Annotated in this window: 46 protein-coding genes and 3 tRNA genes (2 of these 49 cut by a window edge); 34 read left to right on the top strand and 15 right to left on the bottom strand. The window is 61.3% G+C overall.

The annotated features are described in order from the left end of the window. From murI to rdgB, 3 genes are all read left to right on the top strand, one after another. Nucleotides 1-297, top strand: partial view of a glutamate racemase gene (murI, locus tag HMPREF1155_RS00525; protein ID WP_009076019.1) — the 3' portion only. It extends 954 nt beyond the left edge of the window; only the last 297 of its 1251 coding nucleotides appear in the window; its start codon lies off the left edge, out of view; it ends in the stop codon at nt 295-297. 266 nt (nt 298-563) lie between these two features. Beyond that, nucleotides 564-1286 carry a ribonuclease PH gene (gene rph / locus HMPREF1155_RS00520; protein WP_009076465.1) on the top strand — a complete coding sequence of 241 codons (723 nt, stop codon included), beginning with the start codon at nt 564-566 and terminating at the stop codon, nt 1284-1286. Between the two features lie 163 nt (nt 1287-1449). After that, entirely contained in the window at nt 1450-2055 is a 606-nt protein-coding gene (rdgB, locus tag HMPREF1155_RS00515) for an RdgB/HAM1 family non-canonical purine NTP pyrophosphatase (protein ID WP_009076189.1), read from the top strand. Between the two features lie 38 nt (nt 2056-2093). On the opposite strand, the gene HMPREF1155_RS00510 is transcribed toward rdgB, so the two are convergent. Then, a tRNA-Gly gene (locus HMPREF1155_RS00510) sits at nt 2094-2167 on the bottom strand. Between the two features lie 349 nt (nt 2168-2516). On the opposite strand from HMPREF1155_RS00510, the gene HMPREF1155_RS00505 reads away from it, so the two are divergent. Continuing rightward, nucleotides 2517-3704, top strand: coding sequence for an MFS transporter (locus HMPREF1155_RS00505; protein ID WP_238319026.1), 1188 nt, complete (start codon nt 2517-2519; stop codon nt 3702-3704). A gap of 175 nt (nt 3705-3879) precedes the next feature. Here the strand turns inward: HMPREF1155_RS00505 and HMPREF1155_RS00500 are convergent. Both HMPREF1155_RS00500 and HMPREF1155_RS00495 read right to left on the bottom strand, forming a co-directional pair. After that, nucleotides 3880-3956: transfer RNA gene (locus tag HMPREF1155_RS00500), tRNA-Pro, on the bottom strand. Nucleotides 3957-4187: 231 nt separating this feature from the next. After that, entirely contained in the window at nt 4188-5642 is a 1455-nt protein-coding gene (locus tag HMPREF1155_RS00495; RefSeq protein ID WP_009076382.1) for a LuxR family transcriptional regulator, read from the bottom strand. Between the two features lie 436 nt (nt 5643-6078). Between HMPREF1155_RS00495 and HMPREF1155_RS00490 the strand changes: the two genes are divergently transcribed. Next, nucleotides 6079-7719: an FAD-binding protein gene (locus HMPREF1155_RS00490; protein WP_009076380.1), complete on the top strand. Its 1641-nt coding sequence runs from the start codon at nt 6079-6081 to the stop codon at nt 7717-7719. A gap of 170 nt (nt 7720-7889) precedes the next feature. Here HMPREF1155_RS00490 and rlmD read toward each other — a convergent pair whose 3' ends face one another. Then, the gene (rlmD, locus tag HMPREF1155_RS00485) at nt 7890-9206 is read right to left on the bottom strand and encodes a 23S rRNA (uracil(1939)-C(5))-methyltransferase RlmD (RefSeq protein ID WP_009076069.1); all 1317 of its coding nucleotides are present in this window, start codon (nt 9204-9206) and stop codon (nt 7890-7892) included. Nucleotides 9207-9268: 62 nt separating this feature from the next. On the opposite strand from rlmD, the gene HMPREF1155_RS00480 reads away from it, so the two are divergent. From HMPREF1155_RS00480 to HMPREF1155_RS00470, 3 genes are all read left to right on the top strand, one after another. Next, a tRNA-Arg gene (locus HMPREF1155_RS00480) sits at nt 9269-9344 on the top strand. 207 nt (nt 9345-9551) lie between these two features. Continuing rightward, nucleotides 9552-11009 carry a LuxR C-terminal-related transcriptional regulator gene (locus HMPREF1155_RS00475; RefSeq protein ID WP_238319025.1) on the top strand — a complete coding sequence of 486 codons (1458 nt, stop codon included), beginning with the start codon at nt 9552-9554 and terminating at the stop codon, nt 11007-11009. Between the two features lie 99 nt (nt 11010-11108). Beyond that, nucleotides 11109-11924, top strand: a complete 816-nt coding sequence (locus HMPREF1155_RS00470; RefSeq protein ID WP_039993111.1) for a class I SAM-dependent methyltransferase — start codon at nt 11109-11111, stop codon at nt 11922-11924. 281 nt (nt 11925-12205) lie between these two features. Here HMPREF1155_RS00470 and HMPREF1155_RS00465 read toward each other — a convergent pair whose 3' ends face one another. Both HMPREF1155_RS00465 and HMPREF1155_RS00460 read right to left on the bottom strand, forming a co-directional pair. Next, entirely contained in the window at nt 12206-12610 is a 405-nt protein-coding gene (locus HMPREF1155_RS00465; RefSeq protein WP_039993059.1) for a type II toxin-antitoxin system VapC family toxin, read from the bottom strand. Next, nucleotides 12607-12882, bottom strand: a complete 276-nt coding sequence (locus HMPREF1155_RS00460) for a type II toxin-antitoxin system RelB/DinJ family antitoxin (protein WP_039993058.1) — start codon at nt 12880-12882, stop codon at nt 12607-12609. The genes HMPREF1155_RS00465 and HMPREF1155_RS00460 overlap by 4 nt, the downstream gene beginning before the upstream one ends. 368 nt (nt 12883-13250) lie before the next feature. Here HMPREF1155_RS00460 and HMPREF1155_RS00450 point away from each other — a divergent pair, with 368 nt between their 5' ends. The 3 genes from HMPREF1155_RS00450 (at nt 13251) to HMPREF1155_RS00440 (ending at nt 14957) form a co-directional block, all read left to right on the top strand. Continuing rightward, the gene (locus HMPREF1155_RS00450; protein WP_039993056.1) at nt 13251-13502 is read left to right on the top strand and encodes a type II toxin-antitoxin system Phd/YefM family antitoxin; all 252 of its coding nucleotides are present in this window, start codon (nt 13251-13253) and stop codon (nt 13500-13502) included. A 3-nt stretch (nt 13503-13505) separates the two neighbouring features. Then, nucleotides 13506-13799, top strand: a complete 294-nt coding sequence (locus tag HMPREF1155_RS00445) for a Txe/YoeB family addiction module toxin (protein ID WP_009076397.1) — start codon at nt 13506-13508, stop codon at nt 13797-13799. Nucleotides 13800-13949: 150 nt separating this feature from the next. Continuing rightward, nucleotides 13950-14957 carry a DMT family transporter gene (locus HMPREF1155_RS00440; RefSeq protein WP_238319024.1) on the top strand — a complete coding sequence of 336 codons (1008 nt, stop codon included), beginning with the start codon at nt 13950-13952 and terminating at the stop codon, nt 14955-14957. A gap of 216 nt (nt 14958-15173) precedes the next feature. Here HMPREF1155_RS00440 and HMPREF1155_RS00435 read toward each other — a convergent pair whose 3' ends face one another. Beyond that, a complete protein-coding gene (locus tag HMPREF1155_RS00435) occupies nt 15174-16520 on the bottom strand; it encodes a replication-associated recombination protein A (protein ID WP_009076552.1) in 1347 nt (448 codons plus the stop codon). Nucleotides 16521-17094: 574 nt separating this feature from the next. Here HMPREF1155_RS00435 and HMPREF1155_RS00430 point away from each other — a divergent pair. From HMPREF1155_RS00430 to HMPREF1155_RS00395, 8 genes are all read left to right on the top strand, one after another. Continuing rightward, nucleotides 17095-17544, top strand: coding sequence for a hypothetical protein (locus HMPREF1155_RS00430; RefSeq protein WP_009076260.1), 450 nt, complete (start codon nt 17095-17097; stop codon nt 17542-17544). A 267-nt stretch (nt 17545-17811) separates the two neighbouring features. Then, complete coding sequence (locus tag HMPREF1155_RS00425; RefSeq protein ID WP_009076292.1) at nt 17812-18840, top strand: iron ABC transporter permease; 1029 nt, start codon at nt 17812-17814, stop codon at nt 18838-18840. After that, the gene (locus HMPREF1155_RS00420) at nt 18840-19637 is read left to right on the top strand and encodes an ABC transporter ATP-binding protein (RefSeq protein WP_009076164.1); all 798 of its coding nucleotides are present in this window, start codon (nt 18840-18842) and stop codon (nt 19635-19637) included. The genes HMPREF1155_RS00425 and HMPREF1155_RS00420 overlap by 1 nt, the downstream gene beginning before the upstream one ends. A gap of 116 nt (nt 19638-19753) precedes the next feature. Then, on the top strand, nt 19754-20905 hold the full coding sequence (locus HMPREF1155_RS00415) for an ABC transporter substrate-binding protein (RefSeq protein WP_039993053.1): 1152 nt from the start codon (nt 19754-19756) through the stop codon (nt 20903-20905). 157 nt (nt 20906-21062) lie between these two features. Then, a complete protein-coding gene (locus tag HMPREF1155_RS00410) occupies nt 21063-22559 on the top strand; it encodes a nitrogenase component 1 (RefSeq protein WP_009076294.1) in 1497 nt (498 codons plus the stop codon). After that, nucleotides 22552-24111 carry a nitrogenase component 1 gene (locus tag HMPREF1155_RS00405; RefSeq protein WP_009076011.1) on the top strand — a complete coding sequence of 520 codons (1560 nt, stop codon included), beginning with the start codon at nt 22552-22554 and terminating at the stop codon, nt 24109-24111. The genes HMPREF1155_RS00410 and HMPREF1155_RS00405 overlap by 8 nt, the downstream gene beginning before the upstream one ends. Before the next feature lie 186 nt (nt 24112-24297). After that, the gene (locus HMPREF1155_RS00400) at nt 24298-25113 is read left to right on the top strand and encodes a P-loop NTPase (protein ID WP_009076505.1); all 816 of its coding nucleotides are present in this window, start codon (nt 24298-24300) and stop codon (nt 25111-25113) included. Nucleotides 25114-25227: 114 nt separating this feature from the next. Further along, entirely contained in the window at nt 25228-26589 is a 1362-nt protein-coding gene (locus HMPREF1155_RS00395) for a hypothetical protein (RefSeq protein ID WP_009076528.1), read from the top strand. Between the two features lie 37 nt (nt 26590-26626). Here the strand turns inward: HMPREF1155_RS00395 and HMPREF1155_RS00390 are convergent, their stop codons facing one another. Continuing rightward, entirely contained in the window at nt 26627-27589 is a 963-nt protein-coding gene (locus HMPREF1155_RS00390; protein ID WP_009076394.1) for a DUF5692 family protein, read from the bottom strand. Between the two features lie 150 nt (nt 27590-27739). Further along, nucleotides 27740-28702, bottom strand: a complete 963-nt coding sequence (locus HMPREF1155_RS00385) for a hypothetical protein (protein ID WP_009076290.1) — start codon at nt 28700-28702, stop codon at nt 27740-27742. Between the two features lie 247 nt (nt 28703-28949). On the opposite strand from HMPREF1155_RS00385, the gene HMPREF1155_RS00380 reads away from it, so the two are divergent. From HMPREF1155_RS00380 to modD, 7 genes are all read left to right on the top strand, one after another. Continuing rightward, on the top strand, nt 28950-29648 hold the full coding sequence (locus HMPREF1155_RS00380; protein WP_009076096.1) for a TetR/AcrR family transcriptional regulator: 699 nt from the start codon (nt 28950-28952) through the stop codon (nt 29646-29648). A gap of 192 nt (nt 29649-29840) precedes the next feature. Further along, a complete protein-coding gene (locus HMPREF1155_RS00375) occupies nt 29841-30140 on the top strand; it encodes a hypothetical protein (RefSeq protein ID WP_238319021.1) in 300 nt (99 codons plus the stop codon). Next, nucleotides 30121-30759: a GSU2403 family nucleotidyltransferase fold protein gene (locus HMPREF1155_RS00370; RefSeq protein WP_009076187.1), complete on the top strand. Its 639-nt coding sequence runs from the start codon at nt 30121-30123 to the stop codon at nt 30757-30759. The genes HMPREF1155_RS00375 and HMPREF1155_RS00370 overlap by 20 nt, the downstream gene beginning before the upstream one ends. A 231-nt stretch (nt 30760-30990) precedes the next feature. After that, nucleotides 30991-31836, top strand: coding sequence for a molybdate ABC transporter substrate-binding protein (modA, locus tag HMPREF1155_RS00365; RefSeq protein WP_009076615.1), 846 nt, complete (start codon nt 30991-30993; stop codon nt 31834-31836). Nucleotides 31837-31857: 21 nt separating this feature from the next. Continuing rightward, entirely contained in the window at nt 31858-32685 is an 828-nt protein-coding gene (locus HMPREF1155_RS00360; protein ID WP_009076209.1) for an ABC transporter permease, read from the top strand. Then, nucleotides 32685-33401 (top strand): ABC transporter ATP-binding protein, encoded by a 717-nt coding sequence (locus HMPREF1155_RS00355; RefSeq protein ID WP_009076488.1) that lies wholly within the window; start codon nt 32685-32687, stop codon nt 33399-33401. The genes HMPREF1155_RS00360 and HMPREF1155_RS00355 overlap by 1 nt, the downstream gene beginning before the upstream one ends. Nucleotides 33402-33413: 12 nt before the next feature. Continuing rightward, complete coding sequence (gene modD / locus HMPREF1155_RS00350) at nt 33414-34274, top strand: ModD protein (RefSeq protein ID WP_009076352.1); 861 nt, start codon at nt 33414-33416, stop codon at nt 34272-34274. 273 nt (nt 34275-34547) lie between these two features. Here the strand turns inward: modD and HMPREF1155_RS00345 are convergent, their stop codons facing one another. After that, nucleotides 34548-36356 (bottom strand): flavocytochrome c, encoded by a 1809-nt coding sequence (locus HMPREF1155_RS00345; RefSeq protein ID WP_009076065.1) that lies wholly within the window; start codon nt 36354-36356, stop codon nt 34548-34550. 211 nt (nt 36357-36567) lie between these two features. Here HMPREF1155_RS00345 and HMPREF1155_RS00340 point away from each other — a divergent pair, with 211 nt between their 5' ends. The 6 genes from HMPREF1155_RS00340 (at nt 36568) to HMPREF1155_RS00310 (ending at nt 49678) form a co-directional block, all read left to right on the top strand. After that, nucleotides 36568-38010 carry a helix-turn-helix transcriptional regulator gene (locus HMPREF1155_RS00340; RefSeq protein WP_009075958.1) on the top strand — a complete coding sequence of 481 codons (1443 nt, stop codon included), beginning with the start codon at nt 36568-36570 and terminating at the stop codon, nt 38008-38010. A 154-nt stretch (nt 38011-38164) separates the two neighbouring features. Then, complete coding sequence (locus HMPREF1155_RS00335; protein WP_009075971.1) at nt 38165-38539, top strand: hypothetical protein; 375 nt, start codon at nt 38165-38167, stop codon at nt 38537-38539. 203 nt (nt 38540-38742) lie between these two features. Further along, nucleotides 38743-41106, top strand: a complete 2364-nt coding sequence (locus HMPREF1155_RS00325; protein WP_009076376.1) for a LuxR C-terminal-related transcriptional regulator — start codon at nt 38743-38745, stop codon at nt 41104-41106. A 180-nt stretch (nt 41107-41286) separates the two neighbouring features. Further along, nucleotides 41287-41871 (top strand): hypothetical protein, encoded by a 585-nt coding sequence (locus HMPREF1155_RS00320; protein WP_009076495.1) that lies wholly within the window; start codon nt 41287-41289, stop codon nt 41869-41871. Between the two features lie 238 nt (nt 41872-42109). Beyond that, nucleotides 42110-49162, top strand: a complete 7053-nt coding sequence (locus HMPREF1155_RS00315) for an MBG domain-containing protein (RefSeq protein ID WP_009076123.1) — start codon at nt 42110-42112, stop codon at nt 49160-49162. Between the two features lie 87 nt (nt 49163-49249). Next, nucleotides 49250-49678: a hypothetical protein gene (locus HMPREF1155_RS00310; RefSeq protein WP_009076472.1), complete on the top strand. Its 429-nt coding sequence runs from the start codon at nt 49250-49252 to the stop codon at nt 49676-49678. 77 nt (nt 49679-49755) lie between these two features. Here HMPREF1155_RS00310 and feoB read toward each other — a convergent pair whose 3' ends face one another. Continuing rightward, the gene (gene feoB, locus HMPREF1155_RS00305; RefSeq protein WP_009076302.1) at nt 49756-51696 is read right to left on the bottom strand and encodes a ferrous iron transport protein B; all 1941 of its coding nucleotides are present in this window, start codon (nt 51694-51696) and stop codon (nt 49756-49758) included. Continuing rightward, nucleotides 51693-51917, bottom strand: a complete 225-nt coding sequence (locus tag HMPREF1155_RS00300) for a ferrous iron transport protein A (protein WP_009076193.1) — start codon at nt 51915-51917, stop codon at nt 51693-51695. Before HMPREF1155_RS00300 ends, feoB begins: the two co-directional genes overlap by 4 nt. A 155-nt stretch (nt 51918-52072) precedes the next feature. Here HMPREF1155_RS00300 and HMPREF1155_RS00295 point away from each other — a divergent pair, with 155 nt between their 5' ends. Continuing rightward, nucleotides 52073-53149, top strand: coding sequence for an AraC family transcriptional regulator (locus HMPREF1155_RS00295; protein WP_009076007.1), 1077 nt, complete (start codon nt 52073-52075; stop codon nt 53147-53149). A gap of 38 nt (nt 53150-53187) precedes the next feature. Here the strand turns inward: HMPREF1155_RS00295 and HMPREF1155_RS00290 are convergent, their stop codons facing one another. Further along, the gene (locus HMPREF1155_RS00290) at nt 53188-54066 is read right to left on the bottom strand and encodes a MaoC/PaaZ C-terminal domain-containing protein (protein WP_009076486.1); all 879 of its coding nucleotides are present in this window, start codon (nt 54064-54066) and stop codon (nt 53188-53190) included. A 548-nt stretch (nt 54067-54614) separates the two neighbouring features. Here HMPREF1155_RS00290 and HMPREF1155_RS00280 point away from each other — a divergent pair. Beyond that, complete coding sequence (locus HMPREF1155_RS00280) at nt 54615-55385, top strand: alpha/beta fold hydrolase (protein WP_009076015.1); 771 nt, start codon at nt 54615-54617, stop codon at nt 55383-55385. A 16-nt stretch (nt 55386-55401) separates the two neighbouring features. Here the strand turns inward: HMPREF1155_RS00280 and HMPREF1155_RS00275 are convergent, their stop codons facing one another. Together HMPREF1155_RS00275 and HMPREF1155_RS00270 are read right to left on the bottom strand one after the other, a co-directional pair. Further along, complete coding sequence (locus tag HMPREF1155_RS00275; protein WP_009076288.1) at nt 55402-56805, bottom strand: molybdopterin-binding protein; 1404 nt, start codon at nt 56803-56805, stop codon at nt 55402-55404. A gap of 475 nt (nt 56806-57280) precedes the next feature. Beyond that, nucleotides 57281-57671, bottom strand: the 3' portion of a protein-coding gene (locus tag HMPREF1155_RS00270) for an ABC transporter permease (protein ID WP_009076036.1). The gene runs 350 nt beyond the window's last position; only the last 391 of its 741 coding nucleotides appear in the window; its start codon lies beyond the right edge, outside the window; the stop codon is at nt 57281-57283.

Here is a 57671-nt window from a genome sequence, read left to right as displayed (position 1 = left end):
CGCCGATGCCATGTGGACGCGCTCGTGCTTGCATGCACGCACTACCCGCTGCTCAAGGCGTTGATCGGCGGCGTCATGGGGCATAAGGTCCTGCTCGTCTCTTCGTCCGAAGCGCTTGCCCACGACGTGCGCGCAACGCTGACGGCCCGTCGTCAGACCGCATCGCCCGATGCGGTTCCCGTCTACGAGTTCTACACCACCTCGGAAGCGCTCGACGACTTCCATGACTTCGGCTCGCGCGTATTCAACAGGCCGATCGCCCATCCTATTCACGTATCGCTTTCGGAATTGGAATAGCTTTCGGAATCGGAATAGAGAGAACGAGGTGCGGCGACGAGCGGGCTGAGAAGAAACGTATGCTGTGATTCGCAATGAAAGCCATGCCGGTGGCATGCTGGAATCCTAGAAGGGAATGCAGCGAAGGAGACCGCGTCGCGCGCGCTGACTCGTGCGAGCCTTATCGAAGTCGCACGATCGTCGCGTATCGGCATCGGTCGCACGTTGATACATGTTGACGCATGCCGATCGCACGTTGATTCACGTTGATGAGAAAAGAGGAACCTATGTTCGCACAGAGGGTCGATAATCGTCTTGACCGCGCGATGCGCGATGTCACGCTCGAACGGGGCGTCATGAAGAACGCCTCGGGAAGTTGCCTGGTGAAATTCGGCGATACGCACGTGCTCGTGAGCGCGACGATCGAAGACCGTGTCGCAGGCTGGCGCAAGGGTTCGGGCCTCGGCTGGCTCACGGCCGAATACGCCATGCTTCCCGCCGCGGGCACCAAGCGCACTCCGCGCGAAACCAAGGGCCGCAAAGGCCGCAGTCAGGAAATCGAGCGCCTGATCGGGCGTTCTCTGCGCAACGTCTGCGATATGGGCCGCATGGGCGGTGAAGTTACGATGACGATCGACTGCGACGTCCTTCAGGCCGATGGCGGTACGCGCACGGCATCCATCACGGGCGCTTGGGTGGCGGCATGGGATGCGTTCGAGATGTGGCGCATGGCTGGACGTTGCAAGACGAATCCGCTGTTCGGCCAGGTGGCGGCTGTAAGCGTCGGCATGGTGGGCGGGCGTCTGCTGCTCGATCTCGACTATCGCGAGGATTCCCAGGCGGAGATAGACATGAACGTCGTCATGAACGGAAAGGGCGAGCTCGTCGAGGTTCAGGGCACGGGCGAACAGGTCTCGTTCTCGCGGGCGACGCTGAATGAGATGCTCGACATGGCGCAGGTGGGCATCGACGGTCTGCTCGAGAAACAGCGCGCCGCTATCGGGAGGTAGCGTCCGCTACAGGGGACATCGTCATAAGGGCATTCTCAGGTCGTACGGGCATCGCAGGCACCGAGAGGCAGCCGCTGCGCGGCGCATCTATCCGATCATCGCCCCGACCGCGGCGATCGAGGCATGCGATGCGCCTACCATTCAACGAAGGAGATCGGCAGATATGGAAAAGACCGTCGTCATCGCGACCAACAACGCGCATAAGGTCGAAGAGATCCGCACCGCGCTCGACTTTCCTGGCTGGCGCTTCGTGACGCTTGCGGAATGCGAGCCATACCCCGAACCTGCGGAGGACGCCGACGACTTCATCGGCAACGCCTTCATCAAGGCGCAGGCGGCACACATGCATACGGGTCTTGCCGCGCTTGCGGACGATTCGGGACTCATCGTGGATGCGCTCGGCGGCGAGCCGGGCGTCTTCTCCGCACGCTATGCCGGGGTGCACGGCGACGATGCGGCGAACAATGCGAAGGTGCTGGCCGGACTCGAAAACGTGGCCGATGACGCGCGCACGGCGCGATTCGCCTGCGCGCTCGTCTTCATCGACGAAGACGGTACGCGGACCGACGCGATGGGCTTCATAAAGGGGCGCATCGGCCATGAACCGCGGGGAAGCGAAGGGTTCGGTTACGACCCGCTGTTTCTGCCCGATGCCTTCGGGCAGAAGAAGACGCTTGCCGAAGTGGGCCAGGATGAAAAGAACGCGATATCGCACCGAGGAAACGCGCTGCGTGCGTTAAAGGCGAAGCTCCAAGCGGGACTGCAATGAGAAAGAGCCGCCCGAAGAAGGCGGCTCTCGTGCATTCGTGGAGCGGGTGACGGGAATCGAACCCGCGTCATGAGCTTGGAAGGCTCAGGTTCTACCATTGAACTACACCCGCGAAGCAGAGGGATTATACCCCAAGAGCCCTGCGTCCTCGGATAAATCCGATGAATAATCCATCAGGTAGCGGCGTCGCAGGATTCGGACGCCTGGTTTCTCCGGTCTCTTCGGAAAGCCCTCGGCACGGCGTTGAGTTGTGGGAGGGGTGGTACTCGAATGCACGCGTGCCAAGGCCGGTTCTGACGATATTTTGAAAAACCCGAAACTGCAGGGATAGCCTCCGATGAATGAGGAGGATACCATCGAATGCGAATGCGAATGCGAATGCGAATGCGAATGCGAATGCGAATGCGAATGCGAATGCGAATGCGAATGCGAATAGCGGATCTATGGGGAAGATTGCGCGGATGACGGCGAGAAAGAACGCGACAGAACGATCGGGCGGCGATGCGCTCGCCAACTACCTCACCATGACGGGGCACGTGTGCTCCGACATCAACCAAGGGGCTCTTTCCGCCGTCCTTCCTTTTCTCGTTGTGGGAAGCGGATACTCCTATTTCGAGGCGACCATGCTCGTATTCGCGGCCAATATCGCGTCTGCGGTCATCCAGCCTCTGTTCGGATGGCTGGGCGACAAGCATCCGTCGCCCTGGCTTATGGCGCTCGGAGTCTTCATCGCTGGACTCGGCATGGCAGGCATAGGGTATGTGCAGGTGCATGGATACTGGTGGGTCGTGGCGTCGGCCACGGTGAGCGGCATCGGCGTGGCGATGTTCCATCCCGAAGGAGGGCGCCTCTCGAATTTGGCCGCCGGAAAGCGCAAGGGCAACGGCATGAGCATCTTCGCCGTGGGCGGGAACATCGGCTTTTTCATCGGCCCCATCCTGTGCGCGATCTTCCTTTCCGCCTTCGGGCTGCATGGCACGGCGGTGTTTCTCGTGCCGGCGACGGTCTGCGCGATGCTGCTTCTCGGGTTCAACGGACGCTTCAAGGCCCTGGGAACTGCGGCATCCCCTGCAGATGGCGATTCGACGGCACGCGAGCATTGGGGGCTGTTCGGCATCGTCATGGGCGTGCTCACGATGCGTTCCATCTTGCACTACGGCCTTATGGCGTTCATTCCGCTGTTCCTTGTTGGGATGCTCGGGCAGAGCGAAGCCCTAAGCTCCACCGCCATATCGGTCTTTTCCATTGCGGCTGCGCTTGCGACGGCGCTTTCCGGTCGCGTTGCCGAGAAGACGGGGACGATCAGGCTCATGACGACCTGCTGCGTTCTCATGGGCATCGGTATCGTCGGGTTCGCGTTCAACGGCATCGTGGCCGTAGCGTTTATTCTCACGCTCGTGCTGGCGGTTGCGCTCGACCTGTTCTATCCGTCGGCGGTGGCGCTTGGCATGAGCTACATCCCCCGCCACCTGGGTATGGCGTCGGGTCTTTCCTATGGAATCGCTGTGTGCGCTGGAGGGATGGTCGAACCTCTCCTAGGGCTGGAAGGCGATGCGATCGGGCTTGTCCCCGTCATGCTCGCGCTTGCGGCCGTCTCGTTCCTGGCGGCTTTTCTGTGCGTGGTGCTGAAGCGGCTCTCGTCCGTCTAGGCGGTGTCGGCTTCGGTCAGTTCGCTTGGGAAGCAAGGATATCCGCGGTCAGGCCGTCAGGGCTGCCTCGATGACGTCGACTCTATCGATGGACCGGCGATACGCCGCAGCGGAGAAACGCACGGGTGAAGAAGTCCATGGACGGCATCGCATGAGCGTTTGAATGCCGATGCGATGGTCGGGATGACAGGATTCGAACCTGCGACATCCTGCTCCCAAAGCAGGCGCGCTACCAAACTGCGCCACATCCCGACGTTCCATTGCTGAGCAGGGATGTCGAATTATAGCAAAGTCGACTCGGCACGCAAGGCGGCGCGGCGGACACGACATCCCGGTATGCACGATGCTTCGTCATGCTGGAATGGCATCCGAGAATCCCGTCGAGGCGCTCGACATGAAGCAAAATATCCTAGTGCGCAGGCGAGGTCTGCCAAGCATGCCATCCTGGCGCGGCACGCTCGACTACCCCTCGCTTCGAAGGCTTCAGGCATCGGTTCGTTGCGAATCCGTATCCACGGCATCGATCAGGTCGAGCAGATCGCGACGGCTGTGCACGTCAAGTTTGGCATAGAGGTGTTTGGCATGTCCGCGCACCGTGTTCTCCGTGAGGAACAGGGTCTCGGCGATGTACGCCTTCGTACGCCCTCTGTACAGGTACATCATGACCTCGACCTCGCGAGGGGTGAGCTTGAATTCTCCTGCAAGCTTGTTGCAGCGTGCTTCGAGGGTGCGGCCTTCGTCCATCGACGCGCTTGACGCAGGCGCCTTTTCATCCGCGAATATCTGCTTTGTGTCCTGATCCCTTGTTTCAAGGCAGATAAGCGCCGTTACAAGCAGGGCGAACATGAGCAGCGCGATGAATGCGTCCGAGACGCCGCCGATAGCGTGCGCACGCATGAAGCCTGTTGCCAGCGTTCCGAGGGCGAACGGCAGCGTATAGGCCGGCCAGGTCATGCCGAATACGAATGCTGGAGGTTCGTTCATGTGGCGTGCGATGTCGGCGATCGTGAGCCAGGAGAAGATCACGAGCAGGTCCCACACGCTGCTCTCGACGCAGCGCAGCATAGGGTATTGGGGCAGAACGATGACGCAGACAAGATCGATGGCGAGCACGAGCAGAATGATGCGCCAAAGATGCGCGAAATTGAACGATCCCTTCAATGTTCGAGCCGTTGCGATGGCGGCAAGGGACACGAAGATCTCGAATATGCGTGCGGCTGTGAATTCACCGAGGGAAAGCATGCTCTGATTACCGGAAAAGCTGCCGATAAGATATGCCGTCACGAAGCTGAACACGACGATGGTCGCACCGACCTTCCAGAGGCTTTTGAACGTGCCCGGCCCGAAACGGTGGCCGCGCGCCTCGGGTTTGGGAACCAGGGCCGTGGCGCGCAGGCAGAGCAGGACCGAAAGGGCAGGCAGGCACGCGGCAGCGAGACAGGAGCCGACAGGAGGAAGCAGGTGCATCGCTTCCTTCATGAGGGAGCCGACGATATTCGCTGCGAAGAGGCAGAAGATGGATTCGGAAACGTCCAAACGGATGAAGAAGAGCGCCCATTGCAGATAGAGCCATCCGATAACGCAGGCGCACATAATGGTCGAGGCGTATAACAGCCAGGTCATCGACATCACGCCTGCCGTAAAGATGCCGATGGTGCCGACGGCTCCTGCTGCGGCAGCGGCGAAGGGAATCGCCTTGAACGAGACGACGCGAGGAATGCGCTTCGCAATCAGGCCCATGACGGGCATAACGAACGAAAGGGCGACATACGATGCGATCCATGCTGTCTGGTCGGAAACGTCGCCCGTGCCGGCAAGCGCATTCACTTGGAACGCCCAAGCCAGCACGCACGCTATGCCTACGAAGGGAACATGGAACCATCCTGCGAACCCATTGCGGTCGTCCTGCCTCGAATCATTCATCCCTTGCTGTGCCATGAATTCCCATCCTTCAAATTCTTCGCGCCCTGGCGCTGCATAGGAATCTTCGTTCGAATATCTTCGCCATGATACCGCTCATCCCGTATGCGATCAGGTGCGCTCCAGCGGAAGAGGTGCGCCTTTTCCCGCGTAAGACGTATGCGGCACGCGATCGGGCGCGCGTGCATCCCATGTCCCGTAACGCGGCGGCACGTTCGTTCTGCGTTCGGTCGGGCGCGCTTTCGGGTTTCTTGAAATCGGATGCGCCTTTGGGTCTTCGGCGATTACCTCGTGGAAATGAACTGGTGCTTTAGTGAAAACAACCCGTTTCGGGGCGGTGTCTTTTCATGAAAAGGCCCCGTCTCGGGTGGTGCGTGCGAGCGGCTCCTCGCGCTAAGGTCCTCGCCTGAGGGAGGGACCGAAAAGGGCGGTCCCTGGATTAAAGGAGGGTTCCATGGATTACAGCACGTCTCTCAACCTTACGCAGAGCCGTCGTTCGTTCATCAAGGCGGCAGGCGCCACGCTCGTTGCCGGCGTCGCCGCGGCGAGCCTCGGCGGATGCGCGCCGAAGGCGGCCAACAAGAACAACGACGCTCAGTCGATCGAGGATATCTCGTGGGACGAAGAGACCGACGTTCTCATCGTGGGCGGCGGCCTTGCCGGCATGGCCTCTGCGATCACTGTCGCCCAGGAGGGTGATGGGGCATCGTGCGTCATTCTCGAGAAGGGCACGAATCCGACCGGTTCGGGCGACAGCCCGTTTTCCGCGGGCCGCGTCTTGTGGACCGACGACGACCATGCCGAAGGCTTCCGCACGTATCTCTACGAGCTTCGCGGCACGATGGACAATACGCCCGATGCCGTGCTCGACGCTTTTGCGGCCGGCATCCACGAGAATCGCACCTGGCTCGAATCGCTTCCCGGATTCAACGCCGACGACGTCATGTTCGAGGAGCATTTCGTCGACGGGAGCGGCGCAACCTGCTATCCCGAGTACGCCGAGCTTCCCGACGCATACAACCTGGGTGTCCTGTGGTTCAAGGGCGAGAAGAACGACCACGTCATCAAATTCCTGCACGGCATCGTTCAGGACCGATCCGACGTCATCGACCACAAGCTCGGCGCGCGTCTGACCGCCCTCGTGCAGGACCCTGCCAGCAAGGAGGTCGTCGGCGGCGTATACGATCTCGACGACAAGACGTATTACATCAAAGCGCGCAAAGGCGTCGTGATGTGCTGCGGAGGCTTCGAGAACAATGCGCAGATGCGTGCCGATTACCTTTCGGGCACCACGGCACGTCCGATCGCCGGACGGATGAACGAAGGCGACTGCCATTACATCTGCGCTCGCATCGGCACCGATATGTGGCATATGAACAGCTGTGCCGGATTCTGGACCAGCGTTTCCCCGATTGACGGCACGGATGTGACGATGCGCACGCCCAAGAAGTACGGCATCACGGTGTCGACCGCCGGCCGCCGCTTCTTCATGGATTGGGATTCCGACCATGAAATCGACTGGTCGACGATGAGCGATATGACGCTCGAGACCAATGTCGGTTCGCGCCACGGGCATATGCAGTTCGGCGGCGAGTGGCCTCATCTGCCCATGCCGGAAACCACCTGGTATATCCTGGATGCCGATGGCTATGCGGGCATGATGGCCGACGAGATCGCCCCTGCGTTCGATCCGGCGGGCGAAGGCTATGGCTTTTCCGCCGATACCGTCGAGGATCTTGCGGGCAAGCTGGGGATGGCGCCTTCCGAACTCGTGACCACCATCAACCAGTGGAACGATGCATGCGATGCCGGCAACGACCCGTACTTCCATCGTCCTGCCGACACGCTGACCCCGATCAAAAAGGCGCCGTTCTATGCATGCCACTGTTCCGCGACGATGCTCAACACCGACGGCGGCCCCCGTCGCAACGAAAAAGGACAGATCATAGATCTTTACGGCGAGCCCGTTCCTCATCTGTTCAGCGCGGGAGAGTTCGGCAGCGTGTGGTGCAACATGTACAACGGCGGCGGCAACCTGGGCGAATGCTGCGCATTCGGACGTATTTCAGTGCGCAGCTGCCTTGGAATCGCGTAGGAGGGTCGGCCAAGGCTTGTCGGTCGGGTTTGCAGTCGGATCTTCCGAAGGCGAAGATCGTCTGAAGGCCAAGGTCGGATCTTCCAATGAAATGCGGGCGCAACGAGTCTTTTCGGTGCGCCCGCATCCTTGCGTTCGGTTGCAACTCGATGCCGCCGACCCTTCGTCGCTTACTTTCGGATCAAGAGGCTCGTCGTCTCCACATGATAGGTCTGGGGGAAGAGATCGACGGGCGTCGCGCGTGCGAGTTCGTAGCCTTGCGCTTCGAAGCGCGCCACGTCGCGCGCCCAGGTGGCGGGATCGCAGCTCACGTACGCGACTTTCGTCGGACCCGCTTCGGCGATGCTCTTCACGAGCGATGCGTCGAGCCCTGCGCGCGGCGGGTCGACGAGCACGGCGTCAAGATGCCCAAGCATCGGCAGCTCGCGCGCGGAATCGCCGCCGATGACGTCGATATCGAGTTCCGTTTCCTCGGCTACGCGCCGCAGGTCGCGCACGCTTGACGAGTAGCTCTCCACGCCGTAGACGTGGGCGCCCGTGCGCGCGAGCGGGATGGTGAAGGTGCCGACGCCGCAGTAGAGGTCGGCCACCTCGTCTCCTTCGCGCACGTCGAGTGCTTCGAGAGTCGTTTCCACAAGCCGTTCCGCCTGCTCGGTGTTCACTTGGAAGAACGACGGCGCCGTGATCTTGAATGACTGTTGGCAGAGGCGTTCTTTCCAATACCCGGTTCCGTGAAGCACCTCCACGCCCTTGACCTTGCGTGCGCCCTGAGGGCCGCCGGTCGCCACGCGCACGATGCTCGACGCCTTGAGGGCGCGTGCAAGCGTGCCCGCCACGGCGACGCGCGGGAAGTTGCCGCCTTCGGTCCAGAGCGCTACCTCGAGCGATTTCGTGCGCATCGATCCTCGGATGCCGACGCGGTAGATGCCCAGGTCGTTGCTGCCCGCAAGGAAGCGCAGCGCGCCGCGGACGGCCTTGGGCGCCTTCGCGAGCGCGTGCGATCCCAGGGGGAATTCCTTGGGCGACACGATGCCGTCGGCGCCTCTGCGGTGGTATCCCATCGTGAAGCCCGAGGCGTCGGTCGCACAGGCGAATTCGAGCTTGTTGCGATACCCCCACGGTCGATCGCTCGGAATGCAGGGTGCGACGATGCTCTGGGCGCGCTCCGCATCGACGTGCGCCACTTTGACGAGCTGCGCGACGATGTTGTCGCGTTTCTCGATAAGCTGACGCTCGTAGGCGACGTGCTGCCAGCCGCAGGTTCCGCATTCGATCTCGAAGGGTGCGCGTGGGTCGACGCGGTCGGGGGATGCTTCGATGATATCCGTCACATGTCCGCGCACGAAGCGTTCTTTACCTTCGGTGATATCCACGCGCACGCGGTCGCCCGGGCAGGCGCCCTCGATGAAAGCCACGCGCCCGTCGCTCAGGTGCGCCACGGCTTCGTCTCCGTAGGACAGCCGCTCTATGGTGAGTTCTTCAAGCATCGGTTTCCCCATCCGTCGCGTGCATGCAAGATGTCGTATAATAACCGACATCCATTCTACGTGCCCCTGTAGCTCAGGGGATAGAGCGTCTGCCTCCGGAGCAGAAAGCCACAGGTTCGAATCCTGCCAGGGGCACCATTCGGAATCCATGCGAACCCGCCTGAGTCGTCAGGCGGGTTCTTGCGTTTCAAGGCGACATCGCTCAGCGGATTTCATCCGCATGCGCCTGCGCGTTCCGAAATTCCCTCAGGAGATCTTGCAGCAGCGTTCCGTCGGTTCCCCCAGCCGCCGAGCATGGCTTCTAGACCGACCTCGAACTGCTCCGAGAGATTCCATTGTCCGATCATGACCTGTCCGACGTGTCTGCTCGGGCTTGCGGTCGTGAGAATTTGGATCCAGGCCATCATCTACGGCCGATATGCTGCGACCGATTTCGGCTCATATACCGTTCTCGCAAACCTTATCCGCGTCGCGTTTATCGTGCTGCTCCTTGTCGCATTCTCGCATCGAAGCATGGGACGCATCGTCCAGCGCAATCTGAGCTGGTTTTCCGTCACGGCGATGACGTTGGCGCCCGTGTTTCATCTCGTGCAGCCGATTGCGTCCGGCGTTCCGTTCGATCTGTTCGCATGCGTGATCGGCGGTCTCGGGCTCGTATGGGGCGCCGGCATGTGGATCGGCATCTTCGTGCGCTTAGCGCCTAGGGTCGCGTTCTTCTATGCGTTCGCCTGTCTTGCCGCAAGTGCGCTCGGCGGGCTTGTCGTCGGGTTTCTGCCGCAAGACCTGGTCTATGTCATCGCAGCATTCCTGCCTACGCTCGCCCTTGTCGCGTATTGGCGTGCTTCCGCGCTGCTTGATGAGGGAACCTTGGGGGGCGATGCGGTGCCGCGCGACCATGCGTATGACGCCGAGCCCCGATCGACGTTCATACGCCTGGCATGCGGACTTGCATTGCTCGATTTCGTCCTCGGCATCGCGCGCGGGTTTCCCGATGGTCAATCGATTGCGCTTTCGGTGCCGTTTCAGATCGTCCATCAGGTCGGAGTCGCTCTCATCTGCATCGCCGTGGTCTGGCGGGTGCTTGCACGCGGCGCGCGGTTCGGGTTCGGATTTGCGTGGCGTTTCCAGATAGCGTTCATGGTGGCAGGTGTGTTGCTCATCGCCTCGCTCGACCAGCCGTTCGCGGAGACAGGAGCCGTGCTTGTCACGATGGCGAACACGCTCATGCTCGGGTTGCTCTGGTATTGCGCCTATGATTTTTCGCGACACAGCTCGTATGAGCCCTATCTGGTTCTCGGCGGCGTTTGGGTCATACATCTTCTACCGCGCGAGGTCGGTCGGCATCTCATATCCGCCGTCGGTGTGACCGATGGGTTCGTTACCGTTGCCATCGCGATCGTGGTGTGCCTGCTTGCGCTCAGCATGGCTTTCGTGCTTCGGAATGACGTGCCTGCGTCTCGACCCTTCTTTGCCGATCTCGGATCGGACGGTCGGTACAACGACTCTCTGCGATCAGCGCAGGCGTCGGAACGTCCATCCGTTGAAGAGCGCGATTCTGCGGCCGATACATTGGAGCATCGCTGCGCCGAGCTTCAGGAGGTTTTCGGCCTGACCGATCGTGAGCGGGACATGGCCTGGTACATAGCCCAAGGGCGCAGCAAGGGCCGCATCAGTGAGGAGCTGCTCATCTCCGAGAATACCGTGAAGGGCTACACGAGAAGCCTCTATGTGAAGATCGGCGTGCATTCTAAGCAACAGCTGCTCGATACGCTTTCCAAGACGGAGCACCGTCGCGCAGAATGACGCGCAAAAGTTGCACGAAGCTGATATGCTTAGATTTTCAGGGGAAATGCCGTTGTGCGGCAGATGCGTCGGCGTTCGGCATCCAAGGAGATGATGCGCATGAAGAAGCTCGAAGGCGTGGCGAACACGACGTACGTCCCGCTCATCGCGCGCATCGCTGTCTCGAAACGATTCCCCGAGTATTTCTTCGACCAGGCGGCCCTCGATCTTGAAGCGAAGATTCCCGCGGGTGCGGAGAAGGGGTCGTACGAGTATTCGAACATAGCTTCGGTCGCCCGATACTACAACCTCGACGGTATGATCTCCGTGTTCGCGGAGGCGCATGAGGCATGCAATGTCGTGCTGCTCGGCCTCGGCCTCGAGACCGCCGCCTATCGTCTCGGCTCCGCGCTTTCAGATAAGGATGTGCGTTGGTTCGGCGTCGATCTTCCCGAAACCATCGCGCAGCGCAGGGCGGCATTCGGCGAAGAGAATGCGCTCACGCTCGTCGAGGGCGACATGTTCGCCATGGGATGGGTCGGCGCGCTCGACGCGTCACGCCCGACGCTTCTCGTCGTGTCCGGCGTCTTCCAATACTTCGAGCCGGAGCAGGTCAAAGATTTCGTACGCTCCTGCGCCGCCGCGTTTCCTCGTGGCGAGATGGCCTTCGACGCCACGAACGAGGACGGCCTGAAATTCGCGAACCGGTTCATCAAGCGCACGGGCAACGCCGATGCTCTCATGCGGTTCTTCGTGAACGATGCGCACGCCTTCGCGGACGAGACGTCGACGACGCTCATGGAGGAACGGGTGTTCTTCGAAGACGCCCTGCGCCTGCTCGGTCGGCGTCTCGGCATCGTGTCGCGCATATCGATGCGCGTGGCCGACAAGAAGCGCCGCACGAAGCTGATACGCCTGGGTTTTCCAGGGAAGTGACGGCGTTTGGCGCCTGCATGACGGAGTAGGGGAGCTCGATGCCGAGCTGGTCGTAACCGGAAAGGCGATACCGTTCTGTCGGCATTGCCATAGCGCGCGATTCCCGCGAGCCGGTTGCGACGGAGAGGCCGGATCGTTCCACGCCTTGCAGCATTCCTTCATCTAGGCAATGAAGTTCTCGGTTCCGCTGCCCGTGCGCTCGGCGGTCGTATGGCCCTGCCTCCAAATCGTTTCCGTGGCTTCCGGTCCAGACCTTCAGAACGCAACTTTCGATCCGGGCCTCAGAATAAGGTGATACACCTTTCGCGATAGGAGGGAAGCGACTGGTCATGTGTCGCGAACGTGAGCCCTTCGACCTTCGCTTGCGCGATGAGCAGACGATCGAAGGGGTCGTTATACCGCGCGGCATTCCTTTCGCGCGAGATCGCCTTGACGGCGTAGATGTGCGCAGGCTCGAGGGACAGGCGAACGAAGCCCGTCTGCTCGCAGAGCTTGACGAAGTCCTCTTCCGGCATAGGCATGCTCTCGGGATGGATGGCATGCTTGATGGCGACTTCCCATACTGAAACGATGCTGTAGCAGACGAGGTTGTCGCGCGACTCGAGGAGGGGCACGAGTTCTTCGGGCAGTTTCGAGCTTTCGGCCAGCGCCCAGAGCGCGATGTGCGTATCGAGGAGCACTCTCATCTAGACCACACTCCGAACAGGGCGGCGATTTCCTCGTTGTCTGCGTCGATATCGTCGGGGATGGCGTAGCGCCCGTCGGCGATTCCTAAGGTGCGACCGCCATGGCCGGCGGGCACGTGAACCGTGAAGGGCATCCCGTTTTCCAGGACGCTCTGACGGGCGAATATCCTCACCGCCTCGGCGAGCGAGGTGCCCATATTCTTGTATAGGCTCTCGGCATGTTCCTTGAGATCGCTGTCCATGCGCACCTGCAGGACCGATGTCTTTGCCATGTTCACCACCTACAATCGTATTGTATTGTTATTGTAATACATCTTGAATATAAGAAGGAGGGTGAAAACCCGTCTTCGCGGCGATCGCATCGGCTAGGCGACTCTTTCGCTCTTTAGCGCATCGTTCAGGATGACGAGCGCCTCGCCGAACTGCACGCTGTTCTTAGTTCCTCCGATAGAGAGGGCGTCGCAGAGGTCGGCGAGCCTTTTCTTGCAGGCGGGGGGCCTAGGCAAGCTGAGCATGATGCTGTCTCTCAGGAACCGGGTGCTTACCTTCGGCTCTGCATGGCGGATGCTTCGGCGCTCCATTGACGTACGTATTAACGTACGCTATCATTTTATACAGTATGACGAAGAAGGGTGCATCCATGACGAGCATTACGGCTACGGCGGCCCGTAAAGACATATACAACCTGATCGATCGTGTGAATGAGGACTGCAAGCCCGTCGCCATCACCAATGCCAGAGGCAAAGGCGCCGTGCTTGTGGGCGAGGATGACTGGGCCTCCATCGAGGAGACCCTCTATATCATGGGCGTGCCCGGCATGGCCGAGAAGCTGCTGGCCGCGCGTGACGAACCCTTGGATGAGAGCCTCTATGCCGACACATTGGACTGGTAGACGATGTATCTGGTCAAGTTCGCCAGGCAGGCCGCGAAGGACGCCAGGAGACTGAAGTCTGCAGGGCTGGACAAGAAGGCGAAAGTGCTGGTGGCCGTGGTGTCGAAAGATCCCTTCGGCTATCCGCCCGCCTTCGAGCCGCTGGTTGGCAGCCTGCAGGGTATGTATTCGAGGCGCATCAATCGTCAGCATCGCTTCGTTTATGAGGTCATCGAGGGAGAGCTCGAAGAAGGCGGTGTTGCATACGAGGGAATCGTGAGGGTCCTCAGCATGTGGACGCATTACGAATCCTTCTAGCAGATATGCATCCGGACGGGGTGCAAGGGATATCTTGTCGATACCTGTCTCGCGGCGCAGGACAGATTCTCGTCGGCAGTTGATCATTTCCGGATCATGCGCACGGCGGCGCGCGCGGATAGAAGCATCGGTCGCTCTATAATGCCTTTCATGAAAAAACGGACGATAGGCATAGCATCAACGCTCGTAGGGGCGGCGCTCTGGGGATTCTCGGGCACATGCTCGCAGTTCCTGCTGGAGAGCTATGCCATATCGAGCTTGTTCATCACGATGGTTCGCATGTTGGGCGCGGGTGTTCTGTTCCTGGCGGTTATCGCGGTTCGTTATCGTGCGCAGGCGCGGGGGATGCTGGCCGACCGCCATGCGCGACGGCGCCTTCTGCTCTTCGGCATCGCGGGCCTATATCTTTGCCAGCTCACCTACGTGATCGCCATCGGATATACGAATGCAGGCACGGCGACGGTCATGCAGAGCCTCAATATCGTCATGATCATGATCGCGAGCTGCATGCTTGCGAGGCGCCTTCCTCGAAGGCCCGAGGTGGCAGGGCTTGTGCTGGCGATCGTCGCGACCGCAGTCATCGCCACGCAGGGCGACCTTGGGACGCTGTCGCTTTCAGGTGCGGCGTTGTTCTGGGGTTTCGCCACTGCGGCGACGGCCGCTGCATATTCTATGCTGTCGACGCCTTTGAGCTGTAGGTGGGGAAGCTTCGTCACGACGGGGTTGGGCATGTTCGCGGGCGGCGTCGCCGGCGCTGCGGTGTGGATAGCGGCCTTCTTCGTCCCTGGGATCGATACCGTCGCAAGCGCGGGCAACGCCATGGGAACCGCGCTCATCTCGCAGCTCGACGTTGCAGGCGTCGCGGTACTTGCGGTCATCGTCGTCGTCGGAACCTTCGCGGCGTTCTTCCTGTACCTGCACGGTATAGCTCTGGTGGGAGCGGTGCAGGGAAGCCAGCTGGGAGCCATCGAGCCCGTAAGCGCCACTGTGTGCTCGGCCGTGCTCGTGGGAACGTCGTTTTCGTCGTGGGATTGGATCGGCCTTGCGCTTATGGTAGGCACTATCCTGCTCGTGGCGGCGGGGAAGGGCGACGTGTCTAAGATCGATGCGCCCGAGCCCGCTATCTCTGCGGGAGAATACGGGTCCGACGAAGCATAGCGGGATTGCCGGGCTGGCTGCGTGCGATCACTCACCTTCATCGTTCCAGTCGGAAGACGGCATTGCGACGCCCTCGGCATTCAACTCAGCATGGTAGGCCTTGGCAGAGAGCGCTTCATACGAAGGTTTTCCACGTGCAGGTCGAACGGCGGTTAACTGCAACATAATAGATGCTTTCGGCATCGGTAAGATACCGAAAGCATTTCCTTGCGCGCTTTATTCCTCCGACGCATGCCCACGCCATGCCTTCACCTGTTCGAGACGTTCCTTGAGCCAGGATTCCCGTCCCTCTTCGGTAGGTTGGTAGTATGTGCGGCCCGCAAGCGAATCGGGCAGGCATCGCATGCCGGCGGCCACCTTGTGCTCTTCATGATGGGCAAGCTTGTACCCCTTGCCGTAGCCGAGGTCTTTCATAAGGCGCGTCGGCGCGTTGCGGATGACGAGCGGGACCGGCTCGGCCATGGTGGTCAGAGCATCCTTTTTGGCATGCTCGTAGGCGATATAGCTGCTGTTTGATTTTGGCGCGAGGGACAGGTAGATGACGGCTTCCGACAGATGCACGCTGCATTCGGGCATGCCTATGAAGTGGCAGGCGTGGAAAGCGTTCACGGCGACGTTGAGGGCGTTCGTGTCGGCGAGCCCGATGTCTTCCGCGGCGAAGCGCGTGATGCGTCGCGCGATGTAGAGCGGGTCTTCGCCGCTTTCGAGCATGCGCGCAAGCCAGTAGACGGCGGCATCCGGGTCGGAATTCCGCATGGATTTGTGCAGCGCCGAGATAATGTTGTAGTGCTCGTCGCCATCCTTGTCATAAAGAAGCCGTCTGTTCGACGTGCATTGCGCAACGGTATCGGACGTGACCGCGATGATGCCGTCCTGCTCGTCGCCGTTGAGGGTCGCCATTTCCAGCGTGGACAGCGCGCTGCGGGCATCGCCGTTGGAGAAGAGGGCGATTGCGTGCAGCAGGTCGTCTTCGATGCGCACATCGGCGTCGCCGAATCCACGCTCATCGGAAAGTGCCCGCTCGAGAAGCTTGACGACATCGTTTTCAGTGAGCGCCTTGAGCACGAACACCTTGCAGCGCGACAGGAGCGCTCCGTTCACCTCGAACGAAGGGTTTTCCGTCGTGGCGCCGATGAGCGTTATGGCGCCCTTTTCCACGAAGGGGAGGAAGGCGTCCTGCTGGGCCTTGTTGAAGCGATGGATCTCATCCACGAAGACGATCGTACGCCTTCCCAGGCCGCGATGCGCGTCCGCTTCCTGCATGATTGTGCGTATTTCTTTAATGCCGCTGGTCACGGCTGAAAAATCTATGAACCGGGCTTCGGTCTGATCTGCGACGACTCGGGCGATCGTGGTTTTGCCGACACCGGGAGGCCCCCAGAAGATCATGGAGGATACCTGGTCGGATTCGATGATGCGCCTCAGCACCTTGCCAGGGCCGATCAGATGCTGCTGTCCGACGACCTCATCGAGCGAGCGCGGGCGCAGTCGTGCGGCGAGCGGGCGTGTCGCATCGACCTGTGCGTCGAAAAGGGAGTCCTGTTCGGCGGGAGAGGGTTTCATGGCATTTCCTTAATACGAACGAATGTACGTATTATAGCATGCCGTGGAATGCAGGACGTTCGAGGGCCGGTCAACGTTCCTTTGACTTCTGGCCTATATGTCGCCGGCGTCGATCAGGGAAGCTCGTATTGCGTTCCGTATTATTCCAATCCCGGCTCGTCGGTCGGCTTGGCTGTCGGTTCAGGCGTGTATGTCGCGAAGGAGATTCTCGGGAACTAATCGGGCGGATCGTGGCGGCTTCGGCTGTGTAGCGAATGCTGCGTATGTGCAATGAAGGGAACGGCTGTCGTCTGTGCGCTGCGCATACGACGGCCGTTCGTCTTTGAACGAACCGATCGGTCGCGATTCGGTTGGTTCAGAGTCATCGGCCTCATGCTGTTCTCATGCCCTTGGACGGTCTTTGCAGGATCTCTCGTCTCCAGTCGCAGGATCGTCGCGTTGCCATTCGGGCGTACTGGCGATCCTGCTTCCCGATTAACCGGCGAGCGGCTGGAGAAAGTGCTCAAGAAGGCGTATGTTCGATGTGAGGGATGCAAAGGAGTTTTGACCGAGGGTTCCGAAGGGAGAGACGATCATGAGCAGTCCTATCGACTATTGGAACGAGAGCACGAACGCCGCGAAGGGCAAACCCTCCAAGCTGGCATTGATTGCGTCGTATCTGGTCATCTGGATCGCAGCGATCGTCGTGTTCTGGGCCTTCGCCATAACGTACGCCGAAGGCGCTATGGGGTACTCGCTCGTGTTCTTCTGGATCATCCTCCCGGCGACCACCTTGGTCGTCTCGTTCCTGATCGGCAGGAACGACTATTGGGGAAGAGGGAAATGGGTTTTCAGCATCGGATTCGGCGTCATGTACATGCTCGCGGAGTACGCCACGTTCAGCATGGCGAACAATCTCGCGTTCGGCAAGGTGAACATGCCGGAGGCTTCCATGGTGCCTGCGGGTGCCGCGATCTCTCTGGTCGGCATGGCGCTCGGGTATCTGGTCTTCGCTATCAGAAGGAGGAGCCAACGCCGATCATGAGCATGGTCGGAGGATATCTTTAAGCTACGTTCAAGCGAGTCGATCGCTCCGGGCATCCGTCTTGCGCGCGAACAGATGATCGGCTGCGACAGCCTTATGGTGAAGCATGCGCTGATCGAATTCGGCTCACTCTCCACCCGTTTTCCTGCACGTCCTATGCATCGCATCATCGACCATGCTATATTTGCGTGAACATACTATTCTCAATAAAGGATAGTAACCAATGGACGGCAGATGGGACGTATCACCCGCGCAACGAGGTGCGTAGTGAAGAAGAGAAGCCGACTTGTCTATGGGAGCACGCTTGTCGTGCTGTCTGCCATCCTCGTCGCCGTTGCGCTGTACTCGTTCACGCTCGGCCATTACGACATGACGGTCGGCGAGGTCCTCCAGGTGACGTCGAATCAGCTCTTCGGCACCTCCTACGACGTGGCACCGGCCATCGTCACGGTCATCACACAGGTCCGGTTTCCCCGCATCATCGGCGCCATCGTCATCGGGGCCGCGCTCTCGTTGGCGGGCGCGAGCTTTCAAGGGCTGTTCAAGAACCCGATGGTCTCGCCCGATCTGCTCGGCGCGTCGGCCGGCGCCGGGTGCGGCGCATGCTACGCGCTTCTGCTCGGCCTCAACGCGTTCTTCGTGCAGGCCTCGGCCTTCGCCGTCGGCATCGTCGCGGTCATGCTCACCTACGCGGTGGGCAAGACGGTCAGTCGCGGCAACGACATGACGCTCAGCCTCGTTCTTTCCGGCATGGTGGTCTCGGCTTTGTTCCAGGCGTTCATATCCATCACGAAATATGTCGCGGATCCCGACGATACCCTGCCTTCGATCACCTATTGGCTGATGGGCGGGCTTTCGGGCACCAAACCCGACGACCTGCCCATGCTGGTCGTTCCCTTCCTGATCGGCGTCGTTCCCATGTTGCTGCTTCGCTATCAGGTCAACGTCCTCTCGTTCGGCGACGAGGAAGCTCGGGCGCTCGGCGTGAATACGGCGTTCATCAGAGCGTTGTTCATCGGTTGCGCGACGTTGATCACGGCCGCCTCCGTCGCTGCGGCGGGGATGGTCGGCTGGGTGGGCCTTGTCATCCCGCATCTTTCCCGCATGATCGTCGGGCCCAACTACCGGCAGCTGCTCCCGGCGTCCCTGCTGATCGGTGCGATTTTCCTGCTCGTGATCGACGATGTATGCCGCTGCCTGCTTTCCCTGGAAATTCCCCTTTCGGTCGCGACCGCGATCATCGGCGCCCCGTTCTTCATCTATCTGCTGATCAAGGGAAAAAGGACGTGGGCCTGATGGAGCTCGAGGTTCGCAATCTGTCGGTAGGTTACGCTCGAGAGCCTATCCTCGAAGGCATCTCGTTTTCCGTGTCCGGGGGAGAAACGCTCTGTCTGCTCGGCCCGAACGGCGTCGGCAAGACCACGCTCTTTCGCGGCATGCTGGGATTTCTCAAGCCGCTCGCCGGGTCGATCTCGATAGACGGCCGCGATATGGGTGCCATGACGGTGCGCGAGATCGCGCGGCAGGTAGGATACGTTCCTCAAAGCCACACTCCGCCGTTCGCCTATTCGGTGATCGATGTCGTGACTATGGGGCGCGTGGCCCGCATAGGCGCCATGGCCTCGCCGTCCGCAACGGACACGGCATATGCCCGCTCGTGTCTCGAGCATCTCGGAATAGATTTCTTAGCCGACAAGCTCTACACCCGGATTTCCGGAGGCGAACGGCAAATGGTGCTGATCGCCCGCGCCCTCGCGCAGCAGCCGAGCATCCTGATCATGGACGAACCCACGGCAAGCCTCGATTACGGGAACCAGGTGAAGGTTCTCAGGCAGATCTCCCGTCTTACCGACGAAGGCCTTGCCGTCGTCATGACGTCGCATTTTCCCGACCATGCCTTTCTCGCGTCGAGCAAAGTAGGGCTGATCACCCGCAAGAACGTGACGTTCGGCGCGCCCGACGACGTGGTGACCGAGCGATCGCTGCGCGAAACGTACGGCGTGGATGTGCGGATCATCGAAGAAAACCTCGACGACATCGGTCTTCTGAAAAGCTGCGTGCCCGTCGTCCGTTACCGGAACGATCCGGCTTGAACGGACGATCGCGTTCATTAAGGGATATCGGCCGAAACGGCGGCCTGTCCGAAGGCGCTTCGGGAGAGGAGCGAAAGGAAGGGAAAGGAAGGGAAAGGAAGGGAAAGGAAAGGACGATGAAGAGAAAAGGATTGACAGCGGCGGTTCTCGCGCTCATGTTGGCGCTCGGCATGCTGACGGGATGTGCGAACTCCGCTGCAAGCGATTCAGATCAGGCGCCTAGCGGGCAGCAAGGCGCATCGACCGCGCACGCGACGGAGCGCACCATCACGGACATGGCGGGACGCGAAGTCACCATTCCGACCGAAGTCAAGGGCGTGTACTGCGCGGTGCCGACAGGGGAGGCGACAGTCGCAACCCTTGCTCCGGACAAGCTGATCGGCTGGGTGAACGAGCCGTCCGAGGAGGCTCTGCGATACCTTCCGGAGAACTTCGCCAAGCTGCCCGTGGTCGGCGGCTGGATGGGCCAGAACGTGACCGCCAACATCGAAGACATCATTGCTCTTGATCCCGATGTGATCATCTACATGGGATCCGGCAAGTCCATCGGTTCGGACACCAGCATTCCCGACGATATCCAGACGCAGACCGGCATTCCTGTCGTGGTCGTCTCCAGCGACCTCGCCGATACGGCGACCGTGTATCGTCAGCTGGGCGATTGGCTTGACGAGGTCGACCGCGGCGAACAGCTGGCATCCTACTACGAGAAGCATTTCGCCGACATCACCTCCAAGCTCGACGCCGTTCCCGCATCCGAGCATCCGACGGTCTATTATGCCGAGAACACGGACGGTCTGGCCACCGACCCCGAAGGTTCGAGTCATACCGAGGTGCTTTCCTACGTGCACGTCATCAATGTCGCCGATGTCGAGATGAAGAAAGGCCAGGGTCGCACCGAAGTATCCATCGAGCAGGTCATCGAGTGGAATCCTCAGATCATCCTGTGCCATTCGGGGTTCGTCCTTGCCGACGATATCGTGTCGAACCCGCAATGGGCAGACATTCAGGCGGTGCAGAACGGGCGCGTCTACAATACGCCGGCGCAGCCTTTCAACTGGTTCGACCGCCCGCCGAATGCGATGCGCCTTCTGGGCATCGAATGGTTCGCCAAGGTGTGCTATCCGGACATCGATGTGGACGTCGACCAAGAGATCTCCGATTTCTTCAAGCTGTTCTACAACGTCGATCTGACCGACGAGCAGCTTGCGGAGCTTACGCAGCAGGAGACGATAAGCTTCACGGGCGCGAAGGCCTCTGCCTCTCGCTAGCTCGATCGCTCGGAGTCTGGGCGGATTGATCGGTTGCGGCCTGCCCGCCACCGTCATCGGTTCTCCCGCTGAAACGATCGGCACCGCCGCGCGCCTTTCGGATATGCGCGGCGGTGCAGGTTCCCATCGACGAAACCCCTGACGAAGGAGGGGGCAGATGATCGATGCTCGAAACGGTCCGAGCGATGGGGCATCGGCCGTCGAACGAAGGCTCATGCCGATTCCCGGCGTGTTCTACGGAGGCGGATGCTGCTACATGGCATGCCGCGGGCTTATGCTCGGCGGAATCAGCGATGTCCTGCTCATCTCGCATGGACCGGTAGGCTGCGCCTATTACGCGGGCATCAGCGGTTACGAAGGTCCCGGTCCGGGCGCAGGTGCGAACGCGAAGGAAGGCGCCGATGCGACGGCGGCATCCGTCGAGGTTCCCGCGTTCGCGGCGCGCACATTCGTCACCTGCATGGATGAGTCGGACATCGTGTTCGGAGGGGAAGAGAAGCTCGCGAACGCCATCGACGAGGCAGCGGCCCGCTACCATCCGGAAGCGATAGCGGTGTGCGCCACCTGTCCGGTCGGCATCATCGGCGACGATATCGAGCAAGTGGCGCGTGATGCCGCCATCCGCCATGGAATCGACGTGCTCGCGCTGTCATGCGAGGGATTCAAACGCGAGCCCGGCTGGCTTATAGGGGGAAGGCGCATATTCGAGGAATGGGTGGGGCGGGAAACGCGCCCGCGCGGACCCTATCCCATCCATTACATGAGCGAATCGGCCCGTTTCGGGAACGGCGTCGCTTCCTCCCTGCTCGAGCAGGTCGGTTACGATGTCGTATGTTCGCTGATGGGCACCACCACCTATGAGGACATCCGTGCAAGCCAGGATGCGCGCCTTATCGTGCTGGATTCGGGCAAGGCGATAGACGCCGTTCCTCAGATGTATGGCGAACGGTATGGAACGGGATTCATGCGCGTGTCGTTCACGGGCCTCGGCAACATCGCGAGATCGCTTCGCGCCATGGCGCGCTCTTTCGGGTCGGAGGAGCTTGATCTCAAGACCGAGCAGGTCATCGCGGCGTCGATGGAGCGCATCGCGCCTGCGCTCGAGAGGGCGCGGGAACGCTACGCCGGACGCATCGCGGTCATATTCGAAGATATCTTCCGGAGCGATGCCTTCGCCACCATGGCTCTTGAACTGGGTATGGATGTGATCATGATCGCTCCTGATTATGCTGCGCAGCACTATACGGACCAAGGATTCTGCATGAACGTCCCCGTCGCGTTGGCCGGAAGGATCGCCTGTTCGGGGTTTCCATCGGGCGAACGCAGAGCGTCGCTTCCGGGCTGCGAGCATGCGTTGCGTCCGGTATCTGCGCGAGATGCGGACTGGGTGCGCGCGACGTTTTCCTCGCGCGAAGTGACCGATACGCTTTCGATATTGAATCCTGATATATGCTTCGCCGGCGTAGAACAGCGGTTCGGCAGGATCCGTACGCCCATGCGCTCCGAGAAGTTCCTTTCCGACGAGCGCGGCACGGACTACGGAGGGTTCGAAGGGTTCATGAGCTTCGCCCGCGATCTGGCGATAGCATCCGAATTGGGGCATTGGCTGGATACGGAACCCTCATGGCTGACGGAGGGCAGGCAAGATGGATGATCCGGCGCGCAGGACAAGCGATGAATGCACGTTCGGCGATAGGCCCGATCGTCGCGATTTGACCATAGACCCCTTGAATCCTTGCATGTCGCTCGGCGCGATGTACGCGGCTTTCGGCATCCATCGAGCGATGCCGCTGTCGCACGGCGCATCAGGATGCGCGCGTTTTCAGCGAATGGAGATCGCGCGGCATTTTCAGCGCGTGCTGCACGTCCCGTCCACGATGCTCGACGATCGGGCGGCGATGTACGGGGGAGAAGACGACGTCCGCGAGGCGGTCGCGAACGTCTTCCGGCTGTACGACCCTGAAACCATCGTGCTGTTCACCACATGCCTTTCTGAAACGATCGGCGACGACATGCAGGGCATCGTCGACAGGCTGGATGTTCCTGAGGGGAAGCATGTGGTTTGGGTTTCGACGCCGAGCTACACCGGTTCGCATCTTGCAGGGTACGGCGCGTGCGTCGCGGCGATGATCGGTCAGTTGGCGCGTTCCTTGCGCCAGGAAGCGCCGCTAGTGCGGCTCGATGCCCATCCTGCGCGGTCGGATGCATGGCCTTCGCAGTCCGAGGTGCATTCCCCATGTTCGGAAACGTGGTCCGATCGGGGCGATGCCGACAGCGGAGGCGTGAATGCGTGCGGGCTGCATGGCGACAGGGCGCTCCTGGTGCCCGGGTGGTGCGATCCGGCGGACGTCGAAGCCATCGAGGAGCTGGTCGCTCCGTTCTTCACAGATACGCTTGTGTTGCCTGATATACGCGACGTGTATGACGTGCGACCCTCGGATGCGGCCGATGTCTACCCTCCGGGAGGGACGCCGCTGCGCAGGATCGAAGAAGTCGCATCGTGCGGATTCGGGTTGTTCGTCGGCATCGAGGCGACCGAAGCGGCGGCGCGTGCCTTCGAAGAAGCGTCGCCGCTTGCCCGTATCGTGCGATCCGCGCTTCCCATAGGCGTCACGGCCTCTGACGCGATCGTGAAGGCGGCCCATGAGATATCGGGACGCGTGGTGCCGGGCCGTATCGCCGAGCAGCGTCGCCGGGCGGTCGAAGCCCTGATGTCGCAGGCCGATCTGCTCTATGGCAAGCGTGCCATGGTGATATGCGATGCTGACGCGGCATGCGGCTTGGCGGGGCTCTTGGTGGATGCGGGAATGGTGCCCGCTTGCGTCGTGGCGGGCGATACCGCCTCCGATTTCGAGGAACGTCTGCAGGGGTGCATCGCCTCTGCGTCGGAGGAGCGAAGCGCCGCAAACGCCTTGCCATGCGCAGTGCTTGCTTCTTCCGATCGGCTCGATGCGGAGGAGTGGCTGGCGGCGCATCCCGTGGATATCATCCTGGGCGACAGCAGGAACAAGCGTTTGGCGGCGCGCGCGGGCGTTCCTTTGGTGAGGGTGGGGTTTCCCAATACGGATCGGCCGCTTTCTTTCATCGATTCGTACATGGGGTATCGTGGGACGATTCGTCTGCTGCGCGACATCGCCGGTGCGCTCATCGAAGCGGAAGAAGCTTCGCTCGAACCGCATGAGCTCCCGATTGCACGCTATTTCTAAGAGAGAGACGTTATGGATAACGCGAACGGGCGGTCCGGCTCCAACTTGCGCCGAGAAATTGACGTGCTACAGGAAATCAACCTGCATCAGGGCAGTGGCCCGCGACCGATATCCGACCCGCGTCAGGATATCGGTTTTCGACGGGGGACCTACCCCCATCAGGGTCGAGTCACCGCACTGCGCCAGGTGGCGTTCTATGGGAAGGGCGGGATCGGCAAATCGACCGTAAGCCAGAACATGGCGGCCGCCCTGGCGTCCGCCGGTCGAAAGGTGATGGTGGTCGGGTGCGATCCGAAAGCCGACTGCACGTCGATGCTTACCGGGGAGTTCTTGAACGATACGGTGCTTGATCAGGTGCGCGCGCTTTCTCGAGGATCCCGTCTCGAAGAAGGCGTCGACGACGTGGTGAAGATGGGATTCGCGGGCATAGCATGCATAGAGGCCGGTGGCCCCGAGCCGGGCGTGGGGTGCGCGGGTCGCGGGATAATCGCGGCGATCGACCTCATCAAACGCAAAGGCTTGATCGACGACTCGCTTGACTTCGTCTTCTACGATGTTCTCGGCGATGTCGTGTGCGGTGGGTTCGCGATGCCGATCCGTCAGGGGTTCGCCCGCGAGATATATCTCGTGACCAGCGGCGAGATGATGTCGCTGTATGCGGCGAACAATATCTGCAAGGGCGTGCGCCGCTACGCCTCGTCGGGGCAGGCGCGCATCGGGGGGATCATCTGCAACTGCCGCAATGTCGAGCGTGAGGTGGATTTGGTGAGCGGGTTCGCCAAGGCGATCGGGTGTCCTGTGCTCGGTGTCGTGCCGCGAGACGCGCTTGTGCAAAAAGCGGAGGCCCATCAGAAGACGGTCGTGGAGCATGCTCCGGAAAGCAGTCAGGCGCAGGCGTATCGGACGCTCGTGCAGGCGCTCGAGGATAACGAGATGTTCGTCGTGCCCGACCCGCTGTCGCGCGAGGCGCTTCGCGACCTGGTGCTTCGATACGGTGATTAGCCCGGTGCGGCGGAGTATCTTCGGTCGGCCTAGATGCTTCATCGTTCAGACGCTTTTCAGCTTGATCGGCTATCGTCTCCGGTATCAGGCGGAAACGCGAACGGGGGCACGACCATGAAGAAACATCTTATAGAAATCGCAGGCCTTATGGCTGCGCTGGCGTTCTCGCTCGTCGGCTGCGCAGGTGAGACGGACGCGCAGGGCGAACGCGCCGGCGCCGATGCCGCGGCCGGCACGCAGGCCGGCACGTCGGCCGAGGCCGCGACGACGGCCGCCGCAGCGCTCGACCTTTCGTCGCAAAGGTTCGCCGACGCGGATATCTCCACGCAGAGCTCTTACGAGGATTCCACCGACGGCGGACATGCCATAACCGCTGATGGCGAATCCGCAGGCTATTCGAACGCCTCGGTCGGGAAGACCGGCGATTCCGACGGCGACGAGGCCGACTTCTACGGCGAGAATGCCGCCGTCTTCGCCACGAACGGCGCGACGCTCGACTTGAGCGACCTCATCGCGACCACCGACGGCACGCATGCGAACGGCGTGTTCTCGTACGGCGACGGCACGACGGTAAACGTCTCGCATTCGATCATCCGCACCGCCGGGAACTGCTCAGGCGGCCTTATGACCACCGGCGGCGGCATCATGAACGCGACCGACGTGACCGCCGAGACGCAGGGGAATTCGTCCGCCGCGATCCGCTCCGACCGCGGCGGTGGCGACGTCAACGTGACCGGCGGATACTACACCACTGCAGGCACCGGTTCCCCCGCGATCTATTCTACGGCCGACATCTCGGTGCAGGGCGCCTATCTGCAGTCGAGCGCTTCCCAGGGCGTGGTGGTGGAAGGCAAGAACTCCGTCGCTCTCACCGATTGCCAGCTCATCGCATCGAACACCACGAAGAACAGCGATAAGTCCGATTATTATCAAGCGGTCATGATCTATCAGTCCATGTCGGGCGATGCGGATTCGGGAACCTCGTCGTTCTCGATGGACGGCGGCACGCTCACGAACGAGAACGGCGACGTCTTCTTCGTCAACAACACGTTGTGCCGGATCGATCTCACGGATGCCGCGATCACGAACGACGATGCGTCCGGGGTCTTCCTGCGCGCGGCGGCGGCCGGCTGGGGCACGCAGGGCAGCAACGGCGGGAACGTCACGCTGAACGCGTCGAGCCAGGCCATCGACGGGGATATGCTCGTCGACGACGTCTCGGCGCTCAACCTGTACCTGCAGGACGGATCCTCGTTCTCCGGGGCCGTCAACCCTTCGGGCCAGGAAGGCGACGTGTACGTCGAGCTCGACGCGAACAGCACGTGGACGCTTACCGGCGACTCCTACGTCACGAGCCTTACCTGCGTGCCGGGCAGCATCGATCTGAACGGCCATACGCTCTATGTGAATGGCGTTGCATACGACGGCGCAAGCGCGAGCGCGGGGGAGGCTGTCGACATGTCGGCGAGCGCGTGAGGAAGCGCTTGAATTCGCTTGGAAGAGGTCCGTCCCGTCAGCGGTTCTCGTCCGCTACGCGCCGATAGACCTTCGTATCGGCATAGATCTGGTCCTTCAGCGGGTTCAGCTTCCGTGCGCGCACGCGATGGAGCTGGTAGGCCGCCACAGCCGCGTTCGATGCTAGGGCGACGAGGCTCACGATGAAGAATGCCGTGGGGTTGTGGGTCGTCGGGATGGGCGCCAGCACGTCGGCGAACTGGGGCACGGTCATGACGAACATGATCCAGAGCGCCAGCGTCTGGGCGCGGTGCTGCAGCCATGCGCCGCGCTTGATGAAGAACGTGGGGATGGTGCATGCGAGCAGCAGCGCCAAACCGCAATAGGCCGAATGGTCGGAGATGCAGTTGTAGGTGTAGGCGAAGTTCCAAAGGTCGTAGGCGATGATCCATGCCCAGATCATATCGGGCCAGATCATATCCTTAGAACGATCCTTCGAGATGAAGATGCCGAACCACCCGCAGATCGTCACGATGTTCAGGATGCCGGCGATGCCGTTCATGATGTTCCACGGCCCCGAGATGGTCCACAGGTTCTCGACCAGGCCGCCTTCCCAAAGGCCGAATCCGTACACCTGGAAATCCCTGATCACCGCCTCGGCGATGTTGAGGGCAAGGATGAACGGCGGGAAGCAGAGCGCCCATCTCTTTTCGTACAGATGGTGCGTCGCACCGTCCGCGCCTTGCCACTTCACGAAGCGCAGGGCCATGAAACCGAGGCAGCCGGCAAGGGCGGAGTAGGTCTTGACCCAGTTGAACCAGGTGCCGGTGCCGTATTCGTTGCCGGGGGCGGCGGTTTGGGGCCAGACGAACAGGGTGAGCACGATCGGGACGACGGCGAACAGGGCCAGTCCGCACCAGGGCTTCACGCGGCCGAGTTCGTTGAAGGCCATCAGCGCGAAAAGCACGAACACCCATATCGCCCAATAGATCGGGTCGGCTGCTTGATAGAGGATTCCCATCGTTGCTCCTCGAATGCTTCTTCTGCCACGTTTCTTGAGACGTGGCATCCACCGCTTCCAACGCAGCGGCCGCGCTCTTCGCCTCCGACGGCGAATGGGAATAGGGGACGCGTAAGGGTCGATGGTCTTGTCGGCGCAAAGGCCGATGTCTTACCGGGATGCCTTCGATGCCGCGCCGGCTTGGACGCCCGCGGCCGCGGCCTGCGCGGGCGCGGATGCCGTGGGATCCACCGGATCGCCGTAGTCGTCGATGAGGCCCTTCTCGCGTCCGATGAGGTATGCCTCGCGGGCTTTGCGGCGGCGGAAGGAGATATCGGCCTTGCCCGCATGGAGCTGGTAGCAGTACCAGAACACGAACGGCAGGCCGATGATGCCGTTGAACATACCCCACCAATACATCACGTCGGGATTGAACCAGGCGGCGCTGTTCATGATGGTGGGGAAGAGCAGCGGGAAGCAGCTGCGCAGCAGCAGGTGGATGCCGAGCGTGTAGATACGTCCTGTGATGTAGAGCTCAGGCTGGCGTTTGATCAGGGGGTACAGCTCGGCCGCCGCAAGAATGCAGCACGTGCTGGCGAAGAACTCGTGGCCTTCGGCGTAGACGAAGCAGGCGTTCCACGTGGTGTAGAGGAAGTTCCACATGGGAACCGTATAGGCGATGATCTCGCCGTAATGGGCGGTGTCGTATTTCCAGTATTTGTCGCCGAAAGGCATGGTGATGCAGAGGATGAGGCCTGCCAGGCCGTTCATGTAGTTGCCCATTTCCACGTCGCGCAGCGTGGCTTCGGCGATGTTGCAGAACACGATGCCGTAGAGCGTCCATCGAACCCAGCGCTTGCGCATGAGCCGCCAGAACGGCGTGTCCTTCTGCTCCACGGCGGCGAAGCGCCCGATGCCTGCATAGATGAGCGGAAGGATGACTGAAAGGTTCTTCGCCCAGCGGAACCAGTCGTCGGAAGGTATGTTCATGATCCAGAAGGGGACCGTGGCGAGCGAAACCACCCAGAACCACATGGACGTGCGGTAATGGCGGCGCATGAACTCCGTGAAGAGCATGAGGAGCGTGGTGTAGACCGCCATGGATACGGGAGTGACCCAAACGGGAACCGTCATGCCATACCTCCTTGATGAGACATTTTCCCAAGTCAGGATGGTGAAATTACCCGGAGTGTAGCATCATGGAATATAATATGATTTCACAAAAGACTCTTGTATGTGCAATACCATCGAAGAGCTTCCGGATCACGCGTAGAAGAAGGCGCTCGAACCTGCAGGCTATTGGGTCTTGCGGAAGATCTCCAGGTCGCGGTAGAGAAGCACTCTCACGTGGACGAAGACGTATGAAAGAGAAGGGACGGTCATGGCGACGATACGGCGCTATGGAGAGCGAACGCCGCAGGAGGCTGCCGCACATGTACGCAGGCATCGGGAGAATCTTGCCGAAACGCGGCGTCTTCAAGGCACGCCCGGCGTGATCGCAGCGACTGCCCGGGCGCTCTTCGAGCGCGACGGCGTTCGGAAGACCACGGTGACGGCCATCGCGCGTGAGGCGAACGTGACCCGCGAGCTTGCGTACTACCACTTCGGCAATAAGAACGGGATCATCGAGGCGGTGCTCGACGATTATGCGGAAGACCTGGTGGAAAGCGTTATCGCATGGAATGAATCACGCGCGTTCGGCGATACGGCCGGCTCTTTGCGCACCTGCGTCCATACGTTCCGCTATGCCCTCTACGATGCGGACGGGGAACCGCGACCGATGATTTCCGTGCTCGAAGAGCTCGGGGTGCGCGATGCGTTCGACGTGCGTGCGACGGTGGAGACGGTGGACTGCCTGAACGATCATATCGTTGCGGAGTACGCGGCGTATCATCAGATCGAGATACACCTGGTATACGAGATGTTCTGCTTGGTGATATTCGGCCTGGTGGGGCTCGTGAAGGTGAAGCCGACCATCTGCGACGAAGACCTCATGAAAGTGGTCGAGCAGGCCCTGCGTCTGGATATGGAGCCCGTGGCGCCGAGGGATCGGGAGACGAACAGGCGGTTGGAATTGTAGGGCAGGCGTCTCGCTTCGACGTGTCTGGCTGCTCGCATGGCCTTGCCGGTTTCGCGTGGCGCGACGTCCCATCTTTTATTCCATGCGACGGCTCGGATATCTGGACTTCATTTCAGAATTACCCTACATTTAAATATAATTATATCAATGTAGGGTAAAGGAGGAGCAATGTCGATATTAGAGGAAGTGCTCATGGAGGAATACGATCGTTCCCTGCGCATATCCCGCGCCATGGAGGCGGAAAATGACTCGCTTCCCCGCGGCAGCGTGCGTAAACGCATGATCGGCGGCCGCCCTTACTATTATTTGCAGTACCGCGATGGAGTCCATGTGAAAAGCGAATACGTGAAGGCGGTGGATGTCGACTCCGTTGCTCAAGGCATAGCTCGACGCAAAGAGAACGAAGCGGCCTTGAAGGAACAGGCAAAGAGTCGTCGCCAAATAGTGAAAGCATTAGGAAGGGGGTATGTCGATGAGCATTCAAGAGCATGAGTTCGCTCGATTCATTAAGCTTCTGGATGCCACGGGCTGTCTCAAGCATGTCATCTTGGTCGGCTCATGGGCAGAGTACTTATTTCGCAAGCTTGGCATACTGGAAGGATTCGAGCCGAACATCAGAACCTTGGACGTTGATTTCTTGGTACGTAATGCGCGAAAGCCTGCAGAGCCCATACATCTTGCTTCAGCTGCACGAAATGCAGGGTATATTGTCGAATCGGACAGATTGACCGGCACCACCAAGATAATGGACCGTTCAGGTTTGGAGATGGAGTTTCTTATCGGCAAGATGGGGGCCGGTGCGGAATCCTCCCTGGAGACCAATATCGGCGTTTCGGCCCAAAGTCTTTGGCATATGGATATTCTCTCTCGAAACACTGTCGAGGTCAGCTATCTGGGCATGACCTTGCTCGTGCCATCGCCGGAGGCCTATGCGGTGCATAAGATGGTTATCAACAAGGAACGCAAAGGCAAGCAGGAAAAGGACGCTGAAGCAGCGAGGATCATTTGGCCCCATCTCAATAAGGATGAAATCGATCGAATCAGGCGCTCACTTACGAAGAAAGAAGACGCCGCAGTATGTGTTTTCATGAAAGAGGTCTTAGGGTTTTAGGGTGCGTTCACGCTCTCGGAACTCCTTCTCACTTCTTCGAGCCTAAATTCATACCCTATCCCTTGGTTGAAATATTCTGAAATAGGAATATATAATTCGTTTCTATGCGTGCCGCATGTGCGGAAACGAGCGCATGGACGGCGTCGGCTATGTGTCGGAGGGGCACATGGCAGGGAGGCGCGCGGCCGATCGCCGTGCGTTCGAACTGCGCAAATCAAGGAAGGAACTACATTGAACACGAATGCAAGCAACCTGTCCCGTCGCAACTTCTTGAAGCTTTCCGGCGTTTTCGGAGCATCGGCTGCTCTCTTCGCCGTCACGGGGTGCGGACGTGACGGCGGATCTGCATCGAGCGATGCCGCATCGGACTCATCCGCTTCGGATGCGGAAATGAAAACAGCTGCCGATCTGTCCGGCAAGACGCTCAATATCTATTGCGGCGCCGGCATGACCGAACCGTTCAAGAAGATCGCCCAAGACTTCCAGGACGAAACAGGCTGCACGATGAACGTGACCTATGCGAATGCGGCCCAGATCCAGACCCAGATCAATGAGTCGGAATCGGGTGATCTGTGGATCGCCGGCTCGGGCGAGGAAGCCAAGCGCGTGGCCGACGCGACGACGAAATCCACTGATCTGGTGAAGCATATTCCCGTGCTCGTCGTCCCCTCGTCCAACCCCAAGGACGTCCATGCGCTCGCCGATCTTGGAAACGTCGACAGCCTTCTGATCGGCGATCCTGAATCCGTGGCGATCGGCAAGGTCGCGAAGAAGGCCCTGAGCGATGCCGGACTATGGGATTCTTTGCAAGACAAGATCACCACGACCACCACGGCTCCTCAGATCGCCACCGCGCTTGCATCCGATCAGGGCGACGCGGGCATCGTGTGGAAAGAGAACATGGTCGATGGCGTCGTGTCCGTCGCGGATGACGAGATGAGCGCATACACTAAGACCATTCTGGCCGTCGAGCTTTCCTATACGCAGGACCAGGAAACGCTCGATGCGTTCATGAGCTATTTGGGCAGCGACGCGGCCAAGGCCGTCTGGACGGCAGCCGGCTACGAAATCGCATAGCGCGCGCCGCCGCTTCGCACCATGAAGGGCGTATCGAAACCCACGCGTCGGTCGCGCGAGGTCTTCTCGCTGGTATGCGGCGCCGCCGCATTGGTCGTGCTGCTCTTCGTGGGTGCGACGGTGGCGACGATCGCCGTGAGCGGCATCACGCACTTCCACGAGGCCGTATCCTCCGACGAAGTGATGTTCTCGCTGCGCATGAGCGTCGTGACGTCGACGATATCCACGACGATATGCCTTCTGCTCGCACTGCCCGCAGGCTATGCCCTCACGCACGTGCGCTTTCCTGGGCGACGTGCGATGGAGGTGCTGATGGAGCTCACCCTGTCGCTGCCTTATATCGTGCTGGGCTTCGCCTTGCTGGTGATGTTCTCTTCGCCTGCGGGCAAGGCGCTTGCGCATGCAGGGTTTTCCGTGGTGTTCCAACCTGCGGGCATCGTGTTCGCGCAGATGATCGTGAACCTGCCGTTTTCCCTGCGCATGGTGCGCACGGCAATGGCCGATGTGAATCCGCGCATGGAATTCGTCGCACGCACGCTGGGTGCGTCTCCGTTCGATACGTTCAGAACCATCACGCTGCCCTTGTGCCGCAATGCCGTCATCTCGGCATTCGTTCTTACCTGGGCGCGTGGCATGGGCGAGTTCGGTGCGACGCTGATGCTCGTAGGCGTCACGCGCATGCGCACCGAAACGCTTCCTGGGTCGATCTATCTGAGCATTTCCACCGGCAATACCGACACGGCCATGGCGACGGCGATGATCATGCTCCTTGTGAGTGCGGCGACCCTCGTGCTTGCCAATGTTTTGAACGGGCCGTCGCATGCGACGCGAGTGGGAGGCGATGCCTGATGGGCATGCGCGTGGACGTCGAGGATCTCGTGGTTCGTCGCGGTACGTTCGCCTTGCGCGTGCCGCATCTTGCGATAGAGGCAGGCGAGGCGTTCGCCGTGCTGGGCGCGACCGGTTCGGGCAAGACCGTGCTCATGGAAACGATCGCCGGCGCATTCGAGGACTATAAGGGTCGCGTGCTGTTGGACGGATGTGACGCACGCGATATCGCGGTCCAAGACCGGGGCATCGGCATCCTCTATCAGGACTACGTCCTTTTCCCCCACATGACGGTGGGCGATAACGTCGCATACGGGCTGAGATGTGCGCACGTAGGCGCGGACGAGGAACGACGTCGCGTCGGGGATATGCTCGAAGCATTCGGCATCGGGGGCCTGGCGGATAAGATGCCCGGCGTGATCAGCGGCGGCGAATCGCAGCGCGCCGCGCTTGCACGCGCGCTCGTGCTAAGGCCCCGTCTTCTTATTCTGGACGAGCCGTTCTCGGCGCTCGATCCCACGACGAAGGCGCGCATGCACGATCTGCTGCGCATGGTGCATCGGGATTTCGATTGCACGATCGTGTTCGTCACGCATGATTTCAACGAAGCGCAGCAGCTTGCGGATCGCGTGGGCATCGTGCTTGATGGCGGACTTAAGGCGGTCGTTGCGGCGGACGATCTGTTCGATGCGGCGCATGATGACGACGTATCGTCGTTTTTGGGAATGGACGGCTGAAGGAGGACGGCAATGCTTGTGATGGCCGATGCGCGCATCGACGCGCTTATCGCCGAAGACGTGCCTTATATCGATCTTACGACCGAGCTTCTGGGCATCGGGAAGAACCGGGGCCGCATGACCTACGTGACGCGCGAGGATTGCATTGTCGCCGGCACCGATGTGAATCGCAGGATCGCCCAGCGGCTGGGCCTTTCCGTCGAACAGGCGGTATGCGATGGCGCCCGTGCGTGCGCGGGAAGCGCGCTTATGGTCGTGAGCGGCCGTGCATCTTCGCTCCATGCGATGTGGAAGGTGGGGCAGAACGTCTACGACCACCTGTCGGCGGTGGCCACCAAGACGCGCGCCATGGTCGATGCCGCGCATGCGGCGAATCCGGCGTGCGAGATCCTGACCACGCGCAAGAGCCAGCCTGGCGCGAAGGATCTGCTCACGCTTGCCGTCATGGCGGGCGGAGCATGGCCGCATCGATTGGGCGTTTCCGAAACGGTGCTCATCTTCGCGCAGCACAGGGAGTTTCTCGGAGGATTCGAAGGGCTGCGTGCCGCGCTGCCCGCGATGCGCGCGAAGTGCGTGGAGAAGAAGATCTTCGTGGAAGCGTCGCCCGATGAGGCGCGCGTGCTCGTGCGCGGTGTCAGAGGCATGCCTCTGATAGACGGGGTCCAGCTCGACAAGGTCGAGGTTGCCGAGACGAGCGAATTGGTGCGCGAGCTGCGTGCGATCGATCCTCGTCTCACGATCATCGCTGCGGGCGGCATTGATGAGACGAATGCCGCCGCCTATGCGGCGACCGGCGTTGATGGGCTCGCCACGACGGCTCCGTTCAACGCGAAGCCGATCGATGTGGGCGTGCGCATGGAGCGTCTTGCGTAGCCGATCGGATGGCGGTGCCCGTCATCGAGTTCATCGTCCAGGTGAGCGCATTCGTCAGCACCGTGGCCTGGTTGATGAACGGAGGCGTGCGCAGGGCGCTTCGAACATATCTCCGAGCAGGAGGAGGGGATCCTGCTCGGAGGAGGACGTGCGGATCATGACGCGCTTGAACGCGTGCGTTCTAGAGAGGCCCGCACGTAAGGAGGCATGCGAACCATCCAGTCGGATCGTCCGTCATCCGACGAAGCGAGCCGTCCGGTCCGGCGGATCCGTCTACCCGACGAAGTTGGCCGCCTGATCGCCGGCGATACGGCCGAAGGTGTAGATGTCGGCCATGGAGCACGACCCGAGGCGGTTCGTGCCCATCTTGTGGCCGGCCACCTCGCCGGCGGCGTACAGGCCGGGGATCGCTGTGCCCGATTCGTCCAGGACCTCGGCATTCGTCGTGATGTGCAGGCCGCCCATCGTGTAGTGGACGGCGGGCTTGTAGGAGTTGAGGTAGTACGGGCCGGCATCGATGGTGAAGAGGTCGGCGCGATAGTTGAAGTCGGCGTCCTTGCCGTCCTTCGCGAATTGGTTCCAGCGCTCGACCGTCTTCTTCAGCTCGTCCGCGTCGATCTCGAAGTGGGCCGCCGCTTCCTCGAGCGTATCGGCTTTCACGATGATGCCGCGCTTCTCCAGGTTGTCGTATTCATCGGCATGCTGCTTGAGCAGGCCGGTCTCGTCGGCCGCAGCCTGGTTCCACAGCATGTAGCCCATGCCGCCGGTCTGGCTCTTGATGGCGTTCGAAAGCACGTCGCGACGGTCGAGCTCCTCGACGAAGCGGTCGCCTTCCTTGTTGACCATGATGGCGCGGCTTTCAAGGCGCATGTCATCGACGTAGAGCAGCGCACCGGTTTCGGGGTCGCAGGTGGGGTAGGTCTGGATGTACTGCATGTCGATGAGCTCGGCGCCTATGGCGGATGCCATGGTCAGGCCGTCGCCCTGCGCGCCGACCGAGTCGGTGGACAGGATCTTGTCGTCCATGTCGGCGTTGTACTTCACGCGCATGTCGACGTTCGAGCCGAATCCGCCGCAGGCGAGCACGACGGCCTTCGCCTTGAATTCATGGGCGTCGCCCGACAGCTGGCTTTCGGCCTTCACGCCGGCGACGGCGCCTGAAGCGTCTTTGACGAGCTCGGTTGCGCGCATGTTCTTCACGATGGTGAGGTTCTCGATTTCGCCGGCGCGCTTGGTGAGCTTCACGATCATCTCGGAGCCGGTATGGCCCTGGGGGATGATGGAGCGCATGACCGAATGGCCGCCGAAGAAGAGCAGGTCGTGTTCCCAGGAGACGCCGCCTTCGAAGGTGAGCCACTGGCTTGAGTCGAGCGTGCCTTCGGCGATGACCTTGACGAGCTCGGGGTCGCCCACGTTGTCGCCGCCCTTGAGCATGTCCTCGGCGAGCGTTTCGGGCGAGTCCTCGACGCCTTGCTTGAGCTGGATCCAGTTGCCGGGCACGGCCATCTCGCCGCCGGACAGGGAGGTATCGCCGCCCAGGATGCCGAGCTTCTCGAGCAGGACGACCTTCTTGCCGGCATTGGCGGCGGTGATCGCGGCTGCGAATCCGGCTCCGCCGCCGCCGACGACCACGACGTCGGCTTCGGTCGGGATATCTTCCGCATCGGACATGCCCGCATGGGCACGCGTCTTCCATTCGCTCACATCGGCGCCCGCCTGCGTGAGGGCGTCGCCCACGGCGTTTATGAACGCTCCGCTCGAGAGGGTCGCGCCCGAGACGCCGTCGACGTTCAGCGTCTGGTTGTCGACGATGAGCTTCGAGATCTCTTCCATGGCGACGTCGCCCATGCCTTGGGTCTCGCGTGCGTCGAGCACGTTGATGCGTTCGATCGCGCCATCCTTCACGGCCACCTCGACGTTGAAGGTTCCGTGCTTGCCGACGCCTGAACCGACCCATGCGCCGTCGGCCATGGCTCCTGCGGCCTTCGACCCGCCGGCGCCGCATCCTGAAAGCGCGAGCGCGCCGCCGATGGCGGCTGCTCCGCTGGTTGCAAGAAACGACCTTCTCGACATCCTCTTCATGGGAGACCCCTCTCTCTAGACCGTCGGGCATCGGTTGCCGCGCCTCCCTGCGCGGTGCGCCCGTTGCCATGGAATTTAGCGCGGAAGGACGGCGTGGCCAATTATCCGTGCCGGTTAAATCGATAACCCGAAAATAACCCGACCAGGTGAAAGGCTATTTCGGCGTTCTGGGCCACGGGTGGGCTATGATGGCGTGCGGGAGGAGGGTCCATTGGAATCCATACGTGCTCGCGCGCGCGTGTCGGTACGCCGCTGGAAGGACGTGTCGAAGCGCATAACTGCGATACCGTTCGTGTTCTTCGGCGTCGGCATCTACCGCGCATGGCTGTCCATATTCTTTCGGTTCGATGCGTTCCCGACGGTGGGTCCGTTCGACTATTTCATGTTCGAAGGCGCGATCGGCGTGATTTCGCTGGTCCTCGCATTCGCCGCGACGCGCATCACGCCGCTCTGGTCGAACGGCCGTGCCCGTGCGCTCACGGCTCTGTTCATGTCGGGAGGGTCGGCGCTCGTCATCGTATCCTGCTTCATCTGGCCGCTCGCGGCGCTCAAGGTGGCGGGTCTCGTGCTTGCGGGATGCGGGCTCGGCTCGCTCATCCTTATGTGGGCGGAATTCTACGGGATGCTCAATCCCATGCGCGTCGCCGTGTATCATGCGATGGCCATCTTCGCGGGAGAGTGCATCAAGTGGCTCTTCATGGGGCTTTCGGCGCCATACCTGGCGTTCTTCGCGCTCGTCTTGCCGCTGGTATCCTTGTCCCAGGTGCGCGCGAGCATGAACCATCTGCCTGCCCACGACCTGCCGCGCGCCACGAGCAAGGATGCGACGCGCGTCTTTCCCTGGAAGCCGATCCTGCTGATGTCGGCCTGCACGTTCGCCGGCGGCTTCGGCACGCTGCCCGCGCTCACGCTCAACGTCGGCAACGTGGCCGGCGCGCTCGCCGTCACGGCGCTGGTGTTCCTCGGTGCGCTGTCCACGGCGAAGTGGTTCAACTTCGATACGGTCTATCAGCTCGCTTTTCCGTTCTTCATCGTGGGGTTCCTGCTCGTGTCGTCGTCGTTTTCCCTGTCGGGGGAACTTACGGCGTTCTGTTATGACGCCGGATACACGATGCTTTCCATGTTCATCATGCTCATCATGAGCAACATCACGTATCGCTTCGGCATCAGCGCGGTTTGGATAAACGGGATCGAGCGGGGGATACGCTATCTGGTCGAGCTCGTCGGCTGGGCGGCGGGCGCCTGGATGGCGACGTCGCTCGATACCGGCGCATACGCGACGGCGTATATCGCGTTGACGATCGTGCTCATGGTCGTGTTCGTGGCGGTATTCGTCTCCGAGCGCAATCTATCGTCGAAGTGGGGCATCCGCATGGAAGATCTGTCGTCGGATGAGGATGCGGGCGCCGGGCGTCTTGCCATGCGCGTGTCCGATCTGTCGAAGCTGCACGGCCTTACGCCGCGCGAAGAAGAGGTGCTGCAGCTTATGGCGCGCGAGAAATCGATGGAAGATATGGAACGCGAGCTCTTCGTCGCGCAGGGGACCATCAAGGCGCACGTCAACCATATCTATCGAAAGTTCGACGTGCACAGCCGCCGCGAGCTGCTGGACGCGCTGCATGCGCAGGGATCCGAGGAGCATCCAGGGGAGTAGCGGGGAATCGGCCGGAACACGCACGGTCTCCGGCGGCGATCGGGCGAAGCTCATACTTTGGGATGAGGACATTCGCCGGACGAGCCTGCACACTGCGTCCAACCGGGGCGGCACCATGCGCGCCCGAAGACCTTGCACGGACAGGAGTACCGACATGGCGCTTGGATTCAAGCTCAAGACCGTCAGGACCAGCCAGAGCTTCGCGAACGAGAAGGAGCTGTTCGACCGCATCAAGGACGAGGCTTTCACGGCAGGCAAGCCTGAGCTCGTGAAGAACGGCTTCGCAGACGTGATAGTGTTCCCGCCGCTCGACCGTCAGAACCAGGTGTGGGTGATGGTTCAGGGCAAAAACAAGATCCTGATCCAGAAGAACCAGATGGTGGGCGTCGGCGACCAGCTCGTCAACGCCGCCTTCGATACCGTGACCCACGGGATCTTCTCCATCGGCTCCGTCTTCGGCGGCAACGTCAAGGAGATCGAGAGGCTCGTCGAGGCCACGGCTTCCGAGCTCGAGGCGCTCAACCTGTAGAAGGACCTCTTCCGGGCGCCTCCGTTCGGGGGCGCCCTTACGACCGCTTGCGTCTGCGCTTGGCGCCCGGCGCCTTTTCCACTACCATGGCAACCATCCGCGGCTGGGCGCCTCGCTCGTCTTGGAAGATTCGGAGGGTCCAGATGGCATCGCCGACGCCGCCGGCCGCCGCGCCGCATGTCCCCCGGAAACAGTGAACGCCCATGCTGAACAAGATTCCTCTAGAGCTCGACGAATGCCTCTGGGCGCAATGGTGCTGCACCCGCATCGCGCTCATCTGCGCTCCTCTCGGCTTCGGCAAGACCGAGCTTGCCCATCGAATGCTCCAAGGCCTTGATGTGCTGGAGGTCGACGCCGAGACGACCGACGTCGGCGTTGCCGTCACCGTCGAAGCGGCGCAGGGGCATGACGCCGTCCTTGTGGACGACATCCACGACGCCGTCTCCGCCTCCCAAGGCGCAGCGCTCGCGTCCGTGGTCGCGCAATGCGGCGACACGCGTTTCGTTTTCATCTCGCGCGCGCCCATGCCCGGATGGCTCACGCCTTTCTTCGCCAAGGGCGACCTGGTCATCGTCACGAACGATGACCTCTTCTTCACCGATACGGACATAGCGCGTCTCTTGGTGGCCAACGGCCTTGCGCCCACGCCCTTCCTGGTCGAGCGCATCGTCGCCGCCACGTCCCGCTACCCTTTGGCGGTCTCGCTCGCGCTTATGCACATCCTGCACGGTGAGGATGCATGGGAGGCCGACCTCACCAACGAGGTCATGCGCTACTTCGAGTCCGAGTTCGACCGACGCTTCGACCCGAGGATCCAGGAGCTCATGCTGCTCATACCGCTTTTGGACAGGATCGACGAGCCCTTTCTCGCGAACGTGCTCGGCGAAGCCGACGGCAAGGCCCTTCTCGACGCGCTTCAGCACGTCACATGCTTCGTCACGCGCGACGACCAGGGCTGGAACGTGAAGCCAGGCATGCGCGGCTTTCTTCAGTGGGAGCGCATGCGCCGCCACGAGGATGCCGCGAGCTCGTCTATAGTCGAGCGCGCCGTGGACTATTACGTGGCCCAAGGCGACTACATCGACGCGCTCGACCTATGCCTGCGCGCTAAAGACAGCGTGCGCATGCTTGCGGTTCTGGACGAGCACGCGCGGCTCAATCCCGGCACCGGAACCTACTGCGAGCTCGAGCGCTACTACCACGACCTTCCCGAAGACATGATATGCGCCTCTCCCAGGCTCATGCGCACCATGAGCCTTCTCGACTCGATGCTCGTGGACACCATTGGATCGGAGCGCTGGTACGCCGAACTCGAAAGCTACGCACGCGCACCGGAGCGCACGCGGGACGAAAAGCGCGTTGCCCATGCCAATCTCGCGTATCTCGACCTGGCGCTTCCTCATCGCTGCCTGACGAGCCTCACGGATGCCGTGGGGGCTCTTGCGAAGGTGAGGGCGAGCGACGACCCGGAACTCATGCCCTCCATGACAAGCGCCATGCCCAGCATCATCAACGGAGGGCGCGACCTCAGCCTCTGGGTTCCCACGGACGAGAAGACCAGCGCCCTCATCGGCAAGATCGCCGAAGCCGCCTTGGGGAAGCTCGCGGTGGGCTGCACCGAGATCGCCCTCTGCGAGAGCAAGTTCGAAAAGGGCGAGGACGTCACCCCGTACATTGCGCGGGTCAACGCCATCCTCCCCAAGATCAGGCGCAAAGGCGACCCTTCCGTCGAGTTCGCCGCCATCGGCATCCAGTGCAAAAACCTCATGTGCTGCGGGGATGCGCGTCAGGCGCTGACGCTTCTCGATCTCCACAGGCGCCGTCTTGCCCAGAGCAAGATTCCCGAGCGCAAAAGGATCATCGCGAACCTCGACGCGTTGCGCTGCCACGCCTGGCTGCGCTTGAGGCAGGCCGAACGCGCCCATGCGTGGGTCGAGGAGAACGCACCGGATCTCTCCAGGCCGCTCGACTTCCTGAATCGCTATATCTACCGAGCCGTAAGCCAGGCGTATATCTCGGAATCGCGCTATGACGAGGCATTTCGACTCATTTCCATGCTTGACGAGCATGTGAAGTCGCGCAACGGCGTCATCGACCGCATCCACTACGGCGTGCTCACGGCCATCGCCGCATGGCGCAGCGGCAAGGGAGATTGGAAACGATGGATCACCGATGCGCTTGAACAGGCGAAACGCTATGGCTACGTGCGTACCGTCACGCTGTACGGTGCAGCCGTGCTTCCCTTGCTCACCGAGATCCAGGAACACGTCGAGGAGATGGACGTGGACGAAGAGCAGCTGGCGCGCCTTGTGAAGGGCGCCCGAGCTCAGGCGCTGTGGTACCCCGACTTCATGTCGCCGCCCTCGGGGCTGACGGAGCCCCTTACCAAGACGGAGATCCAAGTGCTGCATCTCATCTGCCAGGACAAGAGCAACGTCGAGATCGGCGAGCTTCTGGGCATCAAGCTGTCCACGGTGAAGACCCATGTGAGCCACATTCTCGCCAAGCTCGGCGTGAGCAGGCGCGTTCAGGCCGCCCGTGAAGCCCGTCGTCTCCACCTGGTGTGACGATGCGAGACGGGGGGGGGTAGTTCCCTGTCTTGCCGTCCCGGCGCCATCTACGCTCCGCGTTTTTGCCTCTCATACTTTGGGATGATGTACGGGCGACGGCGGTTCCATAGAATTCCTCCCGGCAGCGCAGTAGCGCGGCAGCCCTCGGAAAACCACGGCACGCAGAGAGGAACCATCATGCTCACCAGGAACCGCATCGTCACCGGCGCCCTCGCCCTCGCACTTCTCGCCTTCCCGCTCGCCCTCACGGCCTGCGGCGATTCCGACGCCGGCGAGGATTCCACCGCCCCCGTCGCCGAGTCGACCTCCGCCGGACAGAAAAGCAACGACACCGCCATGAATCAGGATTCGAACGCCTCCAACGGTGCGGCGAACGGCAGCTCAAGCGAGACCTATTCCATTTCCACCTCTGAGATCACCGAAGCCTACATGGGCGTCGCCGAAAGCGGCGAGACCGTCTACTACGTGGGCAACGGCGACGGCTCCAAGACAGGCATCTTCTTCCTCGATGCCGAGAAGATGGCTCATGTGAGCTTCATGGGCGCAGCAACCGCGACCGAGCAGAACGGCGAGAGGCTCATCACCATCACCGATGAGCTCTCCGGCAACTCCATCACCTTCGGCGTGACCGTCAACGATGACGGCAGCATCACCATCGACATGGGCAGCGAGCTCGGCAAGGCCCTCCTCGCCCCGTGCGAGGTCTCCGAGGCCGTCGACGCCATCAAGACCATCCAGAGCTACACCTCCCAGGTGGGCTAGCGCATCCCTTTCCGGCGCCGCTCCCTCCCGGCGCCGGCATCTCGCTCCTCCTATCCCTCCCTTGGGGCTTTCCCGCCTCCGATCCCCCGGCCAGCAGAGACTGGCCGGGGTCGTCTCGTTTTTCGAAAAGCACATGCGCCGATAAAGAAAACCCGCCGTCCGCAGCCCATGCGAACATGCTGGAAACGCGTGCAGCAGTTCATGAAGACCTTGGCATACCATTTCGGGAGTAGATCATATGCAGCTCATCAAGACGGGCAGAACAGCGTTGTTCGCAGCACTGCTGAGCCTTTTCATGCTGGCCGCTTCGCCAAACATGGCGTTGGCGTCGGACGTTACGATCGACTTCGACGATACCGATAAGGACTGCACTGCGGACAATCCATCCGATGTGTATTACATCAGGGGCGAAAGCCACGACCACAACTTGACGGTCAAGGGCGGTACCGAGGATAACCCGATCGTAGTGCATCTTCAGAACCTGCTGCTTGATATGTCGGACGAAGATAAGTCCGCCGTCAACGTCGAGCGCGGCTCGTACGCGAAGTTCGTGCTGGACGATGGCTGCACCGCCACGCTTAAGGGCGGTGCCAGACGTGGCTTTGCGATCGATGGCTACGGTCGCGCGGCGTTGCGCACGGCGGGGTCTCACGTGACTATCACGGGTTCGGGAACGCTGAATGCCCATGGTCGCGACGATTCGAAGAACGGGACGTCCGGTTCCGATGGCGGCGCGGGCATCGGCGGCTCGCATAACGAGGGCTGCGGCGCGCTTGTGATTTCCGACGTCGATGGCGCTCCGACCATCAACGCTCACGGATCGGGCCAAGCCGCCGCCATCGGCACGGGCGACGATTACAAGTCCGGCAATGGCGACGCCCATTGGGACGAAAACGACTTCATCGCCATAACGGGCGGAACCGTGGATGCGGACGTTCCCGAACAAGACGGCGCGGCCATCGGTACCGGCCGCGACTCCGACCTTGGCTCTATCAAGATCACGGGCGCTCCCGTCGTGACGGCCAAGACCACGCACGAGGACGCAGCGGCTATCGGCGCTGCATACAAAGGTTCGGTAGGTTCGATCGAGATAGACATCACGGGCGGCTCGATCGCCGCCACGGCCGAGGGCGACGATTCTGCAGGCATCGGCACCTCGGACGGCTCGCCCAAAGACGACGGGCGCGTCGGCTCCATTTCCATCACGACATCCGGTACGGCCAGCGTGACGGCTCGTGCGCACGAAGAGGCAGCAGGCATCGGCTTGACCGTCGGTGCAGAGCTCGGAACCATCACTATTTCCGCCAAGGGCGAAAGCACCATCACCGCGCATGGCGGAGAATCCGGTGCAGGTATCGGCGGCGCTGCGGGCAATTATCCGATGGGCAAGAGCCCCATCAAGATCTCGACCGCAGATTCGGCCACCATCAACGCGCAAGGCGGAGAAAACGGCGCAGGCATCGGTTCGGGCAATGGCAAATCGGGCGACATCGAAATCGCCATGGACGGCGGCACCATCAACGCAAAGGGCACGAACGACGGCGCAGGCATCGGATCGGGCAACGACGAGTCTGGAGCGATCTCCATTTCCGGAACAGGCACGATAAACGCCGAAGGTGACGACTATGCGTCCGGCATCGGGTCTGCCGATGCGGAATCCGCCGGTGCGATCACCATAGAAGGCGCTGCCGGCGGCCGCAAGCTGATCGTATACGCCGCGTCCTACAGAAACAGCGGCAACGACCATCCGGATTGCTGCGCGGCAATCGGCGGCGGCAGCGGAGATGTCGGCGACATAACCCTGAAAAACGCAACCGTCACCGCTACGCCATCCACGCATGCGGCAGCGATCGGAACCGCCGAACATGGCGATATCGGAAAAATCACGATCGATAACTGCGCTATCGAGACTCAAGAGCGCGACAAGGACGGATATGCCATAACCAACGGCAAGGGTCGGCAAGTGGGCATCGGCGCCACCGGACAAAGGAGCGATGTCGGATCCATCTCCCTTTCCGACACGGATTACGTGGGAACCTGCATCGGCGTGGGCTATCATGGCGACGTTCGGGCTATCACCATTACGGACAGCAACATAACGGCCACCCCCGTCCAGCCTGTTTTGGCTAAAAACGACGAGGGCGAAGCCGCAACCGGCATCGGTGCCGGCCTTGAAGGCAGCGCCGGCAGCATTGCCATTACCGGTTCCACCGTTGTGGCGAACGGCATCAGCGGGGGTCCGGGCATTGGCAACGGCGGTGCGCTCAATGAAGCGGCTTCCGATATCACGGCCATACATAATGGCAGCACGGATTCCATTACCATTCACGATTCCACCGTGACGGCCACCGGTTCCGTCGGCGGCGAAAGCAAGGTGCAGGCACCGCCCCCTGATAAGGGCATCTGGGTTTACTATATTGCTGCGTCTCCCGGCATCGGGTGCGGCGGGAATTCGCATGTGGATAAGATCGCTATCAAGGGCAGCACCGTTACATCGACTGCGGGCAACGACAAATACAAGGGAGCCGCAGGCATCGGCGCGGGTTCGTTTGCGAACTGCGGACCTATAGAGATTTCCGATTCCACGGTTGTCGCAACGGGCAAGCACACGGGCGCGGGCATCGGCTCGGGCGGCATCGATACCCGTATGCTCGATGTGTATGACATCAGCGAGGGCATCGCCAACATCATCAAGACGGCTGGAATCAAGACAAGCTCCATCTCGATCGCCGATTCCAACGTGACGGCTCGTGGCGGAAGCTATGGCGGCGCAGGCATCGGCGGCGCCCGCAACGGCTCGGTCGACGGAGACATCACGATCGCGGACAGCGTGGTCGACGCCAAGGGCGGAGGGGACGGCGCCGGAATCGGCACAGGCTGTCGAGAGACCGCTGTCACGGGTTCCCTCTATATGGATCATACGATTGCCATTTCGGGTGCAAGCCAAGTGACGGCAACGGGCGGCGATCGCAGTGCGGGCATCGGCGGATCTTTCGGCGCGGCGGTCAGGACGATAGACATCTCCCTTACCACGGTCCAGGACCCGGAAGTTTCCAGCAACCATGGGTTCACCAATTTCGTTAAGGCAACGGGTGGCAGAGGCGCCGCCGGCATCGGTTCGGGCGCAGCGACCGAAGGGGCGGTGCAGCCCGGCTCCGAAGGCGTGTCGGTTGCCGTTTCAGGCGGATACGTGTACGCCAAGGGCGGCGGAATCGGAGCCGGTGCTGCGGGAGCAGGCCCTGGCATCGGCGTGGGCGCCGCACGTTCGGGCAAGTCGCATAACGACAGGATCAACGGATTCACGGTGATCGGCGGCTATATCGAAGCGGTTGCAGGCGGCTCCGGCGCCGACGATATCGGCTGCGGCGTCGGTACTGAAAACAAGGGCACCGGTGTCTGGAACGTAACGGGCGGCACCATTCTTGCCGATACGTGGAACGTCGATTCGCCGATCATCGATGGCGGAAGCATCAGCGCTCAGCTGACGGGTGCCAAGAACTCCGCTCACGAACGCGTGCATCAAACCACGTTGAAGGCGATCGCGCCCAACGTGCCCGTCGATCCGGACGGCATCGCGACCGCTGCGCATTACGGGACGAACGATATGTATTCGCACTTCGATAGTGCGCGCGTATGGTCGTATCTTCCTGCGTCCGATGCAGATGCTCAGCACGCCACCCTGCACTACTCGCGTTTCGGCGACGGCATTCCGGAAAGCGAGTATTTCTGGGGCACCACCAAGACGGACGGTTCCGGCTGGCTGAAGACGGGCGGCACGGCCGAGTTCATTCCGCTTTCGAAAAAGATCACCGTGGGCAATCCCTTCACGCTCAGCCTCGACGATGCATCGCTTGGCGATACGGGCTGGACGTTCACGTCCACGGGCGCCGCACGCGTTTCGAGTGCGGCATCGACCGCATCTCCTGGCGCGAGCGTCAATATGACCGCCACGGCGGCAGGTCCGTATACGGTTACCGCCAAGAGCACGGCCGCTGATCGGGATGACGAGCGCTATTGGAACCATACGGCAACCTATACCGGCAACGTAGAAGCCATCGATACGTTCATCAGCTTCATGGATTCGCCCTCGAAAACGTATGACGGACGGCCGGCGGTACATCCTGAGGTCTATACGAACAGTCCCGGCGACGTGAGGTTAAGCTATAGAGGGCATACGGCAACCGGCAAGACGTACAACGCGGTCGTTCCTCCGACCGAAGCGGGAGACTATACCGTGACGGCACAGGTGGCTGCGTCAGGCAACTATTCCGAAGCGAGCATAAGCGAGGACTTCGCGATTTCGCCTGCGCCGACCACGGTCGTTTTGACGGCGCAAGACTCCGGTGCCGCTTCCACCGTGACGGCCACGGTTTCAGGGCTGCATGAAGCTGCCGGCAGCGTGACGTTCACGGTTGAGGGTTCGACCGTAACGCGCGTGGTCGATGTCGCAGCGGCGACCGGCAATACATATACGGCTCAATTCACGGTCGAGAACGTGCCTGCGGGAACGTACAAGGTAAGCGCCACGTTCGCTTCTCCCAATTACGTGACGTCTCAGACCGAGCGCACCTTTGACAAGGAGAAGAGCATTCGCACGATAGACGTGGACTCATCGTACCGCAAGACGTATGGCGATGCCGACTTCAAGCTTTCCGCCCAGGCCGTCCCCGCTACCGATCATGACATGTGGACGTACGAGGTCGTCGACGACGGAGGGGAGGCGGTCGTCGCCGTCGACGACGAGGGCAACGTTTCGATCAAGCATGCCGGCCGCGCTCTTGTGAAAGTCACGCTGACGGACGGCACGGGCGATCTGTATGAACCGGCCGAGGCGATCGTCGAGATCGACGTTGCCAAAAAAGAGATCACCGTTGCGTCTCAGCTGATGGACGAAGCGGGCGGCGCACCTCAGACGAGCGTCGTGTACGGTTCCATCCCGACCGATCCTTCCCGCTACGTGCTTTCGATCGGCAACGCCACGGACGCTGAAGCCGCTCGCATACGCGACGCGCTTGCAGCGCAGCCTTTGGATGCGGCGACGCCTGCGGGCACGGCCGTCGTCAAGATCGCCAGGCGCACGGCCGGCGCAGGCGGAGGTGGCGCAAGCACCACGTATGACCTGGCGGATTACCGGCTTACACTGACGCGAGCCCCTGTGCAGGTTGCCAAGCGCAACGTCGTGATTTCGGCAGCCGATGCAACGGGTGTGTACGGCGGAGCGGAACCCGCATATGCGCTCGCATATGACGCCGACTTGCCCGCCAATCGGCAAGCGGATGCGGGAATGGCTTCGTTCGATACCGTGGCCGGCGTGTTCACCACTGCTCCCGCAGTTTCGGGCCCGGATGGGTTCGCGGATCTTGATGCGGGCACGTATGAGGATAAAATTGCGGCTACCGGCGGCGAGTCCGCCAACTACAACGTGACGTTCGCCCCTGGCACGCTGACGGTTGCGCCGGCTTCGCTTCGCGATGCATCGCGCGTGTCCGTGGGCCAGGTCGATCCGGTGGTGTACAACGGCCGCGCACATACCGTCGCGCAATCCGACATCCAGGTAACCGATGTGAAAGCGGGTGCAAGCTCCGCTTCGCCCTTGTCCGAATCCGACTACGACGTAACGGTTGCAGGCGATGCGACGAATGCCGGCACCGCTCGTGCGGTGGTGACGGGCACAGGCAACTATACGGGCTCTGTGGTGCGCAAGCTCGAAATCCTGCCGGCAGAGCTTACCATCAAGACACCCAGTGCGGCCAGGCTGTACGACGGGTCTGCGCTCACTGCCGAAGGCAGCATGAGCGGCCTTGCGGCGGGCGAAACGGCTACGTTCAAAACCACAGGAACCCAGACCGAGGTGGGATCGTCTCCCAACAGCTACAAGCTGACGTGGGACGGCACCGCAAACCGCATGAATTACCGGACGAACGTGGATGTGGGCACGCTCACGGTCTTGGAGAACGACATCTCGAACCTTAACGTAATCGCCCCGGATGATGTGACGTATGACGGTCGGCCGCACGAGCAGACTATGACCGTGACGGGCGAGGGCGGCCGCGTGCTTGTCGCAGGCACCGACTACACGCTCTCCTACGACGGCGACACGACCAATGCGGGCAGCGTGACGGTGACGGCTACGGGCACGGGTGCGTATACGGGCGAAGCTTCTGCGACGTATGCGATCAAGCCGGCTCGTTTGCTGATCGAGACCGCTTCGGCAACCAAGGCGTACGATGGAAGCCCGCTGGTGGGTTCGGCGTCCATGGACGGCCTGATAGATTCCGAGACCGCGACCCTTGCAGCCACGGGTACCCTGACCGATCCGGGCTCGACGCCTGATGCCTATACGTTGACGTGGGACGGGACTGCCAAAGAGCAGAACTACCGCATACGCGAAAAGATCGGCACGCTGACGGTTGAAACGTCCGATGCGCTTACGGTCACGGCCGGCAACTACTCGGCTGTCTACGATGGCCGGATCCACACGGCCGAATGCACCGCCAACGTGGACGGCGCCACGTTCGAGTACAGCGTGGACGGCGGAGACACGTGGAGCGCTACTGCTCCCTCCATCAAAGACGTCGGCGAGATGGACTATACCGTTCGCGCGTCCGCATTCGGCTACAACGCCAAGACCGCCGAGGGCACGCTTGTCGTGACGGCGCCTGATAAGCCCGTGACCGTGGTGGTGGCCGCCGACAACCTGGTCAAGCCTGTAGGCGCGAAAGACCCGGAGTTCACCGCTCAGGTAGTCGGCACGCTGGGTTCCGATACCGTCGATTACGAATTCTCCCGTGAGGAAGGCGAGACCGAGGGCGTCTACCGGATCACCGTCACAGGCGAGAGCGTTCAGGGCGTGTACAACGTGGTCTACGTGCCTGGAACGCTGACCATCACGAATGATGCTCTGCCGATGCGCACCATCACCTTCGATCTTGATGGCGGCACGCTTAACGGCAGCGAAGATCCGATTGTGTGGCAGGTGCGCGAAGGTCAAGAGATCACGCTGCCTGAAGCCCCCGTTCGCGACGGCTACAGGTTTGTCGAATGGCACGGTTCCAGTTACCAGCCGGGAGATGAATACCGGGTTGAAGGCGATCATACGTTCACGGCGGTGTGGAGCGCCCAGGCTCCTGCGGCTGCAGGCGATCAGGCTGCGCAGCGTGCGACGAAGATCGTCGCCACAGGCGATACGACTCCGATCGCGGCTCTCGCGCTTGGTGCGATCGCTGCGCTCGCAATCATCATCGGTGCCGCGTCTTCGAGGCGGGCGTGCGCTATTCATACTTTGGGATGATGCAGCGAGCGGCACTGCCTTTTAGCATGTCCTGTCGGAGAGGGTTCGATGCCTTGAGCCCAGAGACATAGACCAAGGAGATTTCAAATGGATCAGAACAGCACCAACAAGCCCGCCGGCAGCGGCATTCTTCGCGTGACGTCGATCATCCTGATCGTCTATGCCGTCATCGCTTTGGTCGCGGGCCTGTTCATGATGATGGGCGTCTATGTGCTTGCCGCCGACGCAGATGTCGACGCTGCAGCCGGCGTTGCGGCCATCGTGGGCATCGTCGCCTTCCTCGGCGGCCTCCTCAACCTCTTCGTGGGCGTGGTGGGCTTCAAGGCCTCTAAGCGCAACGGCAGGAACAGCCTGGCCTTTGTGCTGGGCATCATCAGCGTGGTCTTCGGCGTCTGCGGCATCATCGCCTCTTTCGGCTCCGGTGAGGCGGGCTCCATCGCAAACGCCGTGGTAGGCACCATTCTTCCGGTGCTGTATCTCTATGGCGTCATCGAAACCAGAAAGGGCATCGTTTAGCCGCGATTGCAGGCCGCAGCCACCGGAAGAACGGTGTTTCCTTCCCCGTGAAGCGGGGTAGCGGCTTTTAGAGCCGCTTACCCGAACAGCAGCAATCCCACGTGATAGGCGGCGCATCCTAAAAGCAGGGATGCGCAGATATAGAACGCGACGGTCACGGTAACCCACTTCGGAGAATGCGCTTCGGCGACGGTCATCGAGCAGCTTGCGGCGCACGGCACATTGAACGTGAATGCGAAGATGAACGCGAGCGCCTCGGGTGCCGAGATATGCGCGGCGATGAGCTCGCCGATGTTGGACGCCACGAATGCCGAGCCTGTGACGGCGCCCACGATGGCCTCGTTGGGAGTCGATCCTCCTGCGAACAGCGCGGAGAACACGCCTACGGCCGATTCCTTGATGGCCAACGCGCAGAACCAGGCGGTGAACGTTTCCCAGCCCATGCCGAAGATACGCGTCATCGGTTCGATCGCCGTACCGATGGCGTAGAGCGCGGAGTCTTCCACGTTGCCGCTTGCGGTGTAGGTGAGCAGCCAGATAACCAGCGTGAACGTCGCCACCACCTTGAATGCGCGGCGGAACATGCTCCAGCATTTGATAAGGGCTCCGCGCAACACGTTCTTCATGCGCGGCTTGTGGTAAGGAGGAAGCTCCATGACGAGTCCGGCCCGGTCGCCCTTGGGAACGAGGTGCGGTCCGAAGATGATGCCGATGAGCCACATGAGTAGCAGGCTTACGGCGAATATGGCGACGATCACAAGCGGGGCTCCCGCGCCGAAGAAGATCACGGCCAGCACAGGCACGATACCCCAGGTGGCTCCGCATGGAATGGCCCAAGCCATCATCATCGTGAGCATGCGCTGGCCCCACGAGTCGATCACGCGCGCACCCGAGACGCCTCCCATGGTGCAGCCGAAGCACATGAGAAACGGCATGAGCGATTTGCCTTGCAGGCCGAAATGCGAAAGCGTCTCGTCGAACACGTAGGAGATGCGCGCCATGTAGCCCCACTCCTCGTACGCGAGGAACACGAGGTTGATGCCGAAGACGTAGCCCGTCATCATGACGGCGAAGCACAGGCTGTTGGCGACGACGCCCCAGAGCATATTGGCAAGGATCGCCGGCGCTCCTGCGTCGATGAGTGCGGCGGCCACCATCTGGCCCAGACTGGATATGCCGCTTCCTAGAAGCATGATGGGCGTCGCCGGGATGAACGCGAGCACGAAGCCGACCAGGATCATGGCGACGGCAAGCGGTTTCGATGCGCGCGATGCGGTGGCCAGGCGGTCGAAACGGGAAAGCGCGTGAGCCGCCTTCGGCGCGGTTTCGGCGCCTTCGATGATCCGTTCGATCCAGGCGAACTTCGCTGCGCCGCGTCCTTGGATGGTGTCGGCGCGGCAGGATATCTCGGCGTTCAGCAAATCGATGTTCAGGAGGGGCTTCTCGCGCAACGCGCGATCGATGGCTTCGAGCAGCGCGTCGTAGTTCGAAGTTTCAGCCGCCACGAACGGCACGACGGGAATGCCGAGGCGCTGTTCGATCTTCTTCGCGTCGATGCGCTTGCCTTGCTGTTCGGCCACATCCATGAGATTGAGCACGAGCACGCATGGTGCGTCGTGTGCGGTGCACGCGAAATCGGCCAGCATATACAAGCTGCGCTCAAGCTGGGAGGCATCGGCCATCACGAGCGTCACGTCGGCCGCCCCCGATGTCACGAAATCGGCGGTTATCTGCTCTTCAGGCGAGTTCGCTGCAAGCCCGTAGGCACCGGGCAGATCGACGACCTGGTACGTTCTGCCGTTGCGGGGGAATTCGCCCTCTTTGCGCTCGACCGTCTTGCCGGGCCAGTTCCCCACGTGTTGACGCGACCCGGTGAGGCCGTTGAACAGGGTAGATTTACCTGAGTTCGGCTGTCCCAGAAGCGCTATGCACGCATCGCCGCGTTTCGTGAACTCAACCGAACCATGCGAGCAGTGCTCGCACGAGGGTGTCGTGCTTGCGCAGGATTCGCAGCTCATGAGAGCACGTCCACTTCTATGTTCTTGCAATCGGCCCGGTCGAGGGCCACCACGCTGTCTCGTTCGAACACGAGCAGCGGACGCCGCTTGGCGTTCTGCACTATCTCGATGCGGCAGCCTTCGGTAAGTCCGATGGCCGTTACGCGCGACACGAAACGGTCTGTCCCCGAAACGGATGCGATCGTTCCTTTTCGCCCCGTTTCCATTTCGCTGAGTTTCATGATCGTTTCCTTCAATCAAATAAGGCACATTGCAAAGTACCTGTTAGTTTGGCGAGAATATCTAAGAAGTCATATGGCTGCAACTCCATTTGACTTAGATAGCTCCATATCTCGGTTATCCTATCGATAGCACGTGAAAATAAGGAAGGGGACCCATGCCGAATCCGCTGCCGTTCGACTTCGTTACCCACAAAGGCATGGCGCTTTCTTTTCCGGGCGATCGTGCGGTGGAGCTGAAGCTGTCCGATCCCATCGGGGAAGGCACGATGACGGGGTACCTGCTTTCTCCCTATGTGGCGGTATGCCTGGTTGATTTCGCGTGCGAGGAATGTCCGAGCATGATGCCGGCAAGCCGGTTTTTCGGCGGCGGAACCGCGCGACGTGCCGGCAACGCCGTGCAGGCGAGTTCGGCTTCGGAGAGCCTCAGAGGCTCGGACGCAGATGAGTGGTTTTCGATCAACTATTGCATCGAAGGCCGCTGCGAAACCGACATCCCGCACGTAGGCGTTGCCGTGGTGGGCGAGTCGGATGTGTGCGTGAGCTTCGCCTGCACGTCGAACGGGAAATTCGAACCGCCCCGTTCGTTTCGCTATCCGCTTGCGCGGTACGTCGGCATCGAGGTGTTCGTGTGCGCGGCGGTCGTCGACGAACCTGAGTTCGGCCTTTTGCGCGAGATGGATCCCGATGTGGTCGGCGCATGGCGCCGGATGGGCTCCTCGGCGGTGTTCTCAGGCGACGAGGAGCTTATCGGCCAGATGAAACGTGCGGGATCGGCGGTCCGGTCGAGCGACTGGACGCAGGCGAAGCTTGCGGTGCTCGAGCTTCTTTGGGCGCTGTCTCGTCGCGATTGCAGCCTGGCGAAGCCTCAGACGCTGCTTGCGCCTATGCAATTGCGCATGGCGAAGACGGCGCACGATCTGATAGAATCCGCGCCCGCCCAACCTCATGATGCACGTGACATGGCCTTCGATATGGGCGTTTCCGCAACCACGCTCAACGGCTATTTCGAAAAGGTGTACGGCATGACGATCGCCTCGTATGCGCGCCGCCGCCGGATCCGCTTGGCTCAAGGAATGCTTGAACAGGGAAAGAGCGTGTCGGCTGCGGCGTGTGCCGCAGGGTACGGCAATCCGAGCAAATTCGCCGCCGCGTTCAAACGCGAAACGGGCCTGACGCCTTCAGAGTTCCGAAAGCGGTCTGGTTGTGCGGGAAGAAGCCTGCCGAGCGCATGATGCCGTTGCGGAGAGCTTCTTTTCGGTGATGCGAAACGCTACGCGCAGGCGGCGTCCCACTCGACGATGCCGTGGTTCAGGAACGGCTTGGAATCGGGGGCATCGGCGTTAACCATGCGGAATCTCGCTTCTCCCTCGGCGGTCTTCCACGCAATGGTGCGCAGGCGGACGCCTGGCAGCACCGGGGAGGTGAAGCGGCACTTGAAGCGTGTCATGGCTTCGGGATGCCCCGGGAACAGCAGGGAAATGACATGGCGCATAGCCACGCCGGCGCTGCTCACGCCATGGGCGATAGGACGCTCGAGACCGGTCTGCTCGGTGTAAGACCAGTCGACATGCTGTTGATGCCAGTCACCCATCAGACGATAGACGAGCGGCCAGTTGTAGCCGTAGGTCTCTTCGAACACGCAGTCGGGTTCGCGGTCGGGGTATTCCACGGAATCCTTGGGCGGTCGCTCGCCGCCCCAGCCGCCGTCGTAGATGCAGCAGTCGTAGGTGTCGACCGTGCACAGATGGGTGCCGTCGGCGGAGTAGGACTTGCCGACTTGCTTGGAGAGGGAGCCGCGGCCTTCTCCGCGATCCCAGACAGCCTCTTGGGTCACGAAGGTTTCGATGCGGTCATTCATTTTGAACGGCGCATGGAAACGCACGTCGATGCCGTAGTGCAGGGAACCGGAGTAATCGAAGCCGTAATCGAGGGTGGTGGTCATCTCCTCGTTAACGGTCAGGGGCACGGCGAAGATGGGCAGAACCTTGAGATTCGGGTTCTTGGCGTCGCCTTCGTTGATATACTCCAGGTCAATACGGCCATCCCAGCCTGCGCCGCACCCAAGCGCGCAGATCTCGAGGTCTTTGAACGTGTAATCGCGCACGAACGGACCGAAGGTCTTTCCGACGATCTCAGTAGAAATAGCCATTCCGTCCCCCTCATACATTCTTTCCGCCACTTCTCGCGCAGTGGCTGCGCTCTCCTCCTTTTCGAATGCCGTATGCGCCACATGCTGCGGCTTTACGCGGTATTTTCCCCGTTCGAACGACAGAGCACGTTTCAGGCCGAGCTAGGCGGCATAGGATTCTTCTTGAACCCTATGAACGATAGGGAATCCATGCAAGCTGGATTTTGGCAAGAGGTACGGTTTTGGTCCTCACAGACGGCTCTGCGCCTGATGTTCCCGGCATTCTGCGCGATGTACGCGTTCTATAATGAGAAAGGCTGCGTCAACATCATGGGTGCGCGATCATAGTACCTGGATCTTCTCATCGCCGCGATAGCGGCTCGTCTGAGGATGAACTCTATATAATGATGCCAAGAGCTATCGAGGGGTTGTCGATGAGAATAGCCGGTTCGTAGCTAGAACCGCGTATCGCGCAGTGCTCTGTCTTGACGAGGGCGGCGCGATGGATCCGTCGCCGTCGACCCGATCATCGAGCATCCCGACGGAGAGCCGTAGAGGCGGTGGGGCACATGACCATGCATGAATTCGGCGAGGAACGCGAAGATCTTCTCGTCATGTTTCATCCGCTCGGCGCGCGCTGGGATGTTTTCAATTACGTGGTGCCGACATTGAAGGAACGCTACCATCTCGTTATTCCGGCGCTGCCCGGTTTCGATCCGGATGCGCCGGAGGCGGATTTTACGAGCGTGGAGCAGATTGCCGATGAAACGGCCGCATGGCTCGCGGGGCATGGCTTCGGACGTGTCGCATGCCTGTACGGCTGCTCCATGGGCGGGGCCGTCGTGGCTCGGATGTTGGCGGTCGGAAAGGTAGGCGTCGACTGCGCCGTGATGGATGGCGGCATGACTCCGTATCGGCTCTGGAAGCCGCTGACGTATCTCGTCGGTATCCGCGATTTCGCAGCGATGGAGATCGGCAAGCATATGAGCGTCAAAGCGTTGCGGAGCATGTTCGACCCCGAGAAATACACGGAAGACGACCTCGCATACATCAAAGAGGCTATGCGCAGCATGAGCGCGAGGACCATCTGGCGCTCGTTCTATTCCTGCAATAACTATTCCATGCCCGTGCCGGTGCCGCCCGTCGATTGCCGAGTGGCGTATTGGTACGGCTCCGACGAGAAAAAGGCGCGGAAGTGGGACATCGCGTATATTCGCACGGCGTTTCCCCATGCGCTGATCGTCGAGAACGCAGGGATGGATCACGCGGAATTCTTCACGCTGCACCCGAAGGAGTTCTGCGAGAAGCTGACCGCATGGATTCGCCTATCGAAACGATGAGGGTCTATCGGGGTCTTTAGCGCCACTCGATCCGGATCACGTCGCCGGGCCTCGGCGCTTCGATGCCCGGGCCCATCGGCAGCATGCAGTATGCGTTCGCCGCCAAGGTCTCCGCGCTGCCGGGGAAGCCCGCGACGGGCCAGGCGCGCAGCGTGCCGTTCTCGGCATGTTCGACGCGCAGCATCCTCACGCCGTAGAACTCGGGCGTGCCGGGCTCGTGTTCCGGGTGCTCCGCCGGCCGTTCCTCTCCGCGCACGGGGCCGCTGTGCTTCTTGGCGCTGCCAGGGCCGCCCGGCGGGAATTCCTCGGCAAGCACGGCCGGCGTGCGTTCCACCTCGGGTTCCAACCCCATGAACGCGCGCATGAGCGGCCGCAGATAGAAGTCAAGCGTGAACGACGCACCGCCCGACGGTCCGGAGATGCCGACGATGGGCGTGCCGTCGATGACGGCGGCGCTGGAATGATGTCCCGGCCCGTGGTTCGTCTGGTGGCAGACCATACGCCCCATCTCTTCCATGACCTCGCACGACCAGTCGTCGCTGCCCTTCGACGAGCCTGCGTTCAGCACGACGATGTCGGCAACTTCCACGGCATGTTCGAGGGCGGCTTCGATGGCGTCGCGGCGGTCGAGCACGATGTCGAACGGCACGAACCGCCCGCCCCATTTCTCGCACTTCGCACGGACGAGCACGCTGTTCGTCTCGAAGGTGCGACCGCGTGCGGCGAAGCTGTCGGCGTGCGCGGGGTCGAACGGCACGCCGGGCGCCATCAGTTCGTTGCCTGTGGGAATGAACGCGACGCGCGGGCGGCGCACTACGGCTACGCTGGCATTGTTGCCGGCGCCGATACGGACGGCCAGATCGGGCGTCACCACGGAACCTGCCTGCGCCAGCACGTCGCCGCGGCGCATGGCGCTGCCGACCGGACGGGTCCCCGCGCCCTGCTTCGACGGGGCGGCATCGATGACGACGTGCTGCTCGTCGGCGGAAACCTGCGCATGCTCGATAACGATGGCCGTGTCGAATCCCTCGGGCATGGCCACGCCTGTGTTCGCGAATTGCCAATCCACGCCGCGCACCCATGCGCCGGTGTCGGGCAGCTGGCCCTCAGGCAGATCCGCGAAATCGGACCAGTGCAGCGCGATGGAGTCCATCGCGCATGTGAGCGCGCTCGGCATGTCGTTCTGCGCGACGACGTCGTATGCCAGCACGCGGCCGATGGATTCCGCAAGGGAAACGCGTTCGACCAGCTTGCGTCGAACGTTGCGCGCGTGCGCGGTAGCCGTGTCGTCCGAGGCGCCTGCTGCCTGCAGCAATGCGCCGCGCCAGCCGAAGCCCTCGGGAAGCTCGTCAAGCATTGCAAGCGTCTGTGCGACCGCTTCTTCGCGCGACAGCTGGATATGCTTCGAATGATCCCTCATGGAACGCCCCTTTCGCTCAACCGGATCCGAACCGGCGCGGATGTTCCTTTCGCCGGGCAAGAAGAAAATGCCCTTGTCCAGCATCTATGCTCAAGCGGCGGCATTTCACCGCAGCCGCTCGCGCGTTCGTTCCGCACCCATTCCTTTATCGCCAGCGATGCAACTATAGCTCAAACGGAAAACCGCCGACCATGAAACTCCGGACAGAATCGTTTCATACCGACCGTCGTGTCGCTTGACATAGTATTCTTGATCGCCTATAAAATCGATCAGGGGTTATTTTCGTTTTAGAAGCATTCATGAATACACCGGTACGTCATGCGATATCCGAGTGCAGCTTGGGCCGAAAGGGTCGAGCAGGTGATTCCCGGGCCGGCTTCGCCGAAGAAGCAGCGAAGCTCATGCGGTGCCGTTCTCATGAACCTCATTGCTGGCGGCAAGGATCTGCAACGATACGGAAGCGCATGCTTCTTGCTTATGCGTTCAAATCATCATACGACGGCAGGTAATGGATGCAGACTGCCAGAATCAGCATCAGCACCGCATACACCGCAACCGAAACGATCGGCGATGCCGTTTCGAGGCCGGCCGCGTAATCCACCAACGTATATCCAGCGGTAATGGGGAAGACGTTCGTCAAGGCGGACTTCCCGACAAATAGGCTGACCAGGCCGAGCAGGAAGGACGCACCCGCTCCGACCAGGTAGTATCCGCGCTTCCGGACGGATAGCGCAATGATCGGGGCTACGGCAAGGAAATTGAAAAACGCCATGCCGCATACCTGCTTCAACGAGAGAGCCGTTTGCTCTGCCGTGATGTCGAAATGCAGGATGAAGTGTCCGGAGAGCATGACCAGGACGAAGCTC

Source organism: Slackia sp. CM382, from assembly GCF_000293015.1.
In the GTDB taxonomy this organism is placed as follows: domain Bacteria; phylum Actinomycetota; class Coriobacteriia; order Coriobacteriales; family Eggerthellaceae; genus Slackia; species Slackia exigua.
This window is presented reverse-complemented; position numbering and strand designations above follow the sequence as displayed.

Coding starts and splice junctions, on each gene's coding strand:
- rph (WP_009076465.1), top strand. CDS start 564: ATGTTCGCACAGAGGGTCGATAATCGTCTTGACCGCGCGATGCGCGAT.
- rdgB (WP_009076189.1), top strand. CDS start 1,450: ATGGAAAAGACCGTCGTCATCGCGACCAACAACGCGCATAAGGTCGAA.
- HMPREF1155_RS00505 (WP_238319026.1), top strand. CDS start 2,517: ATGACGGCGAGAAAGAACGCGACAGAACGATCGGGCGGCGATGCGCTC.
- HMPREF1155_RS00495 (WP_009076382.1), bottom strand. CDS start 5,642: ATGGCACAGCAAGGGATGAATGATTCGAGGCAGGACGACCGCAATGGG.
- HMPREF1155_RS00490 (WP_009076380.1), top strand. CDS start 6,079: ATGGATTACAGCACGTCTCTCAACCTTACGCAGAGCCGTCGTTCGTTC.
- rlmD (WP_009076069.1), bottom strand. CDS start 9,206: ATGCTTGAAGAACTCACCATAGAGCGGCTGTCCTACGGAGACGAAGCC.
- HMPREF1155_RS00475 (WP_238319025.1), top strand. CDS start 9,552: ATGACCTGTCCGACGTGTCTGCTCGGGCTTGCGGTCGTGAGAATTTGG.
- HMPREF1155_RS00470 (WP_039993111.1), top strand. CDS start 11,109: ATGAAGAAGCTCGAAGGCGTGGCGAACACGACGTACGTCCCGCTCATC.
- HMPREF1155_RS00465 (WP_039993059.1), bottom strand. CDS start 12,610: ATGAGAGTGCTCCTCGATACGCACATCGCGCTCTGGGCGCTGGCCGAA.
- HMPREF1155_RS00460 (WP_039993058.1), bottom strand. CDS start 12,882: ATGGCAAAGACATCGGTCCTGCAGGTGCGCATGGACAGCGATCTCAAG.
- HMPREF1155_RS00450 (WP_039993056.1), top strand. CDS start 13,251: ATGACGAGCATTACGGCTACGGCGGCCCGTAAAGACATATACAACCTG.
- HMPREF1155_RS00445 (WP_009076397.1), top strand. CDS start 13,506: ATGTATCTGGTCAAGTTCGCCAGGCAGGCCGCGAAGGACGCCAGGAGA.
- HMPREF1155_RS00440 (WP_238319024.1), top strand. CDS start 13,950: ATGAAAAAACGGACGATAGGCATAGCATCAACGCTCGTAGGGGCGGCG.
- HMPREF1155_RS00435 (WP_009076552.1), bottom strand. CDS start 16,520: ATGAAACCCTCTCCCGCCGAACAGGACTCCCTTTTCGACGCACAGGTC.
- HMPREF1155_RS00430 (WP_009076260.1), top strand. CDS start 17,095: ATGAGCAGTCCTATCGACTATTGGAACGAGAGCACGAACGCCGCGAAG.
- HMPREF1155_RS00420 (WP_009076164.1), top strand. CDS start 18,840: ATGGAGCTCGAGGTTCGCAATCTGTCGGTAGGTTACGCTCGAGAGCCT.
- HMPREF1155_RS00415 (WP_039993053.1), top strand. CDS start 19,754: ATGAAGAGAAAAGGATTGACAGCGGCGGTTCTCGCGCTCATGTTGGCG.
- HMPREF1155_RS00410 (WP_009076294.1), top strand. CDS start 21,063: ATGATCGATGCTCGAAACGGTCCGAGCGATGGGGCATCGGCCGTCGAA.
- HMPREF1155_RS00405 (WP_009076011.1), top strand. CDS start 22,552: ATGGATGATCCGGCGCGCAGGACAAGCGATGAATGCACGTTCGGCGAT.
- HMPREF1155_RS00395 (WP_009076528.1), top strand. CDS start 25,228: ATGAAGAAACATCTTATAGAAATCGCAGGCCTTATGGCTGCGCTGGCG.
- HMPREF1155_RS00390 (WP_009076394.1), bottom strand. CDS start 27,589: ATGGGAATCCTCTATCAAGCAGCCGACCCGATCTATTGGGCGATATGG.
- HMPREF1155_RS00385 (WP_009076290.1), bottom strand. CDS start 28,702: ATGACGGTTCCCGTTTGGGTCACTCCCGTATCCATGGCGGTCTACACC.
- HMPREF1155_RS00380 (WP_009076096.1), top strand. CDS start 28,950: ATGGCGACGATACGGCGCTATGGAGAGCGAACGCCGCAGGAGGCTGCC.
- HMPREF1155_RS00375 (WP_238319021.1), top strand. CDS start 29,841: ATGGAGGAATACGATCGTTCCCTGCGCATATCCCGCGCCATGGAGGCG.
- HMPREF1155_RS00370 (WP_009076187.1), top strand. CDS start 30,121: ATGAGCATTCAAGAGCATGAGTTCGCTCGATTCATTAAGCTTCTGGAT.
- HMPREF1155_RS00360 (WP_009076209.1), top strand. CDS start 31,858: ATGAAGGGCGTATCGAAACCCACGCGTCGGTCGCGCGAGGTCTTCTCG.
- HMPREF1155_RS00355 (WP_009076488.1), top strand. CDS start 32,685: ATGGGCATGCGCGTGGACGTCGAGGATCTCGTGGTTCGTCGCGGTACG.
- modD (WP_009076352.1), top strand. CDS start 33,414: ATGCTTGTGATGGCCGATGCGCGCATCGACGCGCTTATCGCCGAAGAC.
- HMPREF1155_RS00345 (WP_009076065.1), bottom strand. CDS start 36,356: ATGAAGAGGATGTCGAGAAGGTCGTTTCTTGCAACCAGCGGAGCAGCC.
- HMPREF1155_RS00335 (WP_009075971.1), top strand. CDS start 38,165: ATGGCGCTTGGATTCAAGCTCAAGACCGTCAGGACCAGCCAGAGCTTC.
- HMPREF1155_RS00325 (WP_009076376.1), top strand. CDS start 38,743: ATGCTGAACAAGATTCCTCTAGAGCTCGACGAATGCCTCTGGGCGCAA.
- HMPREF1155_RS00320 (WP_009076495.1), top strand. CDS start 41,287: ATGCTCACCAGGAACCGCATCGTCACCGGCGCCCTCGCCCTCGCACTT.
- HMPREF1155_RS00315 (WP_009076123.1), top strand. CDS start 42,110: ATGCAGCTCATCAAGACGGGCAGAACAGCGTTGTTCGCAGCACTGCTG.
- HMPREF1155_RS00310 (WP_009076472.1), top strand. CDS start 49,250: ATGGATCAGAACAGCACCAACAAGCCCGCCGGCAGCGGCATTCTTCGC.
- feoB (WP_009076302.1), bottom strand. CDS start 51,696: ATGAGCTGCGAATCCTGCGCAAGCACGACACCCTCGTGCGAGCACTGC.
- HMPREF1155_RS00300 (WP_009076193.1), bottom strand. CDS start 51,917: ATGAAACTCAGCGAAATGGAAACGGGGCGAAAAGGAACGATCGCATCC.
- HMPREF1155_RS00295 (WP_009076007.1), top strand. CDS start 52,073: ATGCCGAATCCGCTGCCGTTCGACTTCGTTACCCACAAAGGCATGGCG.
- HMPREF1155_RS00290 (WP_009076486.1), bottom strand. CDS start 54,066: ATGGCTATTTCTACTGAGATCGTCGGAAAGACCTTCGGTCCGTTCGTG.
- HMPREF1155_RS00280 (WP_009076015.1), top strand. CDS start 54,615: ATGACCATGCATGAATTCGGCGAGGAACGCGAAGATCTTCTCGTCATG.
- HMPREF1155_RS00275 (WP_009076288.1), bottom strand. CDS start 56,805: ATGAGGGATCATTCGAAGCATATCCAGCTGTCGCGCGAAGAAGCGGTC.